Below are 57,671 nucleotides of genomic sequence, written 5' to 3'. Positions count from 1 at the left end.
CCGGAATTCGTCGGCCGTGTGCCGGTGCTCGCCACGCTCGAGGACCTCGACGAAGACGCGCTGGTGAAGATCCTCACTGAGCCGAAGAACGCACTGACCAAGCAGTATCAGCGCCTCTTCGAGATGGAGGACACCCAGCTCACCTTCACCGAGGAAGCCCTGAAGGCGATCTCCAAGAAGGCGATCGAGCGCAAGACCGGCGCCCGTGGCCTGCGGTCTATCCTGGAATCGATCCTGCTCGAGACCATGTTCGAGCTTCCGGGCCTCGACGGCGTGGAAGAGGTGGTGATTTCCGGCGACGTGGTCGAAGGCCGTGCGCAGCCGCTCTACATCTATGCCGAGCGCCGCGCAGAAGACGCCGACGCCAGCGCCTGACGCCCTTGCCGGGCGCTTGGCACAAGGCCGGGTGCAGAACCGACCCCTGCCTTGAAGCACCGCGCCCGCACACCACATATTGGGGTGAAGCGCGGTGCGTAACGCACGGCCGCAGCTCCTCAAGAACTGAAATCTGGGCCCTGGGCCCGGCTGCGATTTCGTGGCCGGGAGACGCTCAAGGCCCGCCCGGACGCCTCATTGAGGGTCCGACAGAAAAAAGGTGACTTTGATGACCGAGAGCACCGAGACCCCGACCAGCGGCAATGCCGGCGGCATCGTGACGCCCCGGCCCGAGGGCCTTCCGGTCCTGCCGCTGCGCGATATTGTCGTGTTCCCGCACATGGTGGTGCCGCTTTTCGTGGGCCGCCCCAAATCCGTCCGCGCGCTTGAAGACGTGATGGCGGACGACAAGCAGATCCTGCTTCTCACCCAGAAGGACGCGTCCGACGATGATCCGGGCACGGACGATATGTACGAGATCGGCGCCGTCGCCACGGTGCTGCAGCTGCTGAAGCTGCCCGACGGCACCGTCAAGGTACTGGTGGAAGGCGTGCGCCGCGCGCGCGTGACCGAATGGGTGCAGAACGACGAATTCTTCCAGGCCAAGATGTCCGTTCTCGAAGACGACGAGAGCGGCGAGGCCGAGATCAACGCCCTCAAGCGGTCGGTCACCGGCCACTTCGAGGAATATGTGAAGCTCAACAAGAAGGTGCCGCCGGAAGTGGTGGTGTCCGTCGGCCAGATCGCCGACGCGTCCAAGCTCGCCGACACGGTGGCCTCGCACCTCAATGTGCGCATCTCCGAGAAGCAGGAACTTCTGGAGCTGACCGGCGTGCGCGAGCGCCTGGAACGCATCTACGGCTTCATGGAAGGCGAGATCAGCGTCCTGCAGGTTGAGAAAGAGATCCGCAAGCGCGTCAAGACCCAGATGGAGAAGACGCAGCGCGAGTACTATCTCAACGAGCAGATGAAGGCGATCCAGAAGGAGCTGGGCGAAGGCGAGGACGGCAAGGACGACATTGCCGAACTCGAAGAGCGCATCGAGAAGACAAAGCTCTCCAAGGAAGCCAAGGAAAAGGCTACTGCCGAGCTGAAGAAGCTCAAGCAGATGAGCCCGATGTCGGCCGAGTCCACGGTGGTGCGCAACTACCTGGACTGGATGCTGTCCATTCCGTGGGGCAAGAAGGGCCGCGTGAAGAAGGACCTGCTCGCCGCCGAGAAGATCCTCAATGACGATCATTTCGGCCTCGAGAAGGTCAAGGAGCGCATCCTTGAATATCTCGCCGTGCAGCAGCGTGCCAACAAGCTGCGCGGACCGATCCTGTGCCTTGTCGGCCCTCCGGGCGTCGGCAAGACCTCGCTCGGCAAGTCCATCGCCAAGGCGACGGGCCGCGACTTCGTCCGCATGTCGCTCGGCGGCGTGCGCGATGAGGCCGAGATCCGCGGTCACCGCCGGACTTACATTGGCTCCATGCCGGGCAAGATCATCCAGTCGATGAAGAAGGCGAAGAACGTCAACCCGCTCTTCCTGCTCGATGAAATCGACAAGATGGGTCAGGACTTCCGCGGCGATCCCGCATCAGCCCTGCTCGAGGTGCTCGACCCGGAGCAGAACAACGCCTTCAACGACCACTACATGGAAGTGGATTACGACCTCTCCAATGTGATGTTCGTGACCACGGCCAACACGCTCAACATGCCGCAGCCGCTGATGGACCGGATGGAGATCATCCGCATCGCCGGCTACACGGAAGATGAGAAGGTCGAGATCGCCCGGCGTCACCTGATTGACCGGCAGATCAAGTCGCACGGCCTGAAGAAGGGCGAGTGGGAAATCGACGACGATGCCCTGCGCACTCTGATCCGGCGCTACACCCGCGAAGCGGGCGTGCGTAACCTTGAGCGCGAGCTGGCGGGCCTGGCCCGCAAGGCGGTGAAGAAGATCCTCACCTCCGATGTGAAGAAGGTCACGGTGACCGACGAGAACATCGAGGAATATGCCGGCGTGCCGAAGTTCCGCTTTGGTGTCGGCGAGGACGAGGATCAGGTCGGCGCCGTCACGGGCCTTGCCTGGACGGAAGTCGGCGGCGAATTGCTGTCGATCGAAGGGGTGATGGTTCCCGGCCGCGGCCGCATGACCACCACCGGCAAGCTCGGTGATGTGATGAAGGAATCGATCGATGCCGCGTCGTCCTATGTGAAGTCGCGCTCGGCCGAACTTGGCATCCGTCCGACCCTGTTCCAGCGCAAGGACATCCACGTCCACGTGCCGGAGGGCGCAACGCCCAAGGATGGCCCGTCCGCCGGTATCGGCATGGCCACGACCATGATCTCGCTGATGACCGGCATCCCCGTCCGCAAGGATGTGGCAATGACGGGCGAAGTGACCCTGCGTGGCCGTGTGCTGCCCATCGGCGGCCTCAAGGAGAAGCTGCTGGCAGCCCTCCGCGGCGGCATCAAGAAGGTGCTGATCCCCGAGGAGAACGCCAAGGACCTGCCGGACATCCCCGATAACGTGAAGAACGAAATCGAGATCGTGCCGGTGGCCACCATGGACGAGGTCGTCAAGCACGCGCTGACCAAGCCGGTCACGCCGCTCGACCCGGAAACGACCGAGCTGGAAGAGCAGGCCCTGGCCAATCTCTCCCAGGGCGGCCAGCCCCAGGCCGAAGGCGCCATGCGGGCCCATTAGGGCTCACTAAAGGCAGGCCGGCGCTGATTCGCCGAAAAGCATCAGGGCGGCGGGATATGATGTCCCGCCGCCCTTTTTGCGTAATCAGGCCCTGCCGGGAAAAGTCGCTTTTTAATCAACATGTTAGCCGTGATTCTGTGCATTGCTCCAAAAACACATGCAAAAACAATGGGTTAGGACGTGTGCGGATGGGCGCTCCGCAATCCGGCCATGGTGCAGCGCACCATCTTTTTTGCCGGATTTCTGCGGAAAAATCCTTGGGACGCCCGCCCGCCGAGGTCTAACCTGAGGGGGCTGAACCGCACCACACTCAAAGCGATGGGGCATCCAAAGTGAACAAGAACGATCTGATTGCAGAAGTGGCCGAACAGACCGGCCTGTCCAAGGGCGACGCGACGACCGCGGTCGAATGCGTGTTCGACCAGATCACCAAGACGCTCACCGCCGGCGACGAGGTCCGCATTGTGGGTTTCGGGACCTTCAGCGTGTCGCAGCGTGCCGCCAGCGAAGGGCGTAATCCGCGCACCGGTGAGAAGATCCAGATTCCGGCATCCAAGCAGCCGAAGTTCAAGGCGGGCAAGGGCCTGAAGGACGCGGTGAACGGCTGAGGCCGCACCCGTCCCCAACAAGAATGATCCGGGCCGGCCGGTGCCGCCGCGCCAACCCGGACACCCAGACGACCAAGAACAGCAAGACCAGACAACAAGACCAAGAAGTGTGACTGCGTAGGAAAACGGCCCGGATGCCCGAAAAGGCGTCCGGCCGTTTTGCCGTTTGGAAGCAGGCATACCGGTGGGGGCAGTCCGGCAAAGTCCGCACGGCGGTCGCCCGGTGCCCGGGCCTCTACCTTGGCACTTGGCGCACAGCCCATAGTCGCGTATGACCTTGTCACCCGCGTGACGGTCGACGGCAAATTTGCCGTCCGGCGCACACGCATCAGGGCGGTTAGCTCAGCTGGGAGAGCATCTCGTTTACACCGAGAGGGTCGGCGGTTCGATCCCGTCACCGCCCACCATTCCCATCACCAGCATCATCGGCATCCTCGACCGGCCATGGGCGCAGAGTGCGCCTTGCATCGCACCGGTGATCGCATGATCGCGCCGAAAACGTTTCCGGCATGAAGCATGAGAACTAGTCCCACACGTTGCGGCATTAGTCCGGCGGCTGTTGCGGACTAGCCTATATGCGCAATGCACCCGGCTTTTTTTGCTCGGCATACTGACGACATCCCGGCCGCCCGGAGTCCCTCCGGCTGCGGCTGATATCAGTATGCAGGAGTTTGCCGGTGTCACGCGCTTTCAAGACCTATCTCCTCGGATGCTCATGCCTGTCGGCACTTGCTGTAGCCACCGGTGCAACGCCGGCCACCGCCCAGCAGGCCGTGTTGCCGCAAGGCGGCCAGTTCACCGCCGGTGCAGGGCAGGTCAGCCAGTCCGGTAACGCCATGCTGGTCACCCAGACGACCGACCGGGCGGTCATGTCCTGGCAGGACTTCTCCATCAGCGCCCAGGGCCAGGTCCATTTCAGCAATGGCAGCGGAGCAACCCTCAACCGCGTCACCGGCCAGCACGTGTCGCAGATTGATGGCGCCCTCAGCGCCACCGGCAGTCTCTACCTGCTCAACCCCAATGGTGTGATCGTCGGCAGTGGCGGCACAATCGCGACCGGCGGTGACTTCGTGGCGTCGACGCTGGATGCCGACATTGATGCCTTCATGAGCGATGGCACGCTGGACCTTGAAGGCGCGTCACAGGCATCGGTCGTCAATCTCGGGCGCATTGCCGCAAGCAGCGGTGACATTCTTCTCGCTGCCCATCATGTGCGTAATGAAGGTCAGGTCTCCGCCGGCGGTGAGGCGGCGCTTGTGGCCGGCCATAGCGTGACCCTGCGCGATACGGGCGGGGATGCCCGCATCAAGGTGCGCACAGGCCTGTCGGGCAACGTGACCAATGCAGGGCTGGTGGAAGGTGCCCGCGCTACGCTGGAGGCGGCAGGCGGCAACATCTACGCGCTTGCGGGAAACACGGATGGTGTCGCGCGCGGCCATGTGGTGGCGCGCGATGGCGGACGCATCCGCCTGGCTGCTGCGGACGCAGTGGAGATCACCGGCACCCTGACCGCGGACAACGCGTCAGCGCAGCGGGCGGGGCGCGGCGGCCGCATCGACGTGACCGGCGACACGGTGTCTCTCGGCAGTACCGCCCGCCTTTCCGCAAATGGCCACGCTGATGGCGGCGACATCCATGTGGGTGGCGGCTGGCAGGGCAGTGACCCGGCGCTGCGTAATGCCAGCGTGACAGCCATCGCCGCGGGCGCTGAACTGACCGCCGACGGTGAAACGGGCGACGGGGGGACGGTCGTCGCCTGGTCCGACGGCGTGACGGTTTTCGAGGGGGGGATCAGCGCCCGCGGCGCACGGCATGGGGACGGCAGGACCGGCGCGGGCGGCAAGGTCGAGGTTTCCGGCAAGCAGCATCTCGCCTTCCGCGGCGACGTGGACACCGGCGGCGGCACCCTGCTGCTGGACCCGACCGACATCGAGATTGTCGACAGCATCACGGGCGCACAGATCTCCGCCGTGGATGCGGGCGGCGACAAGCTGATGGTCCAGGCGCTGGCGCAGGACAGTTCGCAGGTATTGGCCAGCGATTTGGAAGCGCTGCTGCAAGGCAACAACGTGGTCATCACCACCCAGAACGCCAATGGCAACGGCGATGGTGACATCATGGTGTCCGCCGCCATCGAGAAAACCGGCGGCGTGGGCGGCACGGCGCTGACCATGAGTGCTGAACGCAATATCACCGTGAATGCGCGCATAGGCTCGGACGATGCCGCCCGCTCGCTCTCCGTCGGCTTGTCCGCTGCCAACGACGTCACCGTCAACGCGGCGGTGGAGACCCGGGGCGGTATGTTCTCCGCCGCGGCGGGCAACAATGTGGTGGTGGGGGCCACGGGCAACATCAGCACCGAAGGCGGCGCGATCCAGATTTCCGCTGACACCGACGGTAACGCCAATGGCTGGAGCGACGGCAGCGGCCTGTTCCGCGTTGTGAATGGCGGGCTGGTGTCATCCGGCGGCGGAGATATCCGCGTCGAAAGCCTGGGCACGGACATCCTGGGTCCGTCGCTCACGTCCGTCGTCGTCGATGGCGGGGCGGGCAATGTCTATTTCGACCGGCGCGGGGCATACACCACATCGCACCGCATTCACATGTCCAAGCGCGGGTCGATCGGCATCCAGAACGGCAATTACTATGCCTGGTACGATGATTTCTCCAAGGTCCGCGCCGGAACGCTGCACATCAATGATGCGCGCCGCGTGCAGTACCTGATGGCCTATGACCCCTACAACAACATGGACTGGGCGGCGAATGTCTCCGGCACGGCCCGCATTGCGGGCAGCGACGGCATCCAGATCTATGGCGGACTGAACAATCTGTCTGCGGATGTTTTCCTTGATCATGACGGCTCGCGCAGTACCGGCATCAATGCCCTGTCGCTGGGCTCCTCGCCGATCCTGATCAGGCAGAACCTCATGATCCGGTCGCCGGGCCTGCGGATGAATGGTGCGGGCATGTATATCGAGGCTGCCAACGGCAACATCACCGTGAAGTCGGATGACTTCTTCAATCAGGCTCCGCACATGTTCCGTGCGCCCAATGGCTATATAGCCTTCGAGGGCTTCTCACCCGGCGCCTATACCGCCCCGCGCGACTATGACTGGTATGGCACACCCTATTACGGCTGGTGGTCGTCCGCCTCGGCGCCGCTGGTCTATGTGGGCGGTGCCGATACGACGATCCTCAATATCGGCAATGCGCCGCAGTCCTATGGCGGCGGTTCCCAGGCAGCCTTCAATACGCTGGCCGCGCAGCGCTTCAGCGGCATGACCGGCCAGGTCATCTTCCGCGCGCAGGACGCGATCAACATCAATGGCGGCATGGACATCGCCAATGCCTCCGCCACGTTCAATCCGGATGTGGACGGCAATGGCAGCGGCACCATCAATGTGAACACGGCGGAGGGCGTGTTTGCAGGCGGCAACCTCGCCCTCCAGGGCGCGACGCAGTCGGCCGGGACGATCCATTTCGGCGCGGGCGGCAGTCTTGATGTGCTGGGCGCGCTTCAGTCGAGCGGTATCATCACGCTGGAGGCCGACCGCGACAGCAATGGCAGCGGCACCGTCACCACGAGCAGCGCGACCTCAATCCAGACAAATGGCGCGGACGTGGTGATTGCGGGCGACCGGTACACCAATCAGGCGGCCAGCAACGTGATTGATCTCGGCGGCGGCCGTTTCCTGATCTACACGGCGACACCGCTCAACGACACGCTGAATGGCATCACCGGTCAGCGGCGCTACAACAAGACCTATGCGGGCACGCCGCCGGGCGGTGTCGCGGAAGCGGGCAACCTTTTCTTCCACACCCTGGCACCGACACTAACCGTGAAGGCCGAAGACTCAACCCGCGCCTATGGCCAGGCGAATGGCGCCTTCACCTTTGCAGCCGTCGACCCGGCAGACATCGTGGCAGGCGACAGCCTCGCAGACATTCTCGCCGGTGCGGTCATCACGACCACGGCGGATGCGTCGTCGGGCGCCGGCAATTACGTGCTGACCGGTGACATCAGCGGCCTGACCTCCAAAATGGGTTACGGCCTCACGGTGCAGAACGGCACCCTTGCGGTTACCCCGGCTCAGCTCACCGTCACCGCCAATGCCGCCAGTAAGGCCTATGGCGGAGCAGACCCGGCGCTGACCTACACCCATGCAGGCTTCGTCAACGGCGATACTGCGGCACTGTTCACCGGCGGGCTGGTCCGTCAGGCCGGGGAAACGGTTGCAGGCGGGCCCTACCAGATTGGTCAGGGCACGCTGGCGGCAGGCGGCAATTACACCATCGCCTATACACCGGCGGCCTTCACCATCGACCCCGTGGCGCTGATCGTCACTGCGGACGATGCGGCACGCATGGAAGGGGAGCCGAACCCTACCTTCACGGCAAGCTACCAGGGCTTCGTCAATGGTGAGGGACCGGCGGCGCTCACCGGCGGCATCGTGTTCAACACGGTGGCGGGGCCGGCGTCACCGGCAGGCCGCTACGTAGTCACACCAGGCGGTGTCTCCTCCACCAATTACGTGATCACCTTTGTTGACGGCGAACTGGTCGTCCGCCCGGCACCCGCCCAGGGTCCGGGAGGCGGCGGCCCGGGTAGCGCGGGACCACAGACGCCGGAAGAGATCGCGGGTCAGCTGCGCGAGCAGAATGACGGCGAGGCCATGCAGGTGATCGACGAACTCTCCCTGCCACCCTCCCTTCAGCAGCAGGGCCCGGGCGCCAATGATCAGGGCACAGGCGCGCAGGAACCGCCGGCCGGCTCATCGGGCGCAGGCCAGCAAGGCGGGGGTATGACACCGCTGACGACCCAGACCGTCGGGAGCACGACGGAGACGGTTGTCGTCGAATACACGGTCTTCGGCCGCAAGGTGAGCATCCGCCTGCCGGCAACCTTTGTGAGAATGATGAGAGAGGCCTTTGCTTCAGGCACGGGCGTCGGGGGCGCGTAGTGAAAACAACATTGTGGGGACAGGCAGCACTGCTGGCACTTTTCGTGGCGGCAGTGTCTGCTCGTGGGGCGTCAGCCCAGACATTCGAACAGGTGACGCCGGACATTCCGGCGGCGGAGGACAGCGCACCGCTGCCCCTGCCGGATCTGCCGGGCGGGGCGGATGACGAAGCTGTTCTTGTCGACGCGCTCAAGGGTCTCGTTTTTCTAACCAAGCCTGCTGACATCCAGGCAGGTGGCCTGAGAACACGCGGCATCGATACCGACGGCCTCGAACTGCTGGCGGAACCCGACATGCGGTCTGTACTCGAAAGCTTTCTCGGGCAGCCCGTCTCGCTTGCCCTGCTGGACGAGGTGGTGACGCGTGTCATCGGCTCCTATCGCGACGCGGGACGGCCCTTCGTGGATGTGGTGGTGCCCGAGCAGGACATTACCTCCGGCACCATCCAGGTGCTGGTGCTTGAGTTCGTTGCCGGCGAGGTGCGGGTGAGCGGGGAAACCCGCCTGCCGTCCGAGGACCTGCGCGGTCAGATGCGTCTACGTCGTGGCGCGCCGCTGGATGCCCGGACGCTGGAAGATGATCTCGACTGGCTGAACCGCCCCATGTTCCGGCGGGTGGAGCTGACGCTCGAGCCGGGCGCTGATTTCGGCGAGACGGATATTGTTCTGGACGTGGAGGAAAGCCGCCCCTGGCGCATCTATGCGGGCATGGACAATACGGGCAGCCGGGCCACCGGCCATGAGCGCTATTTCATCGGCGGCAATGTTGCTCATGTCCTGGCCGATGATGCGCTCCTGTCCTACCAATATCTTTCGAGCCGCGAACTGGTGAATGACGGCAGGCTGCCTTTCGGTCTAACCGACGAGAAGCCGGCCTATCTCGCTCATTCTGTGGATTATCGCGTGCCCTTTGCCGACCGCAGTGAATTGTCCGTGTTCGGCTTCTATGCGGAATCACGGCCCAACCTGTCCGGCCCATTCCGCTCCACCGGCGAGTCCTTCCAGGCCAGCCTGCGCTACCACTTCCCGCGTCGGCGCTGGGGGCAGGTAAAGCACCAATGGTCGGTTGGGGCCGACTTCAAGCGTACCAACAATGATCTCGGCTTTGGCGGTACCACAGTCTCCAGCGCCAAGACGGATGTGCTGCAGGCGGTGCTCGGCTGGAACGCGGCCATGCGGGACGACCAGGGCACGAGCAGTCTCGGCGCTACCCTGTCCCTCAGCCCCGGCGGCGTCACGGCCTTCAATGACGACCGGGACTACCGGCCTTCCGCCACAGCCGTTGGCCGCAGCAACGCGGATGCACGCTACGCCACCTTGCGGGTTGATCTCGCCCGCCAGCACGACCTGACCGATGATGTCTATCTGTCCGGCCGCGTGTCTGCCCAGACAGCGACAACGAACCTGCTGCCGAGTGAGCAGATTTATGCGGGCGGTGTCCGCAGCGTGCGTGGCTTCGAGGACAACGAGGCAGCGGGCGACCATGGCGTCGTGGCCAATCTGGAACTGCGCGGGCCGACGCTGTCCGTGCTTGATGGCCTCACCGGCGTACCGGATGCGTTTCAGGCATACATGTTCGTGGATCGCGGTGACGTGTGGCTCGATGACCCGGCCCCCGGCGAAACGCTGCGACGCTCCCTGATGAGCGCGGGCGTGGGCTTCAGCTACCGCTTTGGTCCTTATGTGTCAGCGGATGTCGCCCATGGCGCGCAGATAACCGGCAGGGACAACAACCGGGCCGAGTCATCACGCACCCATGTGAGAATTTCTGTTTCCTTCTGATAGTGTAGTCGCCTCGGCCCCACTATGCGGGCCGCGGTATGACGGGGGACAGACGGTGAGCGACGTGCCTGCACCAGGCGGCAGCGGCAAGAGCGGCGGGAGTGCGCCTGTGGAGCATCTGCGAGACTGGCACCGCGCCGCATCGGCCCGGCCCAAGCAGCGTGATATCTTCGGTGCCCAGGTCCGCATGATCTACCAGACGGCCAATCCGGGGGTGATGCATATCCTGCTCATCCTCGTGGTGGGGGCAGCCTTCTGGGGGGTGGCCGAGACGACCAATCTCGCCATCTGGGTCGGGGCGTCTCTTGCCGCGTCGGTGGCCCGCATGCTGCTCGTGCGCCGCTTCAACAGGATCGACCCGCCGGACTCCGAGCTTGTCATCTGGGACCGCATCTATCTCGTGGCTGTCTTCATCACCGGCATCCTGTGGGGGGCGTCCGGCTTCCTGCTCTATCCGGAAGATGACATCACCTACCAGGTCGTGCTGGCGTTCTGCGTCGGCGGCATCAGCGCCTCCGCCACCGCCTCCCTGTCACCGCGGCTGGTGGCGATCCGCGTGGCTGTCGCCCCGGCGCTTGGGCTCCTGACCCTGCGTTTCCTGATGGACAGTGCGGAAAGCCATCTGGCCATGGCAATCCTGCTTATCCTCTATTTCCTTGTGCTGATGAATATCGGCCGGTCGATGCACCAGCAGGTGGTCGAAGCCCTGTCGCTGCGCTTCGAAAACAAGGACCTGGTGGACTCCCTTGAACAGACGGTGGGCGAGCTGGACGAGGCGCGCCGCGAGGCGGAACAATCCAACCAGGCGAAGACGCGCTTTCTTGCCTCCGCCAGCCACGACCTGCGCCAGCCGGTCCATGCCCTGCGCCTGTTCGCGGCAGCCCTCGGGCGGGAACACCGGTCTGACGCGGAGGTGGACCTTGTCGGTAAGATCGACCGCTCGCTTGATGTGATTTCCGAGCTTCTGGATTCGCTGCTCGACGTGTCAAAGCTCGATGCGGGCATCGTCGAAGTGCGGCGCGCGCCCATCGACCTCAAATCCTATCTGTCGCAGATCGCCAACGAGTTCGAAGGCGAAGCGGAAGAGAAAGGGCTCAGCCTGCGGCTGTCGGCGCCGGAAGTGACCATCATCAGCGACCGCTTCCTGCTCGGCCAGATCGTGCGCAACCTGCTGGCCAACGCCATCCGCTACACTGCCGAGGGGGGCGTGCTGCTGGCGGTGCGCCGCCGCGGCGACATGGTGCGGCTGGAGGTATGGGACACGGGGCCGGGCATTTCGGAGGAGCATGTCTCCGAGATCTTCCAGGAATTCTTCCAGCTCAAATCCGCAGCCAGCGACCGGCAGGGCGGGCTGGGACTGGGCCTCTCCATCGTCAAGCGCACCAGCGACCTCCTTGAACACGACATCGCCGTCTGCTCGCGGGTGGGGCAGGGCAGCCGCTTCTCCCTTGAGGTGCCGGTCGCCGCAGCGCGGACAGCGGTAGCGGGCGAGATCGCGCCGGCGCCGGTTCCCGACGGTGACTTCGCCGGGCTGCACGTTCTGTTGGCGGAAGATGATCCGCATTCGGCGGAAGCCATGCAGGGCCTGCTCGGCAGCTGGGGGTTCCGCTGCACCCACGTGACGCGTTGGGAAGACGTGTCGCTGGCGCTCGATGCCATGGGGCAGATGCCGGACCTGATCGTGACCGATTACCGGCTGCCCGATGACCGGACCGGCCGCGACGTGATCGCGACGGTGCGCGGCGCAGCAGGCCGTGACGTGCCCGCGGTGATCATCACCGGCGATACTGGCCCCGAGCGCCTGCGCGAATTGAGCGGCACCGGCCAGCAATTGCTGCACAAGCCCGTGCAGCCTGCCCGTCTGCGCGCCGTGCTGCGTCATGTGCTGCCCCGCTGAAAGGGGTTGCCCCGCGAGGCGGGTCTTGTTCGGGCAACAGGGACGGGCGTCAGGTGCCCGGCGGCGCATCCCCCAGGGACGAAGCTCGCGGCGGCTCGATGAGCCCGAGCCGCATGGCTTCCTGCACCGCTTCCACCCGGTTGCGGGCGGACAGGCGCCGCAGCACGGCAGCCACATGGATCTTCACCGTCGGCAAGGCAAGCCCCAGCCGGGCGGCAATGACCTTGTTGGGGGCTCCTTCCGCCAGCATGTTGAGCACCTGCGTCTGGCGCTCGGTAAGGACAGCGGTGGTGGCCGGGGCTGAGGCCTCAAGCGCTGACGGCGGCACATAGATGCCGCCCGCCAGCACCAGCTGCAGCGCGCTGACCAGGATGGAGGGGGGAGCCGATTTGGCGACGAAGCCCGCCGCCCCGCAATCGATCATCCGGCGGATGATGACCGGGTCATCGCTGCCGGAGATCACCACCACCGGAATGGCCGGGGATGTTTCGCGGATATGGGCAATGGCCGCCTCAGGCTGTGCGCCGGGCATGGACATATCGATGAGTAGTAGATCGAAGCTGATGTCGTCCCGCTTCAGCAGGGTAAACACTTCATCGAAGCTGTCCGCCTCATGCACTTTGAGGGTGTCGCTCAGGGCCGTCAGGGTCTGCCGCAGGCCCTGACGGACTAGCCAGTGATCGTCAGCGATGAGGAAGGTCTGATCGGGCATCAATACGCCGGGAGTCATGAAATGCGCTCCTGTTTTCTGCCTGTATTGATCACATTTTTCATGTGCGCATAGGGACTAGTCCTTAGGGACTAGGCCTCCTCGGAATGGCCCTGAAGTCTCACGGGCAGCCGCGTCCCGGCCTTGCGGCAGGTCAATGGGGCCTGTGACAAATTGAAACCCTCAACGGGAGTGCCCGACCGCGGGCAGCGTCGGTCAAATCATCCCGATCCGGATAAACGAAACTCCGGCATTCTCTGACCCAATGCAACCCGTCTCGCGCATTTGGTGCGTTTTTAATTGAGCCGTCATACGACTTTAGCCGCCTCTTAACCGGCTTGCGCCATGCTGCGCGCAGAAAGTGCATCACGGCGATCGGCCGTGGCGTCGCGGACGCCATGGTCCCGCCGTGCATTCCAGTTGGGGGACGGTAAGGAATGTACGACCACGGCAGCACCAACGGGTCTGACGCGGCAAGCGGCGGCATTGCGGTCCTTCCAAATCCCATTCTGCTCATCAACCAGCGCGGCATGGTGCTGGATGCGTCTCAGGGCGCAGCGGGCATGCTCCGCGTCCCGCGCGAGGAACTGCTGCAGGGCGGCTGGCTGAGGTTCCTCAAGGATGCCCCGTCGATTACCAACCAGATCGCGGATGCCGCGGCGCGAGGCATTACGGCCTTTGATTTCGAAGCGGAAAGGCGGGGTCCGGACGGTCTCAGATTCGCGTTCGACTGCGTGTCCCTGCCGGACAGGTCAGGCCATTTCAGTGTGACGCTGACAGAGGGCGCCCGTGAGCGTCACCTGCCGGCGGCATACCGGGGCACCTATGACCGCTTCCTCGAAAAGGTCGATGGCGCGCGCGCCGAGGGTTTCTGGATGCTGGACGCTTCGCACGGCACCGTCACCTGGTCAGACAACCCGTTTGACCTGCTGCGCGATGGCGAGAAGGAAGCAGTGATTTCCGAAGAGCACGCCCGTACGCGGTTCCACCAGGAGGACAGGCCCAAGCTCATCGAAGCTGTCAGCAGTTGCCTCGAGCGCGGCGAGCCGGTGAACTTTCACGCCCGGCTGGTGCGTCAGGAAGGGGCGATCCGCCATGTGGTAGTGCGCGGTCAGAAGAACAGCGACGGCACGAAAATCTTCGGCGTGTTCACTGACCTGACCGACGAGATCAATGCCGACATGGTTGCCCGCGAAACCGCCGATCGGCTGTCGCTCGTGCAGGAAGCATCGAAGCATGGGGTCTGGGACTGGCATATCGGTCGCGAGCAGATGTACTGCTCCGACCATATGAAGCGCACTCTGGGGCTTGATTTGCGTGGCAACGGAATGCCGGTCAGCAAGATCATGGATACCATCCACCCCGACGATGTGGATCGCTATCGCGAGAAATTGCGGGCCTGCGTCATTCACGGTGATCCCGTAAATGTTGAGGTGCGCGTCCGTGTGCCCCACAGCCATGTGGAATGGGTGGAAATCAAGGCTGCACTCGGCCGTGGTCCCAACGGGCAGCCGATGCGTATCGTCGGAACGGTTGCCGACATCACATCGCGCCGCCGCACGGAAACCGATCTGCGCACCGCCCAGGCGGAAGCGGAGGATGCGAGCAACGCGAAGTCCGAATTCGTCGCCACCGTCAGCCATGAACTCCGCACGCCGCTCAACGGCATTATTGGCATGCTGGAGCTGCTGTCACATGGCAACCTGACCACCGAGCAACAGCCGCTGGCGGACACGGCTGCAGACAGCGCCCGCGGCCTGCTGGCCATCCTTGATGATCTGCTGGACCTCTCCAAGCTGGGGGCGGACAGGCTTGAACTGTCACCGGAGACATTCGATCCGGCGGAGCTCGCCCGCGGGGTCACGCGGCTGTTCGGTCCCGCGGCTGGCAAGCAGCATGTGTCGCTCACTTTTGAAGCCGGCGAAAACCTGCCGCCTGCTGTCTCAACAGATCGCGGCCGCCTGCGCCAGATCATCTCCAACCTTGTCGGCAACGCGGTGAAATTCACCCGCGACGGCATGGTCACGGTCAGCATGATGAGCGAGACCGCCGCCGATGGCAGGCACATGCTCCGCTGCCGGGTGACCGACACCGGCATCGGCATTGACGGGGAAACTCTCAACACCCTGTTCGAGCCCTATTCCCAGGCGCGCAGCAGCTTTGCCGAGTTCGGCGGCACCGGCCTGGGGCTGGCGATCTGCAAACGTCTGGCGGAGCGCATGGGCGGCGAGATTGGTGTCGACAGTACGCAGGGGCAGGGCAGCACCTTCTGGTTCACAGTCGCCTACGAACCCCCAACGCCTGCGAGCCGCAGCGTGCCCGGCTCCGAAGCATCTGCGGCACCTGCAGAGGCACAGATCCCGGCGTTGCCGACCCCGGACCGTCCCGCCAGGCCGGCGGCCGAGGCACCGCCCGCATCGGGACACGATCCCGCACCTGCCGCATCCGCGGCTGCACCGGAAAAGACCACGGCAGCGGCCGGGTCTGCACCTGCCGCTGCTCCGGGCCCTGCTCCTGAAGGCACCCATCGTGGCCATTTGCTGATCGCCGAGGACAATCACGTCAATCAGCGGGTCATCACCGCCATGGTCTCGCGGCTGGGATATAGCTACGACATCGTGCCGGACGGGGCCGAAGCGGTGGAGGCGGCCCGCAAGGGCGGCTATGACGCCGTGCTGATGGATGTGCAGATGCCGCGCATCGACGGTGTGATGGCCACCCGCCTCATCCGCGAGGAAGAACGCGACACCGGTGCCCATGTGCCGATCATCGCAATCACCGCTCACGCCATGCGCGGCACCCGCGAGGAATATCTCGCAGCGGGCATGAGCGACTTCCTGCCCAAGCCGATTTCGGTGAAGGCACTGGCCGTAACTCTGCAGAAATTCGCAAGCCGCGCGGAAAGTGACAGCGAGGAAGAGAAATCCACAGCTTTCGCCGCACACAGTGCTTGACACCCCCAGGAGGGAGCCTTAAACACGCCGCTCCAAAGCGGGAAACACCGCTGCGGACCCTTACGCGGGGGTGTAGCTCAGTTGGTTAGAGTGCCGGCCTGTCACGCCGGAGGTCGCGGGTTCGAGCCCCGTCACTCCCGCCACTTTCAGCCTGAATTCTGAAAGTCGGCAAACCGCGTAAGCGACGGGCCTGATCCGTCTGATTCTCTTCCGAAAATGCGATGAACGAGACCTAGTTGCGAGCCACCCGCAGCTGGCAGCGTGTGCACGTGGTGCGCGTGCATGTCCATGCGCGAGGCGCAGCGGCGACATGCGAAAAAGCTCGCAAATCTGGCGGCTCTTCACATTGAAATGAATGGGCGCGTGGATATAGTGTCGCGAATTCCTGTCCGCCAGTGAATCGGTGCGACAAAAACGGCTTTTTGGCGACGGGACGGAGGGAAGGCGCGACTTTCGGTTGCGCCGCCGGGAAAGCCTAGGCATTAACCGGCACATGAGTGAAAGACAGGGCCCCTAAACCTGATCATGCCTGAGCTTCTTGCAGAATATCTCCCGATCGTCGTTTTCCTTGGCATCTCGATTGTCCTGGTGACCGCGTTCCTGGTGGCGCCGATGATCGTCGCCCCGTCCAACCCGGACCCGGAAAAGCTGTCGGCCTACGAATGCGGCTTCAACGCCTTCGACGACGCGCGCATGAAGTTCGATGTGCGGTTCTACCTGGTGGCGATCCTCTTCATCATCTTCGACCTCGAAGTGGCCTTCCTGTTCCCCTGGGCTATTTCCCTGGGTGAAACGGGCATGTTCGGGTTCTGGTCGATGATGGTGTTCCTGGGCATCCTCACCATCGGCTTTGTCTATGAGTGGAAGAAGGGCGCGCTCGAATGGGAGTAGAAGAGAAAAACGGCATTCTGGTCCCGGAAGGGTCCACCGGCCTCATCGATCCCAAGACGGGCTATCTGGCGCGTGCGCCGCAGCCGTCCGACGCCGACAATGATCCCCTCGTCCGCCAGATCACCGAAGAGATGGAAGAGAAGGGCTTCGTCGTCACGAGCCTGGAAGATCTCATCGCCTGGGGCCGCACCGGCTCGCTGATGTGGATGACCTTCGGCCTGGCCTGTTGCGCCGTTGAAATGATGCAGCTCTCCATGCCGCGTTACGACGTTGAGCGCTTCGGCTTCGCCCCGCGCGCCAGCCCGCGCCAGTCCGACGTGATGATCGTCGCCGGCACGCTCACCAACAAGATGGCCCCGGCCCTGCGCAAGGTCTACGACCAGATGCCGGACCCGCGTTACGTCATCTCCATGGGCTCCTGCGCCAATGGCGGCGGGTACTATCACTATTCCTATTCGGTGGTGCGCGGCTGCGACCGCATCGTGCCGGTGGACGTCTACGTCCCGGGCTGCCCGCCGACGGCTGAGGCGCTGCTTTACGGCGTGCTGCAGCTGCAGAAGAAGATCCGGCGCACGAGCACCATCGAGCGCTGACCTGCCGCAAGGAGAGGGCGCCCGTCGCCCACTCCCTGCATCTCCTACCCGAAGGCATCCTGAAGCCGGGTGTCTTGTACTGAGAGCATCGGAAACAAGCCATGTCGGTCACTGACACGACACCCAGCAACGAAGCCCTCGCGGACCTGGCGGACCACATCACCGCCGGGCTGGACGCGGTTGAATCGCATGAGATCGCCAATGGCGAGCTGACGATCACCGTGCCCGCCCAGGAAATCGTCCGGGTGCTGAAGTTCCTGCGCGATGACAGCGGCTGCGAGTTCGCAACGCTGATCGATATCACCGGCGTGGACTATCCTGCCCGCACGCGCCGCTTCGACGTCGTCTATCACATGCTGTCGATGACCATGAACCAGCGCATCCGCGTGAAGGCTGAAGCGGATGAGGACATGCTGGTGCCGAGCTGCGTGTCGGTGTTCCCGGTCGCCAACTGGCAGGAGCGCGAAATCTGGGACATGTACGGCGTGCAGTTCGCCGGTCATCCGGACCTGCGCCGCCTGCTGACCGATTACGGCTTCGAAGGGCACCCGTTGCGCAAGGACTTCCCGCTCACCGGCTATTACGAAGTGCGCTACGACGACGAGCAGCGCAAGGTCGTCTACGAGCCGGTCAAGCTGATGCAGGAATTCCGCAGCTTCGATTACATGAGCCCGTGGGAAGGGGCTGAATACATCCTTCCCGGCGACGAAAAGGCGGAGCAGGCAAAATGAACATTGCCCCGACAGACGTCACCACAGGTGAAGCCTCCGGCGAGGCCATCGACACGCTGACCATCAATTTCGGCCCGCAGCATCCGGCGGCCCACGGCGTGCTGCGCCTGGTGCTGGAGATGGACGGCGAGGTCGTTGAGCGTGTTGACCCGCATATCGGCCTTCTGCACCGCGGCACCGAAAAGCTGATGGAGCACAAGACCTACCTGCAGGCCGTGCCCTATCTCGACCGCCTCGACTATGTGGCGCCGATGAACCAGGAGCACGCCTATTGCATGGCGGTGGAGCGGCTGCTGGGCATCACCGTGCCCAAGCGCGGCCAGCTCATCCGCGTGCTCTATTCGGAAATCGGCCGCCTGCTGTCGCACATCCTCAACATCACCACCCAGGCGCTTGACGTGGGCGCGATGACCCCGCCGGTCTGGGGCTTCGAGGAACGCGAAAAGCTCATGGTCTTCTATGAGCGCGCCTCCGGCAGCCGCATGCACGCCGCCTATTTCCGTCCCGGTGGCGTTCACCAGGATCTGCCGAACGAGCTTCTCGACGACATCATGACTTTCTGCGAGGAGCACCCGAAGGTGCTCAACGACATTGAAGGTCTGCTCACGGACAATCGCATCTTCAAGCAGCGTAACGTCGATATCGGCGTCGTGACGAAGGAGGATGTGTTCAACTGGGGCTTCACCGGCGTGATGGTGCGCGGCTCGGGCATGGCCTGGGACCTGCGCCGCTCGCAGCCCTATGAGTGCTACAACGAGCTTGAGTTCGACATTCCCGTCGGCAAGAACGGCGACTGCTATGACCGCTATCTGTGCCGCATGGAGGAGTGCCACCAGTCCATCCGCATCATGAAGCAGTGCATCGAGAAGCTGCGCAGCGCGGAAGGCGAGGGGCCGGTCTCCTCCGCCGACGGCAAGGTGGTGCCGCCCAAGCGCGGCGAGATGAAGCGCTCCATGGAAGCGCTGATCCACCACTTCAAGCTCTACACCGAGGGCTACCACGTGCCCGCCGGTGAAGTGTATGCCGCTGTCGAGGCCCCCAAGGGTGAGTTCGGCGTCTATCTCGTGTCGGATGGCAGCAACAAGCCTTACCGCGCCAAGCTGCGCGCGCCTGGCTTCAACCATCTGCATGCGATGGATCATTTGTGTAAGGGCCACATGCTGGCGGACGTGTCCGCCATCCTCGGCTCCCTGGATATCGTGTTTGGTGAGGTGGACCGATGAGCGTTCGGCGTCTGGATCCCAACCAGCCGGAGAGTTTCGCGTTCACGCCCGAAAATCTCGAGACTGCGAAGAAGACGATCGCGAAGTACCCGGAAGGCCGTCAGGCCTCCGCCATTATCTCGCTGTTGTGGCTGGCCCAGAAGCAGCATGATTACTGGCTGCCGGAACCTGCGATCCGCTGCGTCGCCGAGATGCTGGATATGCCCTATATCCGCGCCCTCGAAGTGGCGACCTTCTACACCATGTTCAACCTGTCCCCGGTGGGGAAGCACTTCATCCAGCTCTGCGGCACGACCCCGTGCTGGCTGCGCGGCGCGGACGACCTCAAGGAAGTCTGCCGCAAGCGCATTGGCGAGCAGCAGCAGGTGTCAGCCGACGGCAATTTCTCCTGGCTGGAAGTCGAGTGCCTGGGCGCCTGCGCCAACGCCCCGATGGTGCAGATCAACGACGATTATTACGAAGACCTGACGGCGGAGAATTTCGAGAAGCTGCTCGATGATCTCGCTGCCGGGCGCGAGGTGAAGGTGGGCTCGCAGACCGGACGCAAATCGTCCGAACCCGCAGGCGGCCTGACCTCCCTGACGGATGTGCCTGCAACTGTCGGCGGGGAGGGCTGAGCCATGCTGTCTGACAAGGATCGCATCTTCACGAACCTCTATGGCTATGAGGACTGGCGCCTCGAAGCCGCCCGCAAGCGCGGCGACTGGGACGGCACCAAGGACATTCTTGCCAAGGGCCGTGACTGGATCATCGAAGAGGTGAAGAAGTCGGGCCTGCGCGGCCGCGGCGGTGCGGGTTTCCCGACCGGCCTCAAATGGTCCTTCATGCCGAAGGAAAGCGACGGGCGCCCGCATTATCTCGTCGTGAACGCGGATGAGTCCGAACCCGGTACCTGCAAGGACCGCGAGATGATGCGCCACGATCCGCACAAGCTGATCGAAGGCTGCCTGCTCGCCGGGTTCGCCATGGGCGCCAACCACGCCTTCATCTATCTGCGCGGCGAATACATCTTCGAGCGCAACCGCCTGCAGGCGGCCGTCGACGAAGCCTATGACGCGGGCCTCATTGGCCCCAATGCCTGCGGGTCGGGCTGGGACTTCGACGTGATCGTGCATCATGGCGCGGGCGCCTATATCTGCGGCGAAGAAACCGCGCTGATCGAAAGCCTTGAGGGCAAGAAGGGCATGCCCCGCCTCAAGCCGCCTTTCCCCGCCAATGTCGGCCTTTACGGCAACCCGTCCACCGTCAACAACGTGGAAAGCATCGCGGTGGCCCCGACCATCCTGCGCCGCGGCGGTGACTGGTTTGCGGGCTTCGGCCGCCCGGGCAACACCGGCACCAAGGTGTTCTCCATCTCCGGCCACGTGAACAATCCGTGCAACGTGGAAGAAGAGATGTCGATCCCGCTCAAGGAGCTGATCGAGAAGCATGCCGGCGGCGTGCGCGGCGGCTGGGACAATCTGCTGGCGGTGATCCCCGGCGGGTCATCGGTGCCGCTGATCCCCAAGGATGTGTGCGACACGGTGCTGATGGATTTCGACGCGCTCAAGGAAGTGCAGTCGGGCCTCGGCACGGCGGCGGTGATCGTCATGGACAAGTCCACCGACGTCATCAAGGCGATCGCCCGGCTGTCCTACTTCTACAAGCATGAAAGCTGCGGCCAGTGCACGCCGTGCCGCGAAGGCACCGGCTGGATGTGGCGCGTGATGGAGCGCATGGCCAAGGGCGAGGCGGAGGTCGAGGAAATCGACACGCTGCTCAAGGTCACCAAGCAGGTCGAAGGCCACACCATCTGCGCGCTGGGTGACGCGGCTGCCTGGCCGATCCAGGGCGTCATCCGCCACTTCCGCCATGAGTTCGAAGACCGCATTGCCGCCCGCAAGGCCCGCCAGGCTGGCGCGCCGGCCGTGGCCGCGGAATAGCTGAGGGTACGGGACAACACCATGGGCGAACTGCGTACCATCAAGGTTGACGGCGAAGAGATCGAGGTCGATGCCGATCTGACGCTGCTCCAGGCCTGCGAGGAAGCGGGCAAGGAAATTCCGCGTTTCTGCTATCACGAGCGCCTGTCGGTGGCCGGCAATTGCCGCATGTGCCTGATCGAGGTGAAGGGCGGCCCGCCCAAGCCCGTTGCCTCCTGCGCGCAGAACGTGAAGGATCTTCGTCCGGGGCCGGAAGGTCAGCCGCCGGAGCTTTTCACCAACACCAAGATGGTGAAAGACGCTCGTGAAGGCGTGATGGAATTCCTGCTGATCAACCATCCGCTGGACTGCCCGATCTGCGACCAGGGCGGCGAGTGCGACCTGCAGGACCAGGCCATGGCCTACGGCACCGACGGCTCGCGCTTCTCCGAGAACAAGCGCGCGGTTGAGGACAAATATATCGGCCCGCTGGTCAAGACGATCATGACCCGCTGCATCCACTGCACGCGCTGCATCCGCTTCTCCACCGAAGTGGCGGGCGTGCCGGATCTCGGCGCCATCGGTCGCGGCGAGGACATGGAGATCACAACCTATCTCGAAGAAGCCATGGGCTCCGAGCTGCAGGGCAATGTGATCGATCTGTGCCCGGTGGGCGCGCTCACCTCGCGGCCCTACGCGTTCCAGGCGCGGCCCTGGGAGCTGAAGAAGACCGAAACCATCGACGTGATGGATGCACTCGGCAGCAATATCCGCGTCGATGCGCGCGGCAAGGCCGTGATGCGCATCATCCCGCGCAATGCCGACGACATCAACGAGGAGTGGATCTCCGACAAGACCCGCTTCATCTGGGACGGCCTCGGCCGCCAGCGTCTGGATCGCCCCTATGTGCGCAAGGACGGCAAGCTTAAGCCCGCAAGCTGGCAGGAAGCCTTCGGCGTGATCGCCGAAAAGCTGGACGGGCTCGACGGTACGAAATTCGCTGCCATCGCCGGTGATCTCGCCTGTGCTGAAAGCATGAAGGCGCTGAAGGATCTCGCAGGCGCCATCGGCAGCACCAATATTGATTGCCGCCAGGACGGCACCAAGCTCGAAGCCGGTGCCCGCGGCGGCTACCTCTTCAATTCCGGCATTGCCGGCATCGACGAGGCCGACGCCATCCTGCTGATCGGCTCCAACCCGCGCATGGAAGCGCCGGTGCTGAATGCCCGCATCCGCCGCCGCTGGCGCGAGGCAGGCATCAAGGTCGCCAATATCGGCCAGCCCTTCGACCTTACCTACCCGGTGCAGGAACTGGGTGCAGGCACTGACACGCTCAGCGAGCTTGTGTCCGGCAGCCATTCCTTCGCGCAGGTGCTGAAGGACGCCGAAAAGCCGATGATCATCATCGGCCAGGGTGCACTTACCCGTGCCGACGGCGCTGCCGTGCTGGCCGCCGCCAAGAAGCTGGCGGACAGCGTCGGAGCCATTACCGGCGGCTGGAACGGCTTCAACGTGCTGCACACCGCAGCGGCCCGCGTCGGTGGTCTTGATCTCGGCTTCGTGCCGGGCGAGGGCGGCAAGGACGTGACCGGCATTCTCGACGCGGCACGCTCGGGCGACATTGAGGTGGTCTATCTTCTCGGTGCGGATGAAATCGACGGCACCCATTACGGCGATGCCTTCGTCATCTATCAGGGCAGCCATGGCGACCGCGGTGCGCACCGCGCCGACGTGATCCTGCCGGGGGCCGCCTACACCGAAAAGTCCGCCACCTGGGTCAACACCGAAGGCCGCGCCCAGCTTGGCCGCCGCGCCACCTTCCCGCCGGGCGATGCCCGCGAGGACTGGTCGATCCTGCGCGCCCTGTCGGATGTGATCGGCAAGACCCTGCCTTATGACAATCTGGCCCAGCTGCGCACGGCCATGTACGAGGACGCACCCACCATGATGCGCCTCGGCCAGGTGGAAGCCGGCGACATGCCGTCCTTCGCCGACGCCTCCATGGACAGCGCGCCGTTTGCACCGGCCATCACGGATTTCTTCCTGACCAACCCGATTGCGCGGGCCAGCAAGACCATGGCTGACCTGTCGCTGGCGGCAACGCACCGGGTGGCCCAGGACGCGACTTCAAAAGAGGCGACCGGCACCAATGGCTGATTTCCTGAGCACCTATGGTCTGACCGCTGCGATCATCATCGGCCAGACGCTGGCGACCATTGTCGGCCTGCTGATCCTGATCGCGTTCCTGCTCTATGCGGACCGCAAGGTGTGGGCCTATGTGGGCCTGCGCCGTGGCCCCAACGTGGTCGGCCCGTTCGGCCTGCTGCAGACCTTTGCCGACTTCCTGAAATTCGTATTCAAGGAATTCGTCATTCCATCGGGGGCCAACAAGGGCGTGTTCATCCTCGCCCCCATCGTGGCAGCCGTGCTGGCGCTTACTGCCTGGTCGGTGATCCCCATGGCGGATGGCTGGGCGCTCGCCGACATCAATGTGGGCATCCTGTTCATCTTCGCCATCTCGTCGCTTGGTGTGTACGGCATCATCATGGGCGGCTGGGCGTCGAACTCGAAATATCCCTTCATGGGTGCCCTGCGCTCGGCTGCGCAGATGGTCTCCTATGAAGTGTCGCTCGGCTTTGTCATCGTCTGCGTGCTGCTGGTGGCGGGGTCGCTCAACCTGTCCGACATCGTGCGCGCGCAGGACGGTGACTACGGCCTGCTCAACTGGTTCTTCATCCCGCTGTTCCCGATGTTCGTGGTGTTCTTCATCTCGGCACTGGCGGAAACCAACCGGCCGCCGTTTGACCTGCCGGAAGCGGAAGCTGAACTGGTGGCGGGCTTTGCCACCGAATATTCCTCGACGCCCTACATGCTGCTGTTCCTGGCAGAGTATGTGTCGATCCTCCTGATGTGCGCGCTGATTACCGTCCTGTTCCTGGGCGGCTGGCTGCCGCCGGCGGATTTCGCGCCGTTCACCTGGGTGCCGGGCTTCTTCTGGTTCTGGATCAAGGTGATCTTCCTGTTCTTCATCTTCGCCATGGTGAAGGCGATGGTGCCCCGCTACCGCTACGACCAGCTGATGCGGCTGGGCTGGAAAGTGTTCCTGCCGCTGTCGCTGTTCTATCTCGTCGCGACCGCCGGTGTGCTCGTCGCCTTTGACATGCTGCCGGCGTAAGGAGAAACGACATGGCCTGGCTTGATCAGTCTGCCCGCTCGCTCTTCCTGACCGAGTTCGTATCCAGCTTCTTCCTGGCGCTGCGCTACATGGGCAAGCCGCGCCCGACGGTGAACTATCCCTTCGAAAAGGGCCCGCTGTCGCCGCGCTTCCGGGGCGAGCATGCGTTGCGCCGCTACCCGAACGGCGAAGAGCGCTGCATTGCCTGCAAGCTGTGCGAGGCCATCTGCCCGGCGCAGGCGATCACCATCGAAGCTGCCCCGCGCGGCAATGACGGCACCCGCCGCACCACGCGCTACGACATCGACATGGTGAAGTGCATCTATTGCGGCTTCTGCCAGGAAGCCTGCCCGGTGGATGCCATCGTGGAAGGCCCGAACTTCGAATTCGCCACAGAGACGCGTGAAGAGCTGATGTACGACAAGGCGCGTCTGCTGAGTAACGGGGACCGCTGGGAACGCGAGATCTCCAAGAACATAGAAATGGATGCGCCCTACCGCTAAAAGCGGCGCGCGCATCTTCCGACACACCTTAATCGCATGCCCTCCCCAGGGGCTGCGCCAATTAGAAACCGGGCCGGGGGGCTCACTCAAATGATCGTTGCAACGATTGCGTTCTACGTCTTCGCGTTCATCGCGCTGGCGTCTGCTGTGATGGTGATCTCAGCCCGCAACCCTGTGCATTCGGTCCTGTTCCTCATCCTCACCTTCTTCAACGCCGCGGGCCTGTTTGTGCTCATGGGCGCCGAGTTCCTCGCGATGATCCTGGTCATCGTCTATGTGGGCGCGGTCGCGGTGTTGTTCCTCTTCGTGGTGATGATGCTGGATGTGGACTTTTCCGAGCTGCGCGAAGGCTTCCTTCAGTACATGCCCTTCGGCGCGCTGATCGGTTTCATCCTGCTGCTTGAGCTGCTGCTGGTGCTCGGCGCCTGGACCATTGCGCCCGAGGCAGCCTCGCTTGCGGCATCACCCACGCCCGTTCAGACGGATGTCACCAACACCGAGGCTATCGGCCGGGTGCTCTATACCGACTACGTCTATTACTTCCAGGCCTGCGGCATGATCCTGTTCATCGCCATGATCGGTGCCATCGTGCTGACGCTCCGCCACAAGGAAGGCGTGAAGCGGCAGAACATCGCCCAGCAGGTCGCCCGCACGCGTGCTGAAGCCGTCGAGCTGAAGCAGATCAAGCCGGGCCAGGGCATCTAAGGGAGAGCAGGGGACATGATCGACATCGGCCTTGGCCACTATCTCACCGTCGCAGCGCTTCTGTTCACGCTCGGCATCTTCGGCATCTTCCTCAACCGGAAGAATATCATCATCATCCTGATGTCCGTCGAACTGATGCTGCTTGCCGTGAACATCAACCTGGTCGCCTTCTCCACCCAGCTTGGAGATCTCGTCGGCCAGATTTTCGCGATGATCGTTCTGACCGTGGCCGCCGCCGAGGCGGCCATCGGCCTCGCCATCCTGGTGGTCTACTTCCGTAACCGCGGCTCCATCGCGGTGGAAGACGTCAACCTCATGAAGGGTTAGGGGCACGCCTATGTATTCCGCCATCGTCTTCCTCCCGCTTCTCGGCTTTCTGATCGCCGGCCTGTTCGGCCGCGTCATCGGCCACCGCGGATCGGAAATCGTCACCACCAGCCTGCTGATGCTGGCCGCGCTCCTGTCGTGGATCGCCTTCTTCGATGTCGCCTTCGGCGGCTATACGGGCAAGGTGCACATCCTGCGGTGGATCGACAGCGGCGCGCTGGAAGTGGACTGGATGATCCGTGTCGACACGCTCACCGCCGTGATGCTGGTGGTGGTCAACACCGTGTCGTCGCTCGTGCACCTTTATTCCATCGGCTATATGAGCCACGACCCGCACCGGTCGCGCTTCTTCGCCTATCTGTCGCTGTTCACCTTCGCCATGCTGATGCTGGTGACCGCCGACAACTTCGTGCAGATGTTCTTCGGCTGGGAAGGCGTGGGGCTTGCGTCCTATCTGCTGATCGGCTTCTGGTACAAGAAGCCGTCGGCCAATGCCGCTGCCATGAAGGCCTTCGTGGTCAACCGCGTGGGTGACTTCGGCTTCCTGCTCGGTGTGGCCGGCACCTTCCTCGTCTTCGGCTCGCTTGATTTCGACACGGTGTTCGCCGCCGTGCCGGAGGTGGCAGGCCAGACCTTCGCCTTCGCCGGCATGCAGGTCGACATCATGACGACCCTGTGCCTGCTGCTGTTCATGGGTGCCATGGGCAAGTCGGCGCAGTTCCTGCTGCACACCTGGCTGCCGGACGCCATGGAAGGCCCGACCCCGGTCTCCGCCCTCATCCACGCCGCCACCATGGTGACCGCGGGCGTGGTGCTGGTGGCCCGCACCTCGCCGATGTTCGAGTTCGCGCCCGACGCGCTGTGGTTCGTGACCCTGATCGGCGCAACGACGGCTTTCTTCGCCGCCACCGTCGGTCTCGTGCAGAACGACATCAAGCGCGTGATCGCCTATTCCACCTGCTCGCAGCTCGGCTACATGTTCGTGGCCCTGGGCCTCGGCGGCTACCAGATGGCGGTGTTCCACCTGTTCACCCACGCCTTCTTCAAGGCGCTGCTGTTCCTCGGCGCGGGCTCGGTGATCCACGCCATGTCGGACGAGCAGGACATGCGCAAGATGGGCGGCATCTTCAAGATGATCCCCGGCACCTGGATCATGATGATCATCGGCACGCTGGGCCTGACGGGTGTCCCCTATCTGGCGGGCTACTATTCAAAGGACGCCATCATCGAAGCGGCCTACATGGCCAATTCGGGCCTGGCAGGCTACGCCTTCGCCATGACGGTCGTGGCCGCGCTGATGACCAGCTTCTATTCCTGGCGCCTCATCTTCATGACCTTCCACGGCGAAAGCCGCGCCTCCAACGAGGTGCTCAGCCATGTGCATGAGAGTCCCTGGGTGATGCTCATTCCGCTGATCGTGCTGTCCGCCGGTACGGTGCTGGCCGGTTTCCCGATGAGGGAATTCTTCGTCGGCCACGATCAGGCAACCTTCTGGAACGGGTCGCTCTTCACCCTGCCGAGCAACAACCTCATCGAAGAGTTCCACCACGCCCCGGCGCTCGTGGTCTGGTCGCCCTTCATCATGATGGTGATCGGCTTGGCAACGGCCTGGCTATTCTACATTGTCCGCCCGGGCATCCCGAAGGCACTCGCCCGTGAACAGCAGCCGCTGTACCAGTTCCTGCTGAACAAGTGGTACTTCGACGAGCTCTACAACGTCATCTTCGTGAAGCCCGCCATGTGGCTCGGCCGCACCCTGTGGAAGGGCGGCGACGGCTTCATCATCGACGGCTTCGGTCCCAACGGCATTGCCGCGCGCGTGATGGATGTCACCCGCAACGTGGTGAAGCTGCAGACCGGCTACGTCTATCACTATGCCTTCGCCATGCTCATCGGCGTGGCGGCCTTTGTGACCTACTACTCGCTGACGGGGGCGCACTAAGCCATGCTCGACTGGCCCATTCTTTCCCTCGTTACCTTCCTGCCGGTTCTGGGGGCGCTGTTCATCCTCCTGATCCGCGGGGAAGAAGAGGTGGTTGCCCGCAACGCCCGCTTCGTGGCGCTGTGGACGACCGTCATCACCTTCGCCATCTCGCTGCTGCTGTGGACGAATTTCGACTACACGACGGCTGACTTCCAGTTCGTCGAGAAGCAGGAATGGCTGGGCGTCGCCTCCTATCACCTGGGCGTGGACGGCATCTCGATGCTGTTCATCATCCTGACGACGCTGCTGATGCCCGCCTGCATCCTGGCAAGCTGGGACTCCATCAAGACGCGCGTGAAGGAATACATGATCGCCTTCCTAGTGCTGGAAACGCTGATGATCGGCGTTTTCTGCGCGCTGGACCTGGTGCTCTTCTATCTCTTCTTCGAAGGCGCGCTGATCCCGATGTTCCTGATCATCGGCGTGTGGGGCGGGGCGCGGCGCGTCTATGCGAGCTTCAAGTTCTTCCTCTACACGCTGCTCGGCTCGGTGTTGATGCTGCTCGCCATCATGGCCATGTACTGGACGGCGGGCACGACGGACATCCCGACGCTGCTGACCCATGAATTCGCAGCCGATCTGCAGACATGGCTATGGCTGGCCTTCTTCGCGAGCTTCGCGGTGAAGATGCCCATGTGGCCGGTGCACACCTGGCTGCCGGATGCCCACGTGGAAGCCCCGACAGCGGGCTCGGTGATCCTCGCCGGTATCCTGCTGAAGATGGGCGGCTACGGCTTCCTGCGCTTCTCGCTGCCCATGTTCCCGATCGCGTCGGACATGTTCGCGCCGCTGGTCTTCGCCCTGTCGGTCATCGCCATCATCTACACCTCGCTGGTGGCACTCGCGCAGACGGACATCAAGAAGCTGATCGCCTATTCATCGGTTGCCCATATGGGCTTCGTGACCATGGGCATCTTCGCCATCAACACCCAGGGCGTTCAGGGCGGTCTGTTCCAGATGATTAGCCACGGCTTTATCTCTGGGGCATTGTTCCTCGGCGTGGGTGTCATCTACGACCGCATGCATACCCGCGAGATCGCAGCCTATGGCGGCCTTGTGCACCGCATGCCGGTTTACGCGACCTTCTTCATGCTGTTCACCATGGCCAATGTGGCGCTGCCCGGCACCAGCGGCTTCGTCGGTGAATTCCTGACCATCATGGGCATCTACGCCGTCAACACCTGGGTCGCCATTCTGGCTGCCACCGGTGTCATCCTGTCAGCGGCCTATGCCCTGTTCCTCTACCGGCGCGTCATCTTCGGTGAGCTGGAGAAGGACAATCTCAAATCCATCACGGACATGAACCGCCGGGAATTGGTGACCATGGTGCCGCTGGCGCTGCTGGTCATCTTCTTCGGTGTCTATCCGTCCCCCATTCTCGATGTGACTGCTGTGTCGGTGGACAATCTACTCACCAATGCCCAGGCCGCCATCGAGGCCTATAACGCTGCCGGTGCGACGGGCTCCGTCGCAGGCCTGAACTAAGGGCCGGGAGAGGAAGCAACCATGCCTGATATTGCACCCGTCCTGCCCGAGATCATTCTCGCCGTCGGCGCCATGGCGCTGTTGATGTTCGGCGTGTTCCGCAAGGAAGACGATGCGGGCCCCGTGGCCATCGGCGGCATCGTGCTGTTCGCCATCACCGGCTTCGCGGTCGTCACCGGCGACACCGGCGTTACCTTCGGCGACAGCTTCATCGCAGACGGCTTCTCGACCTTCATCAAGGTGCTGGTGCTGATCGGCGCCGCGGCCACCCTGTTCATGGGTCTGTCCTCCATGAAGGCGGACAACCTCAACCGCTTCGAATATCCCGTGCTGCTGGTGCTCGCCACGCTCGGCATGTTCATGATGGTGTCGGCCAACGGCCTGATCGCGCTTTACATCGGCATTGAGCTGCAGAGCCTGGCGCTCTATGTCGTCGCCGCCTTCAAGCGTGACAGCCTGCGTTCCTCCGAAGCGGGCCTGAAATATTTCGTCCTCGGTGCGCTGTCCTCGGGCATGCTGCTCTATGGCGCGTCGCTCCTCTATGGCTTTGCCGGCACCGTCACCTATGCGGGCCTCGGCGAGGTGCTGCAGGGGGATGTCTCCATCGGCGTGATCTTCGGGCTCGTCTTCTTCCTGGCCGGTATCGCCTTCAAGATGTCCGCCGTGCCGTTCCACATGTGGACGCCGGATGTGTATGAGGGCGCGCCGACCCCGGCGACGGCCTTCTTCGCCGCAGCCCCCAAGGTCGCCGCTGTGGCCATGCTGGTGCGTGCCGTCACCGAAGCCTTCCCTGGCGTGATGGCCGAGTGGCAGCAGATCGTCTTCTTCATGGCGGTTGCCTCCACCCTGCTGGGGGCCTTTGCCGCCATCGGCCAGTCCAACATCAAGCGCCTGATGGCCTATTCGTCCATTGCCAATGTGGGTTTCATCCTCATCGGCCTTGCCGCCGGCACCAAGCAGGGTGTGGAAGGCGTGCTGATCTACCTGGTGATCTACCTCGCCATGACAATCGGCACCTTCGCCTGCATCCTGGCCATGCGCCGCGCCGAAGGCCCGGTGGAGAATATCGAGGATCTGGCCGGCTTGTCGCGCAACCAGCCCATGCTAGCCTTTGTAATGGCGATGCTGATGTTCTCGCTGGCGGGCATTCCGCCGCTCGCAGGCTTCTTCGCCAAGTACTACGTCTTCCTTGCGGCCATCGAAGCCGGCCTCTATGCGCTGGCGATCATCGGCGTGCTGGCCTCGGTCGTGGGTGCCTATTACTACCTGCGCATCATCAAGGTGATGTATTTCGACGAACCGGCAGCGCCTTTCGAGCAGCCCATGGCCCGTGACGTGCGCCTTGTGCTCACCCTGTCGAGCCTCTTCGTGCTGCTGTTCTTCGTCTTCCCGGCACCGGTGCTCGACAGCGCCGCTGCTGCCGCGGGCGCGCTGTTCTGAGCACGTCCGCACCCGGCACTCAGATGGTGTGGCCCGGCGGTGTCGGGCTGCACCATTTTGCCGACATCGATTCCACCAACGAAGAAGCCCGCCGCATGGCCGCCGCAGGTGCGCGCGGACCGGCCTGGATCTATGCGGACACCCAGTCAGCGGGCCGCGGCCGGCGGGGCAGGGCATGGATGTCCGAGCCGGGCAATCTGTTCTGCACCCATCTGTTCGCCCCGCAATGCCCGATGCCGAAGGCGGCGGAGATGTCTTTCGTGACGGCACTGGCGGTGTTCGACGCGGTAGATGCAACGGGTATCCACGGGCTGGCGCTGAAATGGCCGAATGACCTCCTGGTCGATGGTGCCAAGGTAAGCGGCATCCTGATTGAATCAGCACCCGGCCCGGCTGGCCACCGCGACGAGGACCCGCTGCTGGCAATCGGCATCGGCATCAATATCGCCCGTGCCCCGGATGACACGCCATATCCCGCAACATGCCTTTCGGCCCACGGCATGTCGGTGACGCCGCTGGCCCTGCTGACGGAACTGGCCACTGCCTTTATCGCTCGCTGCGCCCAGTGGGACCGGGGGGCAGGCTTTGCCGCGATCCGCCAGGACTGGCTGGCACGTGCGCGCGGGGTGGGCGGTCCGGTCACGGTCAGGCTTCATGACCGTGTGATCGAAGGTGAATTTCTGTCGCTTGATGAAGATGGCGCGCTTGAGATACGCGCAGGTGATAAAATCGAGACAATTTCAGCCGGTGACGTGTTCTTCCCGGACATCGCGCCGCGCGAAGCCAAGTGAGGGACAGCCATGCTGCTGACCATTGATACCGGCAACACCAACACCGTCTTCGGCCTGCATGATGGCAAGGAGTGGCGGGCCCAGTGGCGCACCTCCACCCATACAGGCCGCACGGCGGACGAATATGTGGTGTGGCTGTCCGAACTCATGCGCATGCAGCAGATGGATGTGAGCGAGATCACCGGCTGCATCATTTCCACCGTGGTGCCCCAGTCGCTGTTCAATCTGCGCAATCTCAGCCGCCGCTATTTCAACGTCGACCCCAAGGTCATCGGCGAGAACGTCAATCTCGGTGTCGATATCCATATCGACAATCCGCGCGAGGTGGGCGCTGACCGCCTTGTCAACGCGGTCGGGGCGTATATGTCTCACGGAGGGCCGCTGCTGATCGTCGACAGCGGCACCGCAACCACATTCGATGTCGTGGACGAGACCGGCGCCTTCCAGGGCGGCATCATCTCGCCGGGCATCAACCTGTCCATGCAGGCCCTGCATGACGCCGCTGCCAAGCTGCCGCGCGTGGCCATCGAGCGGCCGGAACGCACTATCGGCCGCAACACCGTGGAAGCCATGCAGGCGGGCGTTTTCTGGGGCTATATCAGCCTGATCGAAGGATTGATCGACCGCGTGAAAGCCGAGTACGGAAAACCCATGAAGGTGGTCGCCACCGGCGGCATCGCCTCCCTGTTCCATGGCGCGACGGAGAAGATCGACATCTTCGATCCGGACGTCACCTCCGTGGGCCTGCTGGAGATCCACCGCCGGAACGCCGATGGCTGAGCGCAAACGCCCGCCCGCCATCAACGACGAACTCGTCTTCCTGCCGCTCGGCGGCACGGGCGAGATCGGCATGAACTTCAACCTCTACGGCTATGGTCCGCCCACGGACCGCAAGTGGCTGGCGATCGACCTGGGCATCACCTTCCCCGATGGCCGCGAGCCGGGCATTGAGGTCATCATGCCCGACCCGCTCTATATCGAAGGCGAGAAGGAAAACCTGCTCGGCCTTGTCCTTACCCACGCCCACGAGGACCATATCGGCGCCGTCGCCCATCTGTGGGAGCGGCTGGAATGCCCTGTCTATGCGACGCCGTTCACCGCCGCCATGCTGCGCGGCAAGCTGGCGGAGCACGGGCTGCTCAACGACGTGCCGCTGCATGAAATCCCCCTCGGAGGCGAATTGCAGCTCGGCCCGTTCGACCTGCAATTCGTGACGCTTACCCATTCCATCCCCGAGCCCAACGCCATCGCCATCCGCACCCCGCTTGGCAATGTGATGCATACGGGCGACTGGAAGATCGACGACGAACCCATTGTCGGCGAGGTGACGGATGCCGCCACCCTGAAGGCGTTCGGCGATGAAGGTGTGCGCGCCATCGTGTGTGACAGCACCAATGTGCTGTCGCCGGGGCGGTCAGGCTCGGAAGCGGATGTGCGCAAGAACCTGACGGCGCTGATCGGCACGCTGAAGGGTCGCGTCGCGGTGACGACCTTTGCCTCCAACCTCGCGCGCCTGCAGACCATCATGGAAGCCGCCGCCGCCAATGACCGCAGCACGGTGCTGGTCGGCCGCTCCATGCACCGGGTGACGGCCGCCGCCCGCGAGACCGGCTATCTCAAGAACGTGCCCACACCGGTTGCCGAGGAGGACGCGGGCTATCTGCCGCCGGAGAATGTGCTGTTCCTGTGTACCGGCAGCCAGGGCGAGGCACGCGCGGCCCTGTCACGCATCGCTGAGGACAGCCACCGCTATATCTCCATGGGCGAGGGCGACACGGTGGTGTTTTCCTCCAAGATCATTCCCGGCAATGAACTGCCCATCTTCGAGTTGCAGAACCGCCTGGCCGAGCGCGGCATCGACGTGCTGACCGAAAAGGACCATGACGTGCACGTGTCCGGTCACCCGTGCCGGGACGAACTGGCGCAGATGTATCAGTGGATCCGCCCGGAACTGGCGATCCCCGTGCATGGCGAACCGCGCCACCTGCTGGCCCACGCGGAACTGGCCGAGGAGCTGCAGGTGCCCGAGCAACTGGTGCTGCGCAACGGCCTGATGGCGCGCATCGCGCCCGGCCCGGCGGAAGTGATCGACGACGTGCCCGCAGGCCGCCTTCACCTCGACGGCAGCGTGCTGGTGCGGGCAGGGGAGGCACCCCTGCGCGAGCGGCGGCAGATGTCGTTTGCCGGCAATGTGGTGGTGTCGCTGGTGGTGGACGAAGACGGTCGCCTGATCGCCGACCCGGAAGTGGCGGCGCTCGGCATTCCCGACCTTGAAGACGACCTCACCATCGAGGACACCTGCCGGGAGGCTGCGGAGGACGCGGTGACCCGCCTGCGCCGCAACGCCGCCCGCGACGATGACGCGGTGAGCGAAGCCGTGCGCCGGGCCGTGCGCGGGCGCATCCGCTTCCTGTGGGACAAGAAACCGCCCGTGACCGTGCTGGTCTCGCGCGTATAGTCTGGGACGACCCGAGGGAGGAGCAAGCCATGAACCTGGTCGGCGGCATCGCCATCTATTGCATCATCTGGTTTCTGACGCTGTTCGCCGTGCTTCCTTTCGGCGTGCGCACCAGCGAGGAAGAGGGCAGTGACCCGGTGGAGGGTGCCGCGGACAGCGCGCCGGCGAACCCGCAGATGGGCCGCAAGGTGCTGATCACCACAGGCGTGGCCTTCATCATCTGGCTTATCGCCTTCGTGACGCTGGAATACCGCCTGATCAGCCTCGACGACATTCCCTTCTTCCCGCGCTTCGGCGACGAAGCCCGCTAAGGTCCGCAAGGGCGCACGCCTGCGCCCGTCGCAGGGGACGGCCGGTCAAATCGTGATGCGGAAAAGAAAAAAGCAAGGCCCGTTAAGGCCTTGCTTTGTAGTTCGCTTCCTTCCCCTGTGCAGCGAGCAGCCTGTGCGGCGCCGCGCAGAAATGGCCTTGGGTTTTCCCTTGAGTGGCCTTGGTAGGGGGAAGCCCTCCTCCCTAAACTTGAGCCGATTTGAAGCGCGAACGCTTCTGACGGCCCCCTTTTTTATGTGACACTGACATTACAGACGGTGCGTCAGGCTGTCACGTGCTTTTTGCATGCCTGTGATGAAAAAAAGCGCAGGCTGCCGCTATTTCATCCACCTGGCGGTTAACGCTGGCGGGGCGCTTGACTTGCCCCGGCGCGGCTCACAGGCTGTTGTGACTAAACGCTTTTCCGGGCCTCACTGCCATGTCCGGAACGCGCCGTGAGGACGGGTCCGGCGCGGGGGACGGCGCTTGATAGGGCAGAGATGGGGCAGCGGGCCGGACAGGATGCCGGGCCCGCGATGGGGGGCATCCGGATGGTTGGCTTTCGATTCTCGATGGCGCGCGGCGAGGCGATTCTGGCACGCGCCGGGCTTGCGGTAACGGCTGCTTTGATGGGCCTGGGGCTGATGGCCGCCCCGGCGGAGGCCGCTCGCAGCTCCAAATGGATCATCACCAAGGATCACTGGACCGAATCCGACGAGCGCGGCTTCAGCGACTTCGTGACGGCGCTGGGCGACGCCGACTGCTACACCATGAATGACTGCCTGAAGAGCGCCGCCAACCCCTATCGCGCGACCGACCCCTATTATGTGCGCTGGTATGCGGACTGCGCCGACATGCCCTACATGCTGCGCGCCTATTACGCGTGGAAGAACGGGCTGCCCTTCGCCCACCAGACCGCCATGCGCTCTTTTGACGGGCCGGGCAGCGACATCCGCTATTCGCTTGAAGGCAACCAGGTGGTGGCCCGCCGCCACGCGCGCACCGGCACCAATGCGGTGACGTTCATCCAGTATATCGGCGCGGTCTCAACCGGCATGTACCGCCACCATGCGGGCGCGGAAGCCGAACCCTATTTCACCGATCACTATTCACCGAAGATCAGCCGCGACACCATTCGTCCGGGGACGGTTGTGTATGACGTGAACGGCCATGTGACCATGGTCTACAAGGTGACCGAGGACGGGCGCGTGCTGACGCTGGCAGCCCACCCGGACCAGTCCCTGTCGCGCAGCTATTTCGGCCGTAACTTCCTGCGCACCCAGGCCAAGCTCGGCACCGGCTTCAAGAACTGGCGGCCGATCAGGCTTGAAGGCTACAAGCGCGCCGCCAATGGCGTGCTCTATGGCGGCCACGTTACGGCGGTGTCCAACGCCGAGTTGCCCGAGTTCTCGCTGCAGCAATATGCCGGCACGGAGGTGCTGAACTTCACCAAATGGTATGAGCCCAGCTTTGAGGTGAAGGGGCAGAAGCTCAACTATTATGAATGGGTGCGCGCGTCCCTGTCGGTGGGCGATCTCAAATACCGCCCGGTGCGCGAATTGCGCGGCATGCTGACGTCCCTGTGTCAGGACGCAGCCGCCCGCAAGCACGCCGTCGACATCGCCATCAAGACCGGCATCCACCGCTACCCGCAGCCGAACCGCCTGCCTGACAACATCTACGGCACCACCGGCACCTGGGAGAGCTATTCAACGCCGTCGCGCGACGCCCGCCTCAAGACCTCCTTCAAGGAGACGTTTGACCTGGTGCAGAAGCTGCTCGACATGCAGGCACAAGGTGACCCGAAGCTGAGCTATAGCGGCACCGACCTTGCCGCCGACATGCTCAAGGCCTTCTACGAGGAAAGCCATGCCTGCGAGATCACCTATCGCAGCACGGCGGGCCAGACCGTGCGGCTGGACCTTGAAGATGTGATGACCCGCCTGTGGACCATGTCGTTTGACCCCTATCACTGCATCGAGCGGCGCTGGGGCGCGACGGACGTGAGCGAGCTTGCCTCCTGCCGCGACGGGGCGAAGAAGACCGCCTGGTATGACGCCGAGAAACATCTGCGCTACCAGATCGACCGCACCTATGACGTCGATATGGGCCACGATCTTCAAAGCCTCCAGGCCCCGGGCCGCGGGCTTTATTCGGGTCGCGGCGTCGACAGTCCGCCGGACGTGGACATCCCCGCGCTCCTGAAGCGCAACCTGCGCACCAAGGTCGAAGCCCATAACGAGCAGCCGGGGCCGGACACCGCCCCGGCGCTCTAGGCGCGCAATCGCGCCGCCCCCGGACAGCCCGCGACCGCCCGCGCCCTTCCCGGGCGGGCTCAGTCGCCGGACGGCCCGGCAAGCGGGTGCCCCTCCGGCAGGCCGACAAGGGTCGTGCCCCGGTCTCCGGCGACCCAGAGGGCCGTGTCGCGCACATCCAGCACCAGGGAAATGGCGATGGTGAGGGCCGCGATGCCCGCATAGACCCGGTAGGGCGTCCACAGATCCGTCCGCACATCCCGGGCGAACAGCCACATGGGATAGATCCAGGCGACATGGCCAAGCCCGAACAGTTTCGTCACCTGGTTACCCTCCGCCATGAACACGGTGATGCCGATGGCGAAATTGACGATCTGGGCAAGGATCATCATCCGCGCGGCCCTGTACTTGAAGAAGACAAAGGGCAGCACGATCAGGGTGACCTGCATGAAGGTGAGCCACGGCGCCACATGCGGCGGCACATAGGGCATCATCTGGGACAGGGCGACGAGGGCGTCGAGAAGCTGTGTCATGAGGCGAAGATTGGGCGAAACCGCAGGCCCCGCCAATTACCTCCGCCTTCCGGTACCGCGACCGATCCCCTTTTCGCCCGCCAGCGTTACACCGCGGCAGAGACGGTGGCCCTCCCGACGCTGGATTTCGCCTGCCAGCTCGTCGGCGTTCCGTATAAGGACGACCACACCAACATCAAGGCTCGGCACGACCGCATGAGTGCGCGGGATAGCGCGGGGGCGTGAGCGACTGAGTGGAGTCTTTCAGGCATTTTTCGAAGAGCCTCGACTGAAGAGTTGTGAGGAATCGGAAGATCGCTGCGCACGCAATCTCACGCTCTTCTCAAAAAATTTGACGTTGTTTTAGGAAATGAGTGTGAAAGGATCGGATAAAACTATGGTGTCGCGAACGAACAAATGCTAAACGAGAACAAAAAGAGAAAATTAAACCATCACTATCGAGCAGTGTGGGGCGATCAATGCACAAATTTTACGAATTTTTCGCTGGTGGAGGCATGGTGCGTGCTGGATTGGGCGAAGATTGGAAGTGTGTGTTCGCCAATGATTTCGATCGAAAGAAAGGCATAACTTATAAGAAGAACTGGGGCGACGGCGAGCTGATCGTGGACGACATACGCAATATCAGCCTCGACGATCTACCAGGCTGCGCCGATCTCGTTTGGGGCTCGTTTCCCTGCCAAGATCTGTCCCTAGCGGGTGGCGGAGCAGGGTTGCGGGGTGACCGCTCAGGAACATTTTGGCCCTTCATTGCGCAATTGGAGGAACTCAAGGTAGCAGGACGCGCCCCGACAGTAGTTGCCCTTGAGAATGTTGTCGGAACTCTGACCTCACATAAAGGCGCAGATTTCATCGCTATCTGTGAGGCGTTGGACAATCTCGGATATCAGTACGGTGCGTTCGTCGCCGACGCCGCGCATTTCGTGCCGCAGTCCCGTCCGCGACTGTTCGTGATAGCAGTCAAGAAGAGCTTGGAACCTATGAAGACGGGCGCTGGGCCGATGGCACCGTGGCACACGGCTGCGCTAAAGAAAGCGCATAACCGGCTCCCGGAGCATTTAAAGAAGCATTGGCTTTGGTGGCATATGCCTAAGCCTCTGAAACGCCTGATGCGTTTGGCTGATGTAATCGAGGCGAAGCCTGCATCTGTGAAATGGCATACAGCCGCTGAAACGCGCGCGCTGTTGTCCATGATGAGTGATGTAAACCTCGCCAAAGTCGAAACGGCAAAAGCTGCTGGCGTGGTTATGGTCGGTGGTGTCTACAAACGCACGCGCTATCACCATGGCATTAAGGTTCAGCGAGCAGAGGTGCGCTTTGATGATGTTGCTGGGTGCTTAAGAACACCCGCAGGTGGGTCGTCTCGCCAACTCATTCTTGTGGTCGATGGCGAGCGTATCCGTTCACGGCTAATCTCCACCCGCGAGACGGCCCGCTTGATGGGATTACCCGACAGCTATAAGTTGCCAGAAGCATACAATGAAGCCTACCATTTGACTGGTGATGGCGTTGCTGTTCCAGTTGTGCGATATATCGCTCAACACATTTTGGAACCGGTTGTTAAGGGTGCGTGCGCTTCAAGGCCAGCAGAAAAGGTGCCCACAGCGAAGGCAACATGAACGACGAAATACCGTGTCAGAAAAATCCTCAGCTTACAGAGCGTATTGAGAAATTCTCAGAGGTCTTGAAGACACAAGCACATCGTCTCGATCCTTTCGGGATGACCGAGCAAGACTTCTACGACAGCGGTATATTTGATGGCGCTGTCCAGCGAGTACGAGGTCAAATCTCCGCGTCTATGGGGGAGAAAAAGACTTTCGTAAAGCACATCCTTAATCACATGCAGGATGGCGGTTTCATTCAAGAATGGATCGAAGCCGGTGGTTCCAATAGGCATGACTACTCAGTTACGCTGAACAATGGGAAAATTGCAGCTATCGAGCTTAAGGGTTGCCTAGACGGGAACAACACGAACATCTCTGCTCGACCACCTCATGCAAATGAGTTCATCGTGTGGAGCGTCTGCCAGAATAAAGGTGCCGATCCTCGACACAACGTCTGGTCTGGCATCCACACTCGCTTCTCCGCAGACATTATTGCCGAAGAAAAGCGAGTTGACGGCTTGGTGGTCTGGGACTGGCTGTGCGGAACCGCAGCACGTGCCTGCCCGAAAATCGCAGGTAGGCAAGACCGCATGACTGAAGTGGGTCCATATCGACTGCCGCCGCCATGCATCTATCTCTTTCCCAGCACGGTCCCGAGCCCTCGGAACAACCCAAGCCCACGTCCGCAGAACATCAATGACGTTGAGATTCTTGATGCAATGCATCGTTGTTTTGGCGGCGAAGAAAATGAACTGAACAAAGTTTATTTCGAAGCGGCCATGAATGGGGTCGACTTGGTAAGGACAACAAAAATTGTCAGGAATGGCATCGTTCGCAGAGAGTCAAAACCAACTCCAATCCGCCGATCCTAGAGTGTATTACGCTTTTAGCTCCTGGTTGAAGCGGTCACCATGACGCTGATAAACGTCTTTGACGAGACCAAGCATTGCCGAGATCATATCGTCCCACTCTTCATTGGTGCGCTGAACTGTTCCTAAAGCTGCGCGGAAATGGACCAAGCTGTTTCGGACTTTGTATATGTCTGCCGCAACTTTCTCTGCGGTAATCTCTCGCTCGCCATCCCGATGAGCTGAAAAACTTTTTCTCAGGGGAGTGACTACCGTGTCGTCGCATTCAGCAATGATTTTGGCTAACGCGTCGTCTTCTTTTGGGCGCCAAGCAAGGTGGCTCTCCAACAAGTCAGCTAGGCTGCGGTAGGGCAGGGAAGTCGGCCACGCCTCGACCAACGTGGTGAGCCTGGGAACGGCATAGAGCTGTTCAATCGCTCGATAGAGTTCCAGGAAGAAGCCGCCCCAAGAAATCGACAACATGCCCTGCAAAACACTTTCGAACGGAACGTGCTCTGGGCCTGATTGAAAAACTTCAGAGACCTTGTTCAACGTTGTGCCCGAGGGCGCTATCGGGCCATCGACATAGGACCTTGCAGTTAACGCCCCAAGTACTCGGACCACATTTTTAGTGTACTCGTAATTCTGATCCGCCTTAAAAATATCAATGCTTGGATAAAGTCTAGTGATATCGGACAGTTCGTACCCTTCAAAGCCGTCAACGCCTCCATGCAAGCCGCCAATGGCTTCCAGAATTTCTAAACCCTTTGCACTCGGTTGGATGTCCGATTGCTCTAATACCACGGTAAGAGTGCCTGGAGTGAGTTCGGTCGGCACCAAACCATCAGGCAGACTTTCTGCCTCGCCGATCCCCAAGACAGCAAAGTAACGCACAGCGTCATGCTCGAATTGGATGGCCCTGATCTGTCTGGTTATCTGCTGATGCTCCAAGACGTCGGCCTTAGCCATCAGTGACGCGTCGGCGTCATTAAGCCTGCGTATCCATCTCGCTTGTTCGGGGCTAGGTATGACAACGCCGTTTTCACTCGCATGCGTGATCAAGCGCTCGAAAATCTGTTGGCTCATCTTGACTCGTGAACGATTGGCCATGCCTAGGCCCGCCAACATGGCTCCATACTTGGAACATCGAAGTCCTCTTCAAACAGGACCTTGAAGGCAGAATCGAAAAACGCCCTTTCATATCGACCAACCGCGGATCGCTTCTGTCCATAAAGTCGCTCTGACAGGACATCCAGCTTTAGGAACTTTTGAAGTTCATCGCTATTGTAACCGTTTAGCCTGTCTATCAGCGCCTTAAGGCTCTTCTGAATTTGAGCCAACTTTGCATTTGCCGCATCCGGATCAACGTCTTGCTCCATGCCAACACGACCAAGAATAGTTGTTGTTGCAGCAACGACAAAACCGATCCGCGCTGGTTTGCTATCGAAGACGCTACGTCCCTTTTTCAGTTTTTGGGCAGTGTCATCTGCCTGAGCCGCGATGGCAGTTTCTATGTCGGCATCGTACCTGGAAAATGCCTTGTCTAGATCGACCATCATTTGGACGATCGGATAGAAGTAGTCGCGGTGCTGGTGCGACGAGATCGCCTCGGTCATATCGAGCCTGGAAAACTCGTCCGCCAACGTCTCTTGAGTATCTATGTCGGTCTTTCGAACGCCAAAGGCGATGTAAAGCTCGGCCAAATTGTCTGGAGCATACTCTCCCGCTTTTGACCTCCTTTCGCCTGCGTTTGTATCCAGTACACGCTCAAATTGGACCAGATTTTTCATCTCCTCGATCAACGGCGCATAGACGACCTGAAGCTGGCGGCTGAGGTTCCAAGGCACTTGTCCTGTGTTAAGAACCAGCATTCTGTATATGAGGCTTTCGGTTGTGTCAGCGATCCAGAACTCGACCCGCATAGGGCGTTGCTCGACGCTGTCGCGTTCTTGGTTCAAAGCTTCCAGAAGCGCGGTCGTACGCTGCATACCGTCAATAATTGAAAGGGTCTCAGAATAATCACTGCTGATTGCCGCAACCGTTTCGGAAGTCGATTTTTTTGGGATAGACGTGATGAAATCATTATTGGCGACGACGCCGACAACAACGGGCGGCAAAACCGCCCCTTTTACGATGTCGTCGACCATCCGAGAACGAATTCTTCGGGCGGTCGTAGTCTTTAATGCATCCCGTTGATGAGCCAAACCACCACGTTTTTGATAGGCGGAATCTACCAGTTCAATATAATCACCAACGGTCATCGCCGTCATAATAGAAGTGCAGTTGACCCGTTGGTCTTGCAGAAGTGCTTGGTCAATAGTCATTATTTGCCTCTCTGGGGCGGCCAGACTTCCTGCCGTTGCCTGCATGATTGCTAACAGGTACCAATATTTGACAGTCATGGATACTGCTATTCGGCAGCGAATCTCAGCCTAGCCTAACGACGCCCAGGTTTTTCGTCCCATCTGATTTGCCCCCTCTCGCTTTTTCGGTCATTCCCCTATAGTCCGGCCACAATTCGACCATCCGGCCGGGTGATACCCGGGCCCTTCAAGCGACAGCGACACCGATCCCCATGCGCCTCAGCCGTTTCTATCTGCCGATCCTTCGTGAGAACCCGAAGGAAGCCGAAATCGTTTCTCACCGTCTGATGCTGCGCGCCGGGATGGTGCGCCAGATGAGCGCCGGCATTTATGCCTGGCTGCCGCTGGGGCACATGGTGCTGCGCAAGATCGAGCAGATCGTCCGCGAGGAGCAGGCGCGGGCGGGGGCTGTGGAGCTTCTGATGCCGACGCTGCAATCGGCTGACCTGTGGCGTGAGTCCGGCCGCTATGACGGCTATGGCAAGGAAATGCTCCGCATCCAGGACCGCCATGAGCGCGACATGCTCTATGGCCCCACCAATGAAGAGATGATCACCGACATCGTCCGCCGGGACATCAAGTCCTACAAGGACCTGCCGTTCACGCTCTACCACATCCAGTGGAAGTTCCGGGACGAGATCCGCCCGCGCTTCGGCGTCATGCGCGGCCGCGAATTCCTGATGAAGGATGCCTATTCCTTCGACCTCACCGAAGACGACGCGCGCAAATCGTACCAGAAGCAATTCGTGGCTTACCTGCGCACCTTCGGCCGCATGGGCCTGAAGGCGATCCCCATGCGGGCCGACACCGGCCCCATCGGCGGCGACCTCAGCCATGAGTTCATCATCCTGGCGGAGACGGGCGAAAGCGAGGTGTTCTGCCACAAGGACCTGGTGGACCTGCCGATCCCGCCCGAGGACACGGATTTCGACGGCGACCTGTCTCCCATCATGGAGGAGCGGACGAGCCTCTATGCGGCGACGGATGAAATCCACGACGCGCAGCGCTTTGAGGCCGAGGTGCCGGAGGACAAGCGCCTGTCCGCCCGCGGCATCGAGGTGGGGCACATCTTCTATTTCGGCACCAAATATTCCGACCCGATGAACGCGGTCGTTCAGGGTCCGGACGGCAAGGAAGTGCAGCTTCAGTGCGGCTCCTACGGCGTCGGCGTGTCCCGCCTGCTGGGCGCGATCATCGAGGCAAGCCACGACGACAACGGCATCATCTGGCCGGAGGCGGTGGCCCCCTTCAAGGTGGGCCTCATCAACCTCAAATCCGGCGACGCGGACACGGATGCAGCCTGCGAGGATGTGTATGGCAAGCTCACCGGCGCCGGGGTGGAGGTGCTGTATGATGACCGCGACGAGCGCGCCGGCGGCAAGTTCGCCACCATGGATTTGATCGGCCTGCCCTGGCAGCTGGTGATCGGCCCGCGCGGCCTAAAGTCCGGCGTCGTTGAACTGAAGAACCGCGCCACCGGCGAGAAGGAAGAGCTTTCCCTCGACGCCGCCCTCAGCAAGCTGATCGGATAGCAGGACGCATGACCGAGATCGCGCCAGGTACAGCGCCAGACCCAGCTCAGCCGAAGCCGCCGCGGGCCAACATGCCCTTTTCGGCGTTTGAATGGTTCCTCGCCGGGCGCTATCTGCGGGCACGACGCAAGGAAGGCTTCATCTCGGTCATCGCCTTCATCTCCTTCATCGGCATCATGCTGGGCGTGGCGACGCTGATCATCGTCATGGCGGTGATGAACGGGTTCCGCTCTGAGCTGATCGGCCGGATCCTCGGGCTCAACGGCCACATGATGGTGCAGTCCGTCACCGGACAATTCCCCGATTACGAAGGTGCCGCCGCCCGCATCCGCGAGGTGGACGGCGTGGTGCGCGTGACGCCGCTTGTCGAAGGGCAGGTGATGGCCTCGTCCCGCCGCGGGGCGTCCGGCGCGCTGGTGCGCGGCATGTCCACGGCCAATCTGTCGGCCTTCGAGATCATCTCCGAGAACATTCAGGCCGGTTCGCTCGACACCTACCGCAATCTCGAAGCGGACGGGCAGAGCCCGCTGCTGGTCGGCTCCCGGCTGGCGGAGGCACTCGGCGTCGGTGTCGGCGACACGGTGACCCTGCTGGCCCCGCGCGGCGCCTCCACCCCCTTCGGCACCACGCCGCGGGTGAAGGCCTATATCATCGCCGGCACCTTCCAGATCGGCATGTCGGAATATGATTCCAGCTTCATCTTCATGCCCCTGGGCGAGGCGCAGGCCTTCTTCCGCCAGCCCAACTCGGTCTCCGGTATCGAGGTGATGGTGGAACGGCCGGACGACGTGAAGGCCTATGTGCCTGCCGTGCGGGAGGCGGCCGGGGACATCGGCTCCGTCTATGACTGGCAGCAGATCAACGCCACCTTCTTCAATGCCCTGCAGATCGAGCGCAACGTGATGTTCCTCATCCTGACGCTGATCCTGCTGGTGGCGGCCCTCAACATCATTTCCGGCCTGTTCATGCTGGTGAAGGACAAGGGACCGGACATCGCGATCCTGCGCTCCATGGGAGCGACGCGGGGGTCGATGATGCGGGTCTTCCTCATTGTCGGTGCATCCATCGGCGTGCTCGGCACCTTCGCGGGCTTCATCATCGGCGTCCTGTTCTGTGAGAACATCGAGACGATCCGCCAGGCGCTGATCTTCCTCACCGGCGCCAACCTGTTCGACCCCGCGATCTACTTCCTCAGCGAACTGCCCGCCGAGATGGAAACCGGCGAGGTGATCTCGGTGGTGCTGATGTCGCTGGTGCTGTCGCTGGCGGCCACCATCTATCCCAGCTGGCGGGCGGCCCGCCTCGATCCGGTGGAGGCGCTCCGCTATGAGTAATACAGCGCTTGAACTCCGCCAGGTGGAACGGACCTACCAGCAGGGCGATGTGCCGCTGCACGTGTTCCGCGGTGCCAGCCTGACAATCCGGCCGGGCGAGCTGGTGGCGCTTGTGGGCCCGTCGGGCGCCGGCAAGTCATCGCTGCTGCATATCGCGGGCCTGCTGGAAAAGCCCGATGCGGGCGAGGTGCTGATCGCCGGGGCACCCTGCATGGGCTTGTCGGACGCGGAGAAGACCCGCGTGCGGCGCACGGAGATCGGCTTCGTCTACCAGGCGCATCACCTGCTTCCGGAATTCTCGGCGACGGAAAACGTGGTGCTGCCGCAGATGGTGGCGGGCGTGCGGCGCAAGGCGGCAACGGCTGTGGCCGAGCGGCTGCTGGGCCGCCTTGGCCTTGAATACCGGCTGGAGCACCGGCCGGCGCAGCTCTCCGGCGGCGAGCAGCAGCGCGTGGCCATTGCCCGGGCACTGGCCAACCGGCCCAGCCTGCTTCTGGCCGATGAGCCGACCGGCAATCTCGACCCCAAGACCTCGCGCGCGGTGTTCAACGAGTTCGTCTCCCTCACCCGGGGAGAGGGCGTGGCCGCCCTGGTGGCGACCCACAATCTCGACCTTGCCCGTGAGATGGACCGGGTCATCCTGCTTCATGAAGGCCTGCTTGTAGACGGTGCGGATCTCGCATCGACGCCTGATTAACCCCTGAAATTCCACGCTTTTTTGCCGACTCACAGGGGTGTGGATGATCCGATACTACGTGGCAGCAAGAAAACATGGGCTCAGCCATTCCTGCTCCCAGAGGACAGGCTGATTGGCCTGAAGACGCGATCAGGACAAGGGGATGTGATCAAGCTGCCATCGCGCAGGTCGAACGGGGCGAAATAGTTGGCCCATATTCGGATCACATTTGATGCTCTCATATGCAAATACCATGTCGTGGTGGTGAGACTGCCAAGTCTTATATAGATCGGAGTTTTTTTTCAAAAATTCTTCAACGCTTACTGCGCTTTGTTGGAGTATCAGTTGTATTTGCCTTGGTATTCCCCCGTAGTTCTTCTCAATCATTTCAACGCACGAAGCCATATCCTTGAACGGAATGAAGTCCGGAGGACTGTTGGCTAATCCGGACAAACGACTGACATGTTCAGTAAAACCTCTTGGTTTTGCACCCTCGACGGCAGCATTTGAGATAATTCCGTTAGTACAAAGACTTCGGATCGCTGCCTCCTGAAGTCGGAACAGCAGGTTGCATGTTGGAAGTAGGTGGCGGGTGGTGAAGCGCATGAGAGTTTCATGCGCGGGGCTATAGGTTTCGCTTTGCGGAGTAACTACGGGGCCTTCGGATGGCGCCACATGTGAACGGCGGGGCGCAATCTCGGTTCGGTTGTTTTTCGGCCACGACACATAAATCAGCACGATCGTTGGGATTAGTACGAAGCCGAAAACCAACCACGACGGAACGCCAGAAAGCCACGTGAGAAGCGCTTCTATCCGGGTCCGTGCGACCTCAGTGTCCTCTGGGATTGTGGCATAGCCAATTAGCTCCAGCACAATCCGAACTCCGAACAGAATCCAGCCACCGGCGATGAACGCAATGCTCCCAATTCGCCCAGCTGCCATTGCGATTTCCTTTTTCCACATGCTGGTCAAAACCCGTCTTGCTCCAATTATGAGCGGCTTCGATAGTCCACCCTGTTAATTACAGAATGCCTCATCTCATCTCTTGACAACAAGAACAAAACAGGAACATTATCTCCTGGTGGCTGGGACGGCACCGGGCTGTCGGCCGCAGGACAATCGGGAGATGAGACCATGGCGGATTGGATCAAGGATACAGCAGCGCTTCTCGTGCTTGGTGCCGTGATGTGGAGCGGCTTTGCCCTGACAGCCGCCGCGCAGGCTGTGCACTAGACGAAATTATCTGGGGATAAGTGGCGACGGACGGCTGAAGGTCCGGGGCGCGGCGCGGTAGACTTGCCGCCATGAGTGAGGAATCACAGATGGAAGCAGCCGCCCGACAAGCCACTGAGACCGAAGGGGCGCACGACCTGGAACATGCCGGGTTCCGCAATCCCGGCTTCATCCATTTAAGGCTGCACACCGCCTATTCGCTGCTTGAAGGCGCGGTGCGCATCCCCGACCTCATCAAGCGCTGCGACCAGCTCGACATGCCGGCGGTGGCCGTCACCGACACGGGCAATCTGTTCGGCGCGCTGGAGTTTTCCGAAAAGGTCTCGGGCGCGGGCATCCAGCCGGTGATCGGCTGTACCCTGGCGCTGGACCTGGAGGTGGAGCCCAATCGCGGCGGCGTCCGCCCGCCGGACCCCACCATCGCGCTGTTTGCCCAGAACGAGACCGGCTACCTCAACCTGATGGCGCTGACATCGGACGCCTATCTGGGCACCGACGGCACTGAACAGCCGCATGTGTCGCTCGAGGCGCTGGCCCGCCACGCCGACGGGCTGATCGCCCTCACCGGCGGCCCCAACGGCCCGGTCAACCGGCTGGCGGTCTCCGGCCAGAAGGACGCGGCCCGCGCGCTGACGCTGCAACTGGCGGAGGCCTTCCCCGGACGGCTTTATGTCGAATTGCAGCGCCACGGCACCCGCGAGGAAGGGATCGCCGAGCCGGTGCTGCTCGACACGGCCTTCGACAACGACCTGCCGATCGTCGCCACCAATGAAGTGTTCTTCTTCGACGAGGATGATTACGAAGCCCATGACGCGCTGCTCTGCGTGGCCGACGGCACCTATGTCATGCAGGAGGACCGCCGCCGCCTGACGCCGGAGCACCGTTTCAAGACCGCGGGTGAAATGGCGGCCCTGTTCGCCGATCTGCCCGAGGCCATTGCCGCGACGGTGGAGATCGCCCGCCGCTGCGCCTACCGCCCGCGCACCATCGCGCCCATCCTGCCGCGCTTCGAGGGGCTGGATGGTGTGGACGGCGAAGCGGAGGAACTGAAGCGCCAGGCCGAGGACGGGCTGCGCATGCGGCTTGAGACCCTCGGCGCCTTCGCCCCGGAGGAGGACTATTGGAAGCGGCTCGAATACGAGCTCGGCATCATCCACAATATGGGCTTCCCCGGTTACTTCCTCATCGTGGCCGACTTCATCAAATGGGCGAAGGACCACAACATCCCCGTGGGGCCGGGGCGTGGTTCGGGCGCGGGCTCGGTGGTCGCCTGGGCGCTGACCATCACCGACCTTGATCCGCTGCGCTTCGGCCTGCTGTTCGAGCGGTTTCTTAACCCCGAACGCGTGTCCATGCCTGACTTCGACGTGGACTTCTGCCAGGATCGGCGCGACGAGGTGATCTCCTATGTGCAGGAGAAATATGGCCGCGACCGCGTCGCCCAGATCATCACCTTCGGTAAGCTGCAGGCCCGCGCCGTGCTGCGCGATGTGGGCCGCGTGCTGCAGATGCCCTATGGCCAGGTGGACCGGCTGTGCAAGCTGGTGCCCAACAACCCCGCCAATCCGGTCACCCTCGGCCAAGCCATCGAGGGTGAACCCAAGCTGCAGGAAGCCCGCCGCTCCGAAGAGGTGGTGGACCGGCTGATCGGCATGTCGCTGAAACTCGAGGGGCTCTACCGCCACGCCTCGACCCATGCGGCCGGCGTGGTGATCGGCGACCGGCCCCTGCACGAGCTGGTGCCGCTTTACCGCGACCCGCGCTCGGACATGCCGGTCACCCAGTTCAACATGAAATGGGTGGAGCCCGCGGGGCTCGTGAAGTTCGACTTCCTCGGCCTCAAGACCCTGACGGTGATCGAGCGCGCGGTGGAACTGCTGCGCAATCGCGGCGTCGAGGTGGATGTCGGCGCCCTGCCGCTCGATGACAAACTCACCTACGACATGCTGTCGCGCGGTGACACGGTGGGCGTGTTCCAGCTGGAAAGCTCCGGCATGCGCGACATCCTGCGCAAGATGAAGCCGGACCGCTTCGAGGACATCATCGCCCTTGTGGCGCTCTACCGCCCGGGCCCGATGGACAACATCCCCAAGTATCTGGCGTGTAAGAAGGGCGACGAGGAGCCCGATTATCTGCATCCGAGCCTGGAGCCGATCCTGACCGAGACCTTCGGCATCATGATCTACCAGGAGCAGGTGATGCAGATCGCCCAGGTGCTGTCCGGCTATTCGCTCGGCGATGCTGACCTGCTGCGCCGCGCCATGGGCAAGAAGATCAAGGAGGAAATGGACAAGCAGAAGGTCCGTTTCGTCGAGGGCGCCGAAGCCAACAATGTGGACGGCAAGCAGGCCGCCGGCATCTTCGAGCAGGTGGCGAAGTTCGCAGGCTACGGCTTCAACAAGAGCCACGCGGCGGCCTACGCGCTGGTCGCCTACCAGACCGCCTGGCTCAAGGCCAATCACCCGGTCGAGTTCCTGGCCGCCTCCATGAACCTCGATATGGGCAATACGGACAAACTCAATTCCTTCCGCCGCGAGGCGCAGCGGCTGGAGATCGAGGTGCTGCCGCCGGATGTGAATGTCTCCGGCGCCGATTTCACCGTGATCGACGGCCGCATCTCCTATGCGCTGGCCGCCGTACGCAATGTGGGCAAGTCGGCCATGCGGCACCTGGAGGAGGAGCGCAATAAGGGCGGGGCCTTCCGGTCGGTGGCGGATTTCGCCTCCCGCGTCTCCCCCAAATTCGTCAACAAGCGCGCCATTGAAAACCTCGCCTGCGCCGGGGCGTTTGACCGGCTGGACAAGAACCGCGCCCGCCTGCACGGCTCCGCCGACAGGGTGATGGCCGAGATGAGCCGGGCTGAAGCCGAGCGCGAAAGCTCCCAGTCGAGCCTGTTCGGCGACGGGCCGGGGGCGGCGGCACCTGACCTGCGCCTGGGCGACCAGCGCGACTGGGCACCGATGGAGCGCCTGCGCCACGAGATGGAGGCGGTGGGCTTCTACCTCTCCGGCCACCCGCTTGATGATTACCGCGACACCCTGCGGCGCGCCCGGGTGAAGACCTATGCGGAATTCGTCGACAGCGTGCAGCGCGGCGGCGGCCGCGTCGCCAAGCTGGCAGGCACAGTCGCCTACAAGCAGGAGCGCCGCGCCAAGAGCGGCAACGCCTTTGCCTTTGTCGGCCTGTCGGACGGCACCGGCGAATTCGAGGCGGTGATCTTCTCCGACACGCTGGCAACGGCGCGGGATTATCTCGAGGCCAACATGTCCGTCGTGGTCGGCGTCGAGGCTGATGTGGACGGGGAGGATGTGCGGCTGAAGATCTCCACCGTTCAGCCCATCGACAAGGTGGCGTCGGAAACCTCGAACGGCTTGCGGCTGTTCGTCGATGACGCCTCAGCGCTTGAGAGCATCAAGAGCTGCCTGCCGCCCCGCGGCCGCGGCCAGCTGAGCCTCATTCTGGATGCCGAAAAGGGCCGCAAGGAAGTGGAGATCACCCTGCCAGGCACCTTCGACGTGACCCCCCAGGCCCGCGGCGCCCTGAAGGCCATCCCCGGCGTGGTGCACGTGGAGGATATCTGACGGGATGAGGGGGCTAACCCCCTGATTTTCCGCCCACTTGCGCTTTTTGCCGCCAGCGCTTATACCGCTGCCATTCCACATGCGAGGGACGGGCATTCGGGGCCCGTAAAACGGCGGAAATCCTGCAGTTTTACACACATTCCCAACTGTCCATCCGGTGCGGCAGGCAATCGGCCTGCAGCTCTTTCCTCCCTCGCAGAGGCTGAACCGGAAAACGAAAGGAGCAAGGCTCATGGCCCTGCCGGAATATTCTATGCGTCAGCTGCTTGAAGCAGGCGTGCACTTTGGACACCAGTCCCACCGCTGGAACCCCAAGATGGCCCCGTTCATCTTCGGCGTTCGCGACAATATCCACATCATCGACCTGGCCCAGACCGTGCCGCTGCTGCACCAGGCCCTGGTTGCCATGAGCGACGTTGCCGCCGGCGGCGGCCGCATCCTGTTCGTGGGCACCAAGCGCCAGGCATCCCAGCCGGTGGCCGAAGCCGCCCGCCGCTGCGCCCAGTACTACATGAACTACCGCTGGCTCGGCGGCACGCTGACCAACTGGAAGACCGTGTCGGCCTCGATCAAGAAGCTGCGCGAATATGATGAGAAGCTGGCCGACGAAAGCCTGCCGCTCACCAAGAAGGAGCGCCTGGTGCTGACCCGCAACCGCGACAAGCTGGACCAGGCCATCGGCGGTATCCGCGACATGGGCGGCGTGCCGGACCTGATCTTCGTGGTCGACACCAACAAGGAACAGATCGCCATCCAGGAAGCCGCCAAGCTCGGCATCCCGGTCGCGGCCGTGCTCGATTCCAACTCCGACCCCTCCGGCATCACCTACCCGATCCCGGGCAATGATGACGCCGCGCGCGCCATTTCGCTGTATTGCGACCTGGCCTCCCGCGCCGTGCTGGACGGCATCTCCCGCAGCCAGGGCAGCGCTGCCTTCGATCCGGGCGAGGCTGAAGAGCCGATTGCCGAGGCACTGCCGGAAGAAACGGCTGCCCAGCCGGCAGCTGAGGAAGCGTCTGCGTAACGCGTGGCTTTCAGCGTGACACCGCCTGAAAAGCGGTGTCACGCAAGCGACGCATGGAAGCGGTAAGGCCCCCTGGCGGCTGACAATGCCGGGCACAGGCGGCCGACCGCGACAGTGAAAACCCGAACGAACTCAAAGAGGATCACCGATGGCCAACATTACCGCAGGCATGGTGAAGGAGCTCCGCGACACCACGGGCGCGGGCATGATGGATTGCAAGGCCGCCCTCAAGGAAACCGATGGCGACATGGAAGCCGCCGTTGACTGGCTGCGCACCAAGGGCCTGGCCAAGGCCGCCAAGAAGGCCGGCCGCGTGGCGGCTGACGGCCTCGTCGCCGTTGCCGTTGATGGCCCCAAGGGCGTGGTCGTGGAAGTGAATTCCGAGACCGACTTCGTGGCCCGCAACGAGAACTTCCAGAAGATGGTGTCCGCCATCGCCGACGTCGCCCTCAAGACAGACGGCGACACGGACGCTCTCAAGGCCGCTGACTTCCCCGGCGCCGGCAAGTCCGTCGAAGCGCATATCTCCGAGATGGTGGGCACCATCGGCGAGAACATGACCCTGCGCCGCGCCGAGAGCCTCTCGGTCGAGAATGGTGCCGTGGCTGCCTATGTGCACAACCAGACCGCGCCGGGCCTCGGCAAGATCGGTGTGCTGGTGGCGCTGGAGTCCACCGGCGATGCCGGCAAGCTCGCCGAGCTGGGCCGCCAGATCGCCATGCACGTGGCAGCAACCAACCCGCTGGCCGCCACCGAAGCCGAGCTTGACCCGGCCGTGGTGGACAAGGAGCGCGACGTGCTCTCGGCCGAGGCACGCGAAAGCGGCAAGCCGGAAGAGATCATCGCCAAGATGGTGGAAGGCCGCATCCGCAAGTTCTACGAGGAAGTGGTGCTGTCGAAGCAGGCCTTCGTGATCGACCCGGACAACACGGTCGAAAAGGCGATCAAGAATGCCGAAGGCGATGTCGGTGCACCGATCGCGCTCAAGGGCTTCAAGCGCTTCGAGCTCGGTGAAGGCATCGAGAAGGAAGAGGCCGACTTCGCCGCTGAAGTCGCCGCTGCCGCCAACGGCTAAGACGCCATGCGCCGGCCATGTGGCCGGCGGGCCGGGCCAGCGGATGCCGGGCGGGAAACACCGCCCGGTCTCACTGGAAACTCGGCCCCGCATCGTACAATATGACCCGCCGCCGACTTGTCTGAGTCGGCGGCGTGTTGCCATCTGACGTTTGATTTCATCTGAAGACTGTTGCCATCTGCACGCAGATGGCCCCGCCGGAGTGCCCCGATGTCCGAGCCCAAGTTCAAGCGCGTCCTCCTGAAGGTCTCCGGTGAAGCGCTGATGGGGGAGCAGACCTACGGCATCGACCACAAGGTGGTGAAGCGCATCGCCGGTGAGGTGAAGGACGCCCTGGAGATCGGTGTTGAGGTGTGCCTCGTCATCGGCGGCGGCAACATCTTCCGCGGGCTCAAGGGTGCTGCCGAAGGCATGGAGCGCGCCAGCGCCGACTATATGGGCATGCTGGCCACGGTGATGAACGCCCTGGCCATGCAGAACGGGCTGGAGCAGGAAGGCGTGCCGACGCGCGTGCTCTCCGCCATTCCCATGACGACGGTCTGCGAGCCCTATATCCGCCGCCGCGCCGTGCGCCACATGGAAAAGGGCCGCGTGGTGATCTTCGCCGCCGGCACCGGCAACCCCTTCTTCACGACCGATACGGCGGCCGCTCTGCGCGCCTCCGAGATGAATTGCGATGCCCTGATGAAGGGCACTCAGGTGGACGGCGTCTATACCGCCGACCCCAAGCTCGACCCGTCCGCCACCCGCTATGAGCGGCTGGGCTACATGCAGGTGCTGGCCGATGACCTGAAGGTCATGGATGCCTCTGCCATTGCCCTGTGCCGGGACAATTCCATTCCCATCGTGGTGTTCAACATCCACGAAAAGGGTGAGTTCGGCCGCGTGCTGCAGGGGCAGGGGCGGTCGACCATTGTTGAGAACATTGCCGCGTAGAACGCGCCATCCGCATACGGACGGCATGATGCCGTGCCCGCGGGATGAAAGATCGAAGGAGAGCCGCAATGGCCGAAGAAGCACCGGGCGTTGACCTGAAAGACATCGAGCACCGCATGCACGGGGCGCTGGACAACCTGAAGAGCGAATTCGGTGGCCTGCGCACGGGCCGTGCCTCCGCCTCGCTGCTCGACCCGGTGATGGTCGACGCCTATGGCCAGAAGATGCCGCTCAACCAGGTGGGTACTGTCTCCGTGCCGGAGCCGCGCCTGATCATGGTATCGGTCTGGGACAAGTCGATGGTAGGCCCGGTCGAGAAGTCGATCCGCGAAGCCGGCCTCGGCGTCAATCCGGTGGCGGACGGCCAGAATGTGCGTGTGCCGATCCCCGAGCTGAACGAAGAGCGCCGCGTGGAGCTGACCAAGGTGGCCGGCAAATATGCCGAGGCGGCCCGCGTCGCCATCCGCAATGTGCGCCGCGATGCCATGGACCATCTCAAAAAAGCCGAAAAAGACGGCGACATTGGCAAGGACGACCACAAGAAGCTGGCCGACAAGGTGCAGGGACTGACCGACAAGTCCGTGGGCGATGTCGATGCCGCGCTCGCAGCCAAGGAAGCGGAGATCATGCAGGTCTGACATGACTGTTCCTCGTTGCCCCTTGCGGGTAACGGGCGGGAAATGTCCGATCTGATAGTCTGACCTCATGTCCAGAGCCGAAGCACCAGTTCCGATCAGCGGTCCGGAGAGCGAAGATGGTCTCGATGACCACGACCGCCAGCCGGAACAATGGTCGGCGCCTGCAGCGGCCAATGGCAATGTGCCCCGGCACGTGGCCATCATCATGGACGGCAATGGCCGCTGGGCCGCCAAGCGCCACCTGCCGCGCAAGCTGGGTCACCGCCAGGGCGTGGAGACCGTGCGCCGCATGGTCCGCGCCGTCGGCGAACGGGGCATCCGCTACCTGACATTGTACGGCTTTTCCACCGAGAACTGGCGCCGGCCCAAGGACGAGGTGGACGACCTCATGGGTCTGCTGCGCCTCTATATCCGCCGCGACCTGTCGGAGCTGCACAAGAACAATGTGCGTGTGCGGATCATCGGCGGCCGCGACGGCCTGGCCCCTGACATCGTGCGGATGATCGACGACGCCGAGGCGCTGACCCGCGCCAATGACGGGCTCAACCTCACCATCGCCTTCAATTATGGCGGCCAGTCGGAAATCGCCGACGCCACCCGCCGCATCGCCGAGGCGGTCGCGCGCGGCGAGATGGCGCCTGCCGACATCACGCCGGACACGGTGGCGGACCATCTTCAAACCGCCGACATTCCGGATCCGGACCTTGTCATCCGCACCAGCGGCGACAAGCGCCTGTCGAACTTCCTGATCTGGCAGGCGGCCTACGCGGAGCTTGTCTTCGTGGATACGCTGTGGCCGGACTTTACCGACGACACACTTGGAGACGCACTGGCTGAGTATGCCTCGCGCGAACGCCGCTTCGGGGCAAGAGAGCCATGGACGCCCCAACGCTGACAGACAGTCCCGATACGGGAGGCCCGGCAGGCCCGGGCAAAAAGCCGTCCGCCGGCCGTGAACTGGTCATGCGCATCGCGTCCGCTGCGGTGCTGGCACCGGTCGCCATCTATCTTGTTTATCGGGGCGGCTGGGCCTTCACGGGCCTCGTCATGCTTGCCGCCGTGCTGATGACCTATGAATGGGCACGGCTGGTGCGCGGCAGCCACCTCAATGCGGATTACATCATCCACGCCGTGACGGCGATCGTCTCCATCGGCCTGGCCGGTGCGGACAAGCCGCTGCTGGGGCTGCTGGCAGCGCTTGCGGGCGTGATGCTGGCGCTTGTGGTGGTGATCCTGCGCGGGCAGGGCCGACGCTGGCCGATGATCGGCTTTCCCTACATCCTGCTGCCCTGCATCGCCATCGTCTGGCTGCGCAGCGGCGGCGAGTGGGGCATGCTGACCCTATACTGGCTGCTGGCGGTGGTGTGGGCGACCGACATCATGGCTTTCGTGGCGGGCCGCACCATAGGCGGGCCGAAGCTGGCGCCGCGCTTCTCCCCGGCCAAGACGTGGTCGGGCCTGCTGGGCGGTATGGCCGGTGCGGCGGTGGCGGGGGCTGCGACGTCGCTCATTCTCGATCTGGATGTGGCAGTGTTGCTGGCCCTTATCAGCGGCGGAATCGCGGTCATCGCCCAAATCGGCGATATCGCCGAATCCGCCTTGAAACGCTACGCACATGTGAAAGACTCGAGCCATCTCATTCCCGGGCATGGGGGCGTGCTGGACCGGGTGGATGGATTGATTTTTGCGGCTGTTGCCGCGGCCCTGGCGGCCCTGATTGGCGTGTTGACCGAACAGGGGCAGGGCATCGGTTTGGGGGTATTCGTCGTATGAGCATTGCGGCTTCGGAGGATCTTCTGCCTGCCATGGAACCCGGCAGCGCGCCCAGGACCCTGTGCGTCCTTGGCTCCACGGGCTCCATCGGTACGTCAACGCTGGATCTCGTCGCCCGCAATCCCGAGCGCTTCCAGGTGGATGTGCTGACGGCGAATGCCAATGTGGAGCTGCTGGCAAGCCAGGCCCGCCAGTTCAATGCCCGCATGGCCGTGGTGGCGGACCCGGACCGCTATGACGAGCTCAAAACAGCCCTTTCCGGCACCAATATCGCCGTTGCCGCCGGGCCGGACGCCCTGAATGAGGCCGCCGACCGCGACACCGATTACGTGATGGCCGCCATTGTGGGCGCCGCGGGCCTCGAGCCCACCCTGACGGCTGCCCGCCGGGGTGCCTGCGTGGCGCTCGCCAACAAGGAATGCCTCGTCAGCGCCGGGACCGTCTTCCTCGAGGCCGTGGACGAGGCCGACGCGACCCTCCTGCCGGTTGATTCCGAGCACAATGCCATCTTCCAGGTCTTGGAAACCCACAACCGGGACGCCATCGACAAGATCATCCTCACCGCCTCCGGCGGCCCGTTCCGCACCTGGGAAAAGGCCCGCATGGAAGCCGCGACCCCGGCGGAAGCAGTGGCGCACCCCAACTGGTCGATGGGGGCCAAGATCTCCGTCGATTCGGCAACGATGATGAACAAGGGCCTCGAAGTCATTGAGGCCTATTACCTTTTCGGCGTCGAAACCGATCAGCTGGACGTGCTGGTACACCCGCAATCGGTGATTCACTCCATGGTGGCCTATACGGACGGCTCGGTGCTGGCGCAGCTTGGCTCCCCGGACATGCGGACGCCTATTGCCCACACCATGGCCTGGCCCGCCCGGATGCCCGCGCCGGCGGCCCGGCTGGACCTTGCCGAGATTGCCCAGCTCACCTTCGAAGCCCCTGATCTTGAACGGTTTCCGGCGCTGAGGCTGGCCCTGGCTGCCTTGCAAACAGGGGGGGCGGCCCCTACACTCCTCAACGCTGCAAACGAAGTGGGGGTGGCAGCATTTCTGGGTGGTGAGATCGGTTTTCTCGACATTGCCGCAATTGTCGAGGACACCATGTCGCGCGGTGTGGCGCAGGGCCTGTCAGGCGCGCCCGCCAGCCTGGATGACGTGTTGCAGCTCGACGTGGCCGGACGGGCCATCGCGGCCGAGTTGGTGACGGCGCGCCGGTCCTGACGGGCAGTCGGGCAAGTCGGCTGCGTGCCGGTATGTGTAAGGCGGGAAGGGCCGGTCCAACAGGGTCCGTCCGCCAGGAAGCAAGGTAGGGGATAGCGCCCGTAATGGATTTTCTTTCCGGATTGTTCGGCTATGTGGTGCCGTTCGTCTTCGTGCTGTCCCTTGTGGTGTTCATCCACGAGATGGGCCACTTCCTGGTCGCGCGCTGGTTCGGCATCATCGTTGAGCAGTTCTCCATCGGCTTCGGGCGCGAGGTCGCTGGCTGGACTGACAAGAACGGCACCCGCTGGAAGGTGGGCTGGCTGCCGCTGGGCGGCTATGTGAAATTCCTCGGCGACGAGAGCGCCGCCAGCACGCCGGACCGCGCAGCGCTTGAGAAGCTGCCTGAGGATGTCCGCGGGGATTGCTTCCAGTTCAAGCCGCTGCATGCCCGCGCGGCCGTGGTGGCGGCGGGCCCGGTGGCCAATTTCATCCTCGCCATCATCATCTTCGCTTTTATGTATTCCGTGGTCGGCCAGACCATCACCGCCCCGCGTATCGACAAGGTGCTGGCGGA

Annotated in this window: 43 protein-coding genes, 2 tRNA genes and 2 pseudogenes (2 of these 47 only partly in view); 42 read left to right on the top strand and 5 right to left on the bottom strand. The window is 62.9% G+C overall.

Annotation, left to right across the window (positions count from 1 at the left end):
* From clpX to HG718_RS07765, 7 genes and pseudogenes are all read left to right on the top strand, one after another.
* Positions 1 to 375: the final stretch of an ATP-dependent Clp protease ATP-binding subunit ClpX gene (gene clpX, locus HG718_RS07795; protein ID WP_027844958.1), read on the top strand. It extends 900 nt beyond the left edge of the window; only the last 375 of its 1,275 coding nucleotides appear in the window; its start codon lies beyond the left edge, outside the window; it ends in the stop codon at positions 373 to 375.
* A gap of 229 nt (positions 376 to 604) precedes the next feature.
* Positions 605 to 3,067, top strand: coding sequence for an endopeptidase La (gene lon / locus HG718_RS07790; RefSeq protein ID WP_160587543.1), 2,463 nt, complete (start codon positions 605 to 607; stop codon positions 3,065 to 3,067).
* 305 nt (positions 3,068 to 3,372) lie between these two features.
* Positions 3,373 to 3,675 (top strand): annotated as a pseudogene (locus tag HG718_RS07785) (HU family DNA-binding protein); the annotation flags it as partial.
* A gap of 331 nt (positions 3,676 to 4,006) precedes the next feature.
* Positions 4,007 to 4,082, top strand: a tRNA-Val gene (locus tag HG718_RS07780).
* A 270-nt stretch (positions 4,083 to 4,352) separates the two neighbouring features.
* Complete coding sequence (locus HG718_RS07775) at positions 4,353 to 8,636, top strand: MBG domain-containing protein (protein WP_160587544.1); 4,284 nt, start codon at positions 4,353 to 4,355, stop codon at positions 8,634 to 8,636.
* Positions 8,636 to 10,417: a ShlB/FhaC/HecB family hemolysin secretion/activation protein gene (locus HG718_RS07770; RefSeq protein WP_160587545.1), complete on the top strand. Its 1,782-nt coding sequence runs from the start codon at positions 8,636 to 8,638 to the stop codon at positions 10,415 to 10,417. The genes HG718_RS07775 and HG718_RS07770 overlap by 1 nt, the downstream gene beginning before the upstream one ends.
* Before the next feature lie 55 nt (positions 10,418 to 10,472).
* Complete coding sequence (locus tag HG718_RS07765; protein WP_160587546.1) at positions 10,473 to 12,314, top strand: ATP-binding response regulator; 1,842 nt, start codon at positions 10,473 to 10,475, stop codon at positions 12,312 to 12,314.
* 49 nt (positions 12,315 to 12,363) lie between these two features.
* On the opposite strand, the gene HG718_RS07760 is transcribed toward HG718_RS07765, so the two are convergent.
* Complete coding sequence (locus HG718_RS07760) at positions 12,364 to 13,044, bottom strand: response regulator (RefSeq protein ID WP_160587547.1); 681 nt, start codon at positions 13,042 to 13,044, stop codon at positions 12,364 to 12,366.
* Positions 13,045 to 13,460: 416 nt separating this feature from the next.
* Here HG718_RS07760 and HG718_RS07755 point away from each other — a divergent pair, with 416 nt between their 5' ends.
* The 21 genes from HG718_RS07755 (at position 13,461) to HG718_RS07655 (ending at position 36,769) form a co-directional block, all read left to right on the top strand.
* Positions 13,461 to 15,977 carry an ATP-binding protein gene (locus HG718_RS07755; protein WP_160587548.1) on the top strand — a complete coding sequence of 839 codons (2,517 nt, stop codon included), beginning with the start codon at positions 13,461 to 13,463 and terminating at the stop codon, positions 15,975 to 15,977.
* Positions 15,978 to 16,043: 66 nt separating this feature from the next.
* A tRNA-Asp gene (locus tag HG718_RS07750) sits at positions 16,044 to 16,120 on the top strand.
* A 382-nt stretch (positions 16,121 to 16,502) separates the two neighbouring features.
* Positions 16,503 to 16,868 carry an NADH-quinone oxidoreductase subunit A gene (locus HG718_RS07745; RefSeq protein WP_027841383.1) on the top strand — a complete coding sequence of 122 codons (366 nt, stop codon included), beginning with the start codon at positions 16,503 to 16,505 and terminating at the stop codon, positions 16,866 to 16,868.
* The gene (locus tag HG718_RS07740; RefSeq protein ID WP_160587549.1) at positions 16,859 to 17,461 is read left to right on the top strand and encodes a NuoB/complex I 20 kDa subunit family protein; all 603 of its coding nucleotides are present in this window, start codon (positions 16,859 to 16,861) and stop codon (positions 17,459 to 17,461) included. Before HG718_RS07745 ends, HG718_RS07740 begins: the two co-directional genes overlap by 10 nt.
* 101 nt (positions 17,462 to 17,562) lie before the next feature.
* Positions 17,563 to 18,192: an NADH-quinone oxidoreductase subunit C gene (locus HG718_RS07735; RefSeq protein ID WP_027841385.1), complete on the top strand. Its 630-nt coding sequence runs from the start codon at positions 17,563 to 17,565 to the stop codon at positions 18,190 to 18,192.
* Positions 18,189 to 19,415: an NADH-quinone oxidoreductase subunit D gene (locus tag HG718_RS07730; RefSeq protein ID WP_160587550.1), complete on the top strand. Its 1,227-nt coding sequence runs from the start codon at positions 18,189 to 18,191 to the stop codon at positions 19,413 to 19,415. Before HG718_RS07735 ends, HG718_RS07730 begins: the two co-directional genes overlap by 4 nt.
* Positions 19,412 to 20,032 (top strand): NADH-quinone oxidoreductase subunit NuoE, encoded by a 621-nt coding sequence (gene nuoE, locus HG718_RS07725; protein WP_160587551.1) that lies wholly within the window; start codon positions 19,412 to 19,414, stop codon positions 20,030 to 20,032. Before HG718_RS07730 ends, nuoE begins: the two co-directional genes overlap by 4 nt.
* A 3-nt stretch (positions 20,033 to 20,035) precedes the next feature.
* Positions 20,036 to 21,337, top strand: a complete 1,302-nt coding sequence (gene nuoF, locus HG718_RS07720; protein WP_160587552.1) for an NADH-quinone oxidoreductase subunit NuoF — start codon at positions 20,036 to 20,038, stop codon at positions 21,335 to 21,337.
* Between the two features lie 30 nt (positions 21,338 to 21,367).
* Positions 21,368 to 23,473: an NADH-quinone oxidoreductase subunit NuoG gene (gene nuoG, locus HG718_RS07715; RefSeq protein WP_160587615.1), complete on the top strand. Its 2,106-nt coding sequence runs from the start codon at positions 21,368 to 21,370 to the stop codon at positions 23,471 to 23,473.
* A complete protein-coding gene (gene nuoH / locus HG718_RS07710) occupies positions 23,466 to 24,491 on the top strand; it encodes an NADH-quinone oxidoreductase subunit NuoH (RefSeq protein ID WP_027841390.1) in 1,026 nt (341 codons plus the stop codon). Before nuoG ends, nuoH begins: the two co-directional genes overlap by 8 nt.
* A gap of 11 nt (positions 24,492 to 24,502) precedes the next feature.
* Positions 24,503 to 24,994, top strand: a complete 492-nt coding sequence (nuoI, locus tag HG718_RS07705; protein WP_027841391.1) for an NADH-quinone oxidoreductase subunit NuoI — start codon at positions 24,503 to 24,505, stop codon at positions 24,992 to 24,994.
* Between the two features lie 90 nt (positions 24,995 to 25,084).
* Positions 25,085 to 25,699, top strand: a complete 615-nt coding sequence (locus HG718_RS07700; RefSeq protein ID WP_160587553.1) for an NADH-quinone oxidoreductase subunit J — start codon at positions 25,085 to 25,087, stop codon at positions 25,697 to 25,699.
* A gap of 18 nt (positions 25,700 to 25,717) precedes the next feature.
* A complete protein-coding gene (nuoK, locus tag HG718_RS07695) occupies positions 25,718 to 26,026 on the top strand; it encodes an NADH-quinone oxidoreductase subunit NuoK (RefSeq protein WP_027841393.1) in 309 nt (102 codons plus the stop codon).
* A 10-nt stretch (positions 26,027 to 26,036) separates the two neighbouring features.
* A complete protein-coding gene (gene nuoL, locus HG718_RS07690; protein WP_160587554.1) occupies positions 26,037 to 27,968 on the top strand; it encodes an NADH-quinone oxidoreductase subunit L in 1,932 nt (643 codons plus the stop codon).
* A 3-nt stretch (positions 27,969 to 27,971) separates the two neighbouring features.
* Positions 27,972 to 29,495 (top strand): NADH-quinone oxidoreductase subunit M, encoded by a 1,524-nt coding sequence (locus tag HG718_RS07685; RefSeq protein ID WP_160587555.1) that lies wholly within the window; start codon positions 27,972 to 27,974, stop codon positions 29,493 to 29,495.
* Between the two features lie 21 nt (positions 29,496 to 29,516).
* Positions 29,517 to 30,935 (top strand): NADH-quinone oxidoreductase subunit NuoN, encoded by a 1,419-nt coding sequence (nuoN, locus tag HG718_RS07680; protein WP_160587556.1) that lies wholly within the window; start codon positions 29,517 to 29,519, stop codon positions 30,933 to 30,935.
* Between the two features lie 23 nt (positions 30,936 to 30,958).
* Entirely contained in the window at positions 30,959 to 31,726 is a 768-nt protein-coding gene (locus tag HG718_RS07675; protein ID WP_160587557.1) for a biotin--[acetyl-CoA-carboxylase] ligase, read from the top strand.
* Between the two features lie 9 nt (positions 31,727 to 31,735).
* Positions 31,736 to 32,506: a type III pantothenate kinase gene (locus HG718_RS07670; protein ID WP_027841398.1), complete on the top strand. Its 771-nt coding sequence runs from the start codon at positions 31,736 to 31,738 to the stop codon at positions 32,504 to 32,506.
* Complete coding sequence (locus HG718_RS07665) at positions 32,499 to 34,184, top strand: ribonuclease J (RefSeq protein ID WP_205345661.1); 1,686 nt, start codon at positions 32,499 to 32,501, stop codon at positions 34,182 to 34,184. The genes HG718_RS07670 and HG718_RS07665 overlap by 8 nt, the downstream gene beginning before the upstream one ends.
* A gap of 29 nt (positions 34,185 to 34,213) precedes the next feature.
* Positions 34,214 to 34,495 (top strand): DUF1467 family protein, encoded by a 282-nt coding sequence (locus HG718_RS07660; RefSeq protein WP_160587558.1) that lies wholly within the window; start codon positions 34,214 to 34,216, stop codon positions 34,493 to 34,495.
* Positions 34,496 to 35,044: 549 nt separating this feature from the next.
* Entirely contained in the window at positions 35,045 to 36,769 is a 1,725-nt protein-coding gene (locus HG718_RS07655; RefSeq protein WP_160587559.1) for a hypothetical protein, read from the top strand.
* 59 nt (positions 36,770 to 36,828) lie between these two features.
* Here HG718_RS07655 and HG718_RS07650 read toward each other — a convergent pair whose 3' ends face one another.
* Positions 36,829 to 37,281, bottom strand: a complete 453-nt coding sequence (locus tag HG718_RS07650; RefSeq protein WP_160587560.1) for a hypothetical protein — start codon at positions 37,279 to 37,281, stop codon at positions 36,829 to 36,831.
* Positions 37,282 to 37,739: 458 nt separating this feature from the next.
* Between HG718_RS07650 and HG718_RS07645 the strand changes: the two genes are divergently transcribed.
* Together HG718_RS07645 and HG718_RS07640 are read left to right on the top strand one after the other, a co-directional pair.
* A complete protein-coding gene (locus HG718_RS07645; RefSeq protein WP_160587561.1) occupies positions 37,740 to 38,897 on the top strand; it encodes a DNA cytosine methyltransferase in 1,158 nt (385 codons plus the stop codon).
* The gene (locus HG718_RS07640) at positions 38,894 to 39,754 is read left to right on the top strand and encodes a hypothetical protein (protein WP_160587562.1); all 861 of its coding nucleotides are present in this window, start codon (positions 38,894 to 38,896) and stop codon (positions 39,752 to 39,754) included. The genes HG718_RS07645 and HG718_RS07640 overlap by 4 nt, the downstream gene beginning before the upstream one ends.
* A 6-nt stretch (positions 39,755 to 39,760) precedes the next feature.
* Here the strand turns inward: HG718_RS07640 and HG718_RS07635 are convergent, their stop codons facing one another.
* Together HG718_RS07635 and HG718_RS15570 are read right to left on the bottom strand one after the other, a co-directional pair.
* Positions 39,761 to 40,816, bottom strand: coding sequence for a hypothetical protein (locus tag HG718_RS07635; RefSeq protein WP_205345738.1), 1,056 nt, complete (start codon positions 40,814 to 40,816; stop codon positions 39,761 to 39,763).
* 26 nt (positions 40,817 to 40,842) lie between these two features.
* Complete coding sequence (locus HG718_RS15570; protein ID WP_205345737.1) at positions 40,843 to 42,054, bottom strand: hypothetical protein; 1,212 nt, start codon at positions 42,052 to 42,054, stop codon at positions 40,843 to 40,845.
* Positions 42,055 to 42,305: 251 nt separating this feature from the next.
* Between HG718_RS15570 and proS the strand changes: the two genes are divergently transcribed.
* From proS to HG718_RS07615, 3 genes are read left to right on the top strand one after another with little or no spacing between them, the layout of a single operon-like run.
* Positions 42,306 to 43,625, top strand: coding sequence for a proline--tRNA ligase (proS, locus tag HG718_RS07625; protein WP_160587564.1), 1,320 nt, complete (start codon positions 42,306 to 42,308; stop codon positions 43,623 to 43,625).
* Between the two features lie 8 nt (positions 43,626 to 43,633).
* Positions 43,634 to 44,959 carry a lipoprotein-releasing ABC transporter permease subunit gene (locus tag HG718_RS07620; RefSeq protein ID WP_373868283.1) on the top strand — a complete coding sequence of 442 codons (1,326 nt, stop codon included), beginning with the start codon at positions 43,634 to 43,636 and terminating at the stop codon, positions 44,957 to 44,959.
* Entirely contained in the window at positions 44,952 to 45,656 is a 705-nt protein-coding gene (locus tag HG718_RS07615) for an ABC transporter ATP-binding protein (RefSeq protein WP_160587565.1), read from the top strand. The genes HG718_RS07620 and HG718_RS07615 overlap by 8 nt, the downstream gene beginning before the upstream one ends.
* A gap of 129 nt (positions 45,657 to 45,785) precedes the next feature.
* Here the strand turns inward: HG718_RS07615 and HG718_RS07610 are convergent, their stop codons facing one another.
* Positions 45,786 to 46,598 (bottom strand): hypothetical protein, encoded by an 813-nt coding sequence (locus HG718_RS07610; protein ID WP_160587566.1) that lies wholly within the window; start codon positions 46,596 to 46,598, stop codon positions 45,786 to 45,788.
* A gap of 341 nt (positions 46,599 to 46,939) precedes the next feature.
* Between HG718_RS07610 and dnaE the strand changes: the two genes are divergently transcribed.
* The 9 genes and pseudogenes from dnaE to rseP all read left to right on the top strand — a co-directional run.
* Complete coding sequence (gene dnaE / locus HG718_RS07605) at positions 46,940 to 50,449, top strand: DNA polymerase III subunit alpha (RefSeq protein ID WP_244617672.1); 3,510 nt, start codon at positions 46,940 to 46,942, stop codon at positions 50,447 to 50,449.
* Between the two features lie 232 nt (positions 50,450 to 50,681).
* Positions 50,682 to 51,443: pseudogene (rpsB, locus tag HG718_RS07600) on the top strand (30S ribosomal protein S2); the annotation flags it as partial.
* A 178-nt stretch (positions 51,444 to 51,621) separates the two neighbouring features.
* Complete coding sequence (gene tsf / locus HG718_RS07595) at positions 51,622 to 52,548, top strand: translation elongation factor Ts (RefSeq protein ID WP_160587567.1); 927 nt, start codon at positions 51,622 to 51,624, stop codon at positions 52,546 to 52,548.
* A gap of 210 nt (positions 52,549 to 52,758) precedes the next feature.
* On the top strand, positions 52,759 to 53,484 hold the full coding sequence (gene pyrH, locus HG718_RS07590) for a UMP kinase (RefSeq protein ID WP_027841409.1): 726 nt from the start codon (positions 52,759 to 52,761) through the stop codon (positions 53,482 to 53,484).
* 68 nt (positions 53,485 to 53,552) lie between these two features.
* Complete coding sequence (gene frr, locus HG718_RS07585; RefSeq protein WP_027841410.1) at positions 53,553 to 54,122, top strand: ribosome recycling factor; 570 nt, start codon at positions 53,553 to 53,555, stop codon at positions 54,120 to 54,122.
* A gap of 67 nt (positions 54,123 to 54,189) precedes the next feature.
* Positions 54,190 to 55,017, top strand: a complete 828-nt coding sequence (locus HG718_RS07580) for an isoprenyl transferase (protein ID WP_160587568.1) — start codon at positions 54,190 to 54,192, stop codon at positions 55,015 to 55,017.
* A 68-nt stretch (positions 55,018 to 55,085) separates the two neighbouring features.
* On the top strand, positions 55,086 to 55,895 hold the full coding sequence (locus HG718_RS07575; protein ID WP_160587569.1) for a phosphatidate cytidylyltransferase: 810 nt from the start codon (positions 55,086 to 55,088) through the stop codon (positions 55,893 to 55,895).
* A gap of 32 nt (positions 55,896 to 55,927) precedes the next feature.
* The gene (locus HG718_RS07570; protein ID WP_160587619.1) at positions 55,928 to 57,115 is read left to right on the top strand and encodes a 1-deoxy-D-xylulose-5-phosphate reductoisomerase; all 1,188 of its coding nucleotides are present in this window, start codon (positions 55,928 to 55,930) and stop codon (positions 57,113 to 57,115) included.
* 104 nt (positions 57,116 to 57,219) lie between these two features.
* Positions 57,220 to 57,671: the 5' portion of an RIP metalloprotease RseP gene (rseP, locus tag HG718_RS07565; RefSeq protein WP_160587570.1), read on the top strand. Its footprint extends 697 nt past the window's final position; only the first 452 of its 1,149 coding nucleotides appear in the window; the start codon lies at positions 57,220 to 57,222; its stop codon lies off the right edge, out of view.

Origin of the sequence: Pyruvatibacter mobilis (assembly GCF_012848855.1) — a bacterium.
In the GTDB taxonomy this organism is placed as follows: domain Bacteria; phylum Pseudomonadota; class Alphaproteobacteria; order CGMCC-115125; family CGMCC-115125; genus Pyruvatibacter; species Pyruvatibacter mobilis.
The sequence above is the reverse complement of the archived record's forward strand: the minus strand, read 5'-3'. Positions and strand labels throughout refer to the sequence as shown.

Bases quoted from the DNA above. Each gene is read 5' to 3' on its own strand.
- nuoI (WP_027841391.1), top strand. From the start codon at position 24,503: ATGGCCTGGCTTGATCAGTCTGCCCGCTCGCTCTTCCTGACCGAGTTC.
- HG718_RS07735 (WP_027841385.1), top strand. From the start codon at position 17,563: ATGTCGGTCACTGACACGACACCCAGCAACGAAGCCCTCGCGGACCTG.
- HG718_RS07685 (WP_160587555.1), top strand. From the start codon at position 27,972: ATGCTCGACTGGCCCATTCTTTCCCTCGTTACCTTCCTGCCGGTTCTG.
- pyrH (WP_027841409.1), top strand. From the start codon at position 52,759: ATGTCCGAGCCCAAGTTCAAGCGCGTCCTCCTGAAGGTCTCCGGTGAA.
- HG718_RS07635 (WP_205345738.1), bottom strand. From the start codon at position 40,816: ATGAGCCAACAGATTTTCGAGCGCTTGATCACGCATGCGAGTGAAAAC.
- proS (WP_160587564.1), top strand. From the start codon at position 42,306: ATGCGCCTCAGCCGTTTCTATCTGCCGATCCTTCGTGAGAACCCGAAG.
- frr (WP_027841410.1), top strand. From the start codon at position 53,553: ATGGCCGAAGAAGCACCGGGCGTTGACCTGAAAGACATCGAGCACCGC.
- HG718_RS07655 (WP_160587559.1), top strand. From the start codon at position 35,045: ATGGTTGGCTTTCGATTCTCGATGGCGCGCGGCGAGGCGATTCTGGCA.
- HG718_RS07575 (WP_160587569.1), top strand. From the start codon at position 55,086: ATGCGCATCGCGTCCGCTGCGGTGCTGGCACCGGTCGCCATCTATCTT.
- HG718_RS07700 (WP_160587553.1), top strand. From the start codon at position 25,085: ATGATCGTTGCAACGATTGCGTTCTACGTCTTCGCGTTCATCGCGCTG.
- HG718_RS07660 (WP_160587558.1), top strand. From the start codon at position 34,214: ATGAACCTGGTCGGCGGCATCGCCATCTATTGCATCATCTGGTTTCTG.
- nuoH (WP_027841390.1), top strand. From the start codon at position 23,466: ATGGCTGATTTCCTGAGCACCTATGGTCTGACCGCTGCGATCATCATC.
- nuoF (WP_160587552.1), top strand. From the start codon at position 20,036: ATGCTGTCTGACAAGGATCGCATCTTCACGAACCTCTATGGCTATGAG.
- HG718_RS07755 (WP_160587548.1), top strand. From the start codon at position 13,461: ATGTACGACCACGGCAGCACCAACGGGTCTGACGCGGCAAGCGGCGGC.
- nuoE (WP_160587551.1), top strand. From the start codon at position 19,412: ATGAGCGTTCGGCGTCTGGATCCCAACCAGCCGGAGAGTTTCGCGTTC.
- HG718_RS07670 (WP_027841398.1), top strand. From the start codon at position 31,736: ATGCTGCTGACCATTGATACCGGCAACACCAACACCGTCTTCGGCCTG.
- HG718_RS07650 (WP_160587560.1), bottom strand. From the start codon at position 37,281: ATGACACAGCTTCTCGACGCCCTCGTCGCCCTGTCCCAGATGATGCCC.
- HG718_RS07615 (WP_160587565.1), top strand. From the start codon at position 44,952: ATGAGTAATACAGCGCTTGAACTCCGCCAGGTGGAACGGACCTACCAG.
- HG718_RS07665 (WP_205345661.1), top strand. From the start codon at position 32,499: ATGGCTGAGCGCAAACGCCCGCCCGCCATCAACGACGAACTCGTCTTC.
- HG718_RS07580 (WP_160587568.1), top strand. From the start codon at position 54,190: ATGTCCAGAGCCGAAGCACCAGTTCCGATCAGCGGTCCGGAGAGCGAA.
- lon (WP_160587543.1), top strand. From the start codon at position 605: ATGACCGAGAGCACCGAGACCCCGACCAGCGGCAATGCCGGCGGCATC.
- HG718_RS07610 (WP_160587566.1), bottom strand. From the start codon at position 46,598: ATGTGGAAAAAGGAAATCGCAATGGCAGCTGGGCGAATTGGGAGCATT.
- HG718_RS07620 (WP_373868283.1), top strand. From the start codon at position 43,634: ATGACCGAGATCGCGCCAGGTACAGCGCCAGACCCAGCTCAGCCGAAG.
- HG718_RS07640 (WP_160587562.1), top strand. From the start codon at position 38,894: ATGAACGACGAAATACCGTGTCAGAAAAATCCTCAGCTTACAGAGCGT.
- HG718_RS07760 (WP_160587547.1), bottom strand. From the start codon at position 13,044: ATGACTCCCGGCGTATTGATGCCCGATCAGACCTTCCTCATCGCTGAC.
- nuoL (WP_160587554.1), top strand. From the start codon at position 26,037: ATGTATTCCGCCATCGTCTTCCTCCCGCTTCTCGGCTTTCTGATCGCC.
- HG718_RS07730 (WP_160587550.1), top strand. From the start codon at position 18,189: ATGAACATTGCCCCGACAGACGTCACCACAGGTGAAGCCTCCGGCGAG.
- HG718_RS07645 (WP_160587561.1), top strand. From the start codon at position 37,740: ATGCACAAATTTTACGAATTTTTCGCTGGTGGAGGCATGGTGCGTGCT.
- nuoN (WP_160587556.1), top strand. From the start codon at position 29,517: ATGCCTGATATTGCACCCGTCCTGCCCGAGATCATTCTCGCCGTCGGC.
- dnaE (WP_244617672.1), top strand. From the start codon at position 46,940: ATGAGTGAGGAATCACAGATGGAAGCAGCCGCCCGACAAGCCACTGAG.
- HG718_RS15570 (WP_205345737.1), bottom strand. From the start codon at position 42,054: ATGACTATTGACCAAGCACTTCTGCAAGACCAACGGGTCAACTGCACT.
- tsf (WP_160587567.1), top strand. From the start codon at position 51,622: ATGGCCAACATTACCGCAGGCATGGTGAAGGAGCTCCGCGACACCACG.
- HG718_RS07570 (WP_160587619.1), top strand. From the start codon at position 55,928: ATGGAACCCGGCAGCGCGCCCAGGACCCTGTGCGTCCTTGGCTCCACG.
- HG718_RS07745 (WP_027841383.1), top strand. From the start codon at position 16,503: ATGCCTGAGCTTCTTGCAGAATATCTCCCGATCGTCGTTTTCCTTGGC.
- HG718_RS07740 (WP_160587549.1), top strand. From the start codon at position 16,859: ATGGGAGTAGAAGAGAAAAACGGCATTCTGGTCCCGGAAGGGTCCACC.
- HG718_RS07675 (WP_160587557.1), top strand. From the start codon at position 30,959: ATGGTGTGGCCCGGCGGTGTCGGGCTGCACCATTTTGCCGACATCGAT.